Source organism: Alcaligenes phenolicus (assembly GCF_032063905.1).
Taxonomy (GTDB): Bacteria; Pseudomonadota; Gammaproteobacteria; order Burkholderiales; family Burkholderiaceae_B; genus Alcaligenes; species Alcaligenes phenolicus.
The window spans coordinates 391,634-448,197 of the sequence record NZ_DAMBOE010000001.1 but is presented as its reverse complement, the minus strand read 5'-3'; the positions used below and the strand labels follow the sequence as shown (position 1 = coordinate 448,197).

At 56.8% G+C, this 56,564-nt stretch carries 56 protein-coding genes and 1 pseudogene (1 of these 57 cut by a window edge); 35 read left to right on the top strand and 22 right to left on the bottom strand.

What is annotated here, in order from left to right; genetic code table 11:
- The 3 genes in view from ehuC to ehuA are tightly spaced (at most 2 nt apart) and all read left to right on the top strand, a layout consistent with a single transcriptional unit that may run on beyond the window.
- A protein-coding gene (gene ehuC / locus U2949_RS02040) for an ectoine/hydroxyectoine ABC transporter permease subunit EhuC (protein ID WP_257722769.1) crosses the window boundary here: on the top strand, nt 1-667 show its 3' portion. It extends 5 nt beyond the left edge of the window; only the last 667 of its 672 coding nucleotides appear in the window; the start codon falls outside the window, past its left edge; the stop codon is at nt 665-667.
- A gap of 2 nt (nt 668-669) precedes the next feature.
- The gene (ehuD, locus tag U2949_RS02035) at nt 670-1,362 is read left to right on the top strand and encodes an ectoine/hydroxyectoine ABC transporter permease subunit EhuD (protein ID WP_009456197.1); all 693 of its coding nucleotides are present in this window, start codon (nt 670-672) and stop codon (nt 1,360-1,362) included.
- On the top strand, nt 1,359-2,144 hold the full coding sequence (ehuA, locus tag U2949_RS02030; RefSeq protein ID WP_026483032.1) for an ectoine/hydroxyectoine ABC transporter ATP-binding protein EhuA: 786 nt from the start codon (nt 1,359-1,361) through the stop codon (nt 2,142-2,144). Before ehuD ends, ehuA begins: the two co-directional genes overlap by 4 nt.
- Nucleotides 2,145-2,277: 133 nt before the next feature.
- Here ehuA and U2949_RS02025 read toward each other — a convergent pair whose 3' ends face one another.
- From U2949_RS02025 to U2949_RS02000, 6 genes are all read right to left on the bottom strand, one after another.
- A complete protein-coding gene (locus tag U2949_RS02025; protein WP_026483033.1) occupies nt 2,278-2,889 on the bottom strand; it encodes a DUF2239 family protein in 612 nt (203 codons plus the stop codon).
- Between the two features lie 372 nt (nt 2,890-3,261).
- Nucleotides 3,262-4,185 (bottom strand): ectoine hydroxylase, encoded by a 924-nt coding sequence (gene thpD / locus U2949_RS02020; protein WP_257722855.1) that lies wholly within the window; start codon nt 4,183-4,185, stop codon nt 3,262-3,264.
- 18 nt (nt 4,186-4,203) lie between these two features.
- Complete coding sequence (locus U2949_RS02015; protein WP_009456191.1) at nt 4,204-4,596, bottom strand: ectoine synthase; 393 nt, start codon at nt 4,594-4,596, stop codon at nt 4,204-4,206.
- The gene (gene ectB / locus U2949_RS02010) at nt 4,596-5,903 is read right to left on the bottom strand and encodes a diaminobutyrate--2-oxoglutarate transaminase (RefSeq protein WP_009456189.1); all 1,308 of its coding nucleotides are present in this window, start codon (nt 5,901-5,903) and stop codon (nt 4,596-4,598) included. The genes U2949_RS02015 and ectB overlap by 1 nt, the downstream gene beginning before the upstream one ends.
- A gap of 97 nt (nt 5,904-6,000) precedes the next feature.
- On the bottom strand, nt 6,001-6,558 hold the full coding sequence (ectA, locus tag U2949_RS02005; RefSeq protein WP_026483035.1) for a diaminobutyrate acetyltransferase: 558 nt from the start codon (nt 6,556-6,558) through the stop codon (nt 6,001-6,003).
- The gene (locus U2949_RS02000; protein ID WP_009456186.1) at nt 6,555-7,082 is read right to left on the bottom strand and encodes a MarR family winged helix-turn-helix transcriptional regulator; all 528 of its coding nucleotides are present in this window, start codon (nt 7,080-7,082) and stop codon (nt 6,555-6,557) included. Before U2949_RS02000 ends, ectA begins: the two co-directional genes overlap by 4 nt.
- Before the next feature lie 427 nt (nt 7,083-7,509).
- On the opposite strand from U2949_RS02000, the gene yddG reads away from it, so the two are divergent.
- Entirely contained in the window at nt 7,510-8,421 is a 912-nt protein-coding gene (gene yddG / locus U2949_RS01995) for an aromatic amino acid DMT transporter YddG (RefSeq protein WP_257722770.1), read from the top strand.
- A 163-nt stretch (nt 8,422-8,584) separates the two neighbouring features.
- Here the strand turns inward: yddG and tldD are convergent, their stop codons facing one another.
- Entirely contained in the window at nt 8,585-10,045 is a 1,461-nt protein-coding gene (gene tldD, locus U2949_RS01990) for a metalloprotease TldD (protein ID WP_026483037.1), read from the bottom strand.
- Between the two features lie 528 nt (nt 10,046-10,573).
- On the opposite strand from tldD, the gene U2949_RS01985 reads away from it, so the two are divergent.
- Nucleotides 10,574-10,921: an H-NS histone family protein gene (locus tag U2949_RS01985; RefSeq protein ID WP_009456182.1), complete on the top strand. Its 348-nt coding sequence runs from the start codon at nt 10,574-10,576 to the stop codon at nt 10,919-10,921.
- 95 nt (nt 10,922-11,016) lie between these two features.
- Here the strand turns inward: U2949_RS01985 and U2949_RS01980 are convergent, their stop codons facing one another.
- The gene (locus U2949_RS01980; protein ID WP_026483038.1) at nt 11,017-11,664 is read right to left on the bottom strand and encodes a DUF4136 domain-containing protein; all 648 of its coding nucleotides are present in this window, start codon (nt 11,662-11,664) and stop codon (nt 11,017-11,019) included.
- 163 nt (nt 11,665-11,827) lie between these two features.
- Here U2949_RS01980 and pepN point away from each other — a divergent pair, with 163 nt between their 5' ends.
- Both pepN and U2949_RS01970 read left to right on the top strand, forming a co-directional pair.
- Nucleotides 11,828-14,506, top strand: coding sequence for an aminopeptidase N (pepN, locus tag U2949_RS01975; RefSeq protein ID WP_083053297.1), 2,679 nt, complete (start codon nt 11,828-11,830; stop codon nt 14,504-14,506).
- Nucleotides 14,503-15,528 carry a class 1 fructose-bisphosphatase gene (locus U2949_RS01970; protein WP_003802856.1) on the top strand — a complete coding sequence of 342 codons (1,026 nt, stop codon included), beginning with the start codon at nt 14,503-14,505 and terminating at the stop codon, nt 15,526-15,528. The genes pepN and U2949_RS01970 overlap by 4 nt, the downstream gene beginning before the upstream one ends.
- A 123-nt stretch (nt 15,529-15,651) precedes the next feature.
- On the opposite strand, the gene U2949_RS01965 is transcribed toward U2949_RS01970, so the two are convergent.
- Entirely contained in the window at nt 15,652-16,638 is a 987-nt protein-coding gene (locus U2949_RS01965; protein WP_257722771.1) for a quinone oxidoreductase family protein, read from the bottom strand.
- Between the two features lie 148 nt (nt 16,639-16,786).
- On the opposite strand from U2949_RS01965, the gene U2949_RS01960 reads away from it, so the two are divergent.
- Nucleotides 16,787-17,647, top strand: a complete 861-nt coding sequence (locus tag U2949_RS01960) for a DMT family transporter (protein WP_257722772.1) — start codon at nt 16,787-16,789, stop codon at nt 17,645-17,647.
- Between the two features lie 4 nt (nt 17,648-17,651).
- Here the strand turns inward: U2949_RS01960 and U2949_RS01955 are convergent, their stop codons facing one another.
- The 3 genes from U2949_RS01955 to U2949_RS01945 form a co-directional block, all read right to left on the bottom strand.
- Nucleotides 17,652-18,722 (bottom strand): tartrate dehydrogenase, encoded by a 1,071-nt coding sequence (locus U2949_RS01955; protein WP_257722773.1) that lies wholly within the window; start codon nt 18,720-18,722, stop codon nt 17,652-17,654.
- 128 nt (nt 18,723-18,850) lie between these two features.
- Nucleotides 18,851-19,789, bottom strand: a complete 939-nt coding sequence (locus U2949_RS01950) for a 2-hydroxyacid dehydrogenase (RefSeq protein ID WP_321285853.1) — start codon at nt 19,787-19,789, stop codon at nt 18,851-18,853.
- Nucleotides 19,789-21,291, bottom strand: a complete 1,503-nt coding sequence (locus U2949_RS01945) for a helicase HerA-like domain-containing protein (protein WP_203145632.1) — start codon at nt 21,289-21,291, stop codon at nt 19,789-19,791. Before U2949_RS01945 ends, U2949_RS01950 begins: the two co-directional genes overlap by 1 nt.
- Nucleotides 21,292-21,430: 139 nt before the next feature.
- Between U2949_RS01945 and U2949_RS01940 the strand changes: the two genes are divergently transcribed.
- From U2949_RS01940 to U2949_RS01895, 10 genes are all read left to right on the top strand, one after another.
- Nucleotides 21,431-22,162, top strand: a complete 732-nt coding sequence (locus tag U2949_RS01940; RefSeq protein ID WP_026483044.1) for a YebC/PmpR family DNA-binding transcriptional regulator — start codon at nt 21,431-21,433, stop codon at nt 22,160-22,162.
- A 47-nt stretch (nt 22,163-22,209) separates the two neighbouring features.
- Nucleotides 22,210-23,499, top strand: coding sequence for a phosphoribosylamine--glycine ligase (gene purD, locus U2949_RS01935; RefSeq protein WP_022983309.1), 1,290 nt, complete (start codon nt 22,210-22,212; stop codon nt 23,497-23,499).
- 21 nt (nt 23,500-23,520) lie between these two features.
- A complete protein-coding gene (gene hemF / locus U2949_RS01930) occupies nt 23,521-24,426 on the top strand; it encodes an oxygen-dependent coproporphyrinogen oxidase (RefSeq protein WP_060186928.1) in 906 nt (301 codons plus the stop codon).
- Nucleotides 24,417-25,034, top strand: a complete 618-nt coding sequence (gene nadD / locus U2949_RS01925) for a nicotinate (nicotinamide) nucleotide adenylyltransferase (protein WP_026483046.1) — start codon at nt 24,417-24,419, stop codon at nt 25,032-25,034. Before hemF ends, nadD begins: the two co-directional genes overlap by 10 nt.
- Before the next feature lie 8 nt (nt 25,035-25,042).
- A complete protein-coding gene (gene rsfS, locus U2949_RS01920; RefSeq protein ID WP_009456142.1) occupies nt 25,043-25,447 on the top strand; it encodes a ribosome silencing factor in 405 nt (134 codons plus the stop codon).
- Between the two features lie 73 nt (nt 25,448-25,520).
- Complete coding sequence (rlmH, locus tag U2949_RS01915; RefSeq protein WP_009456141.1) at nt 25,521-25,991, top strand: 23S rRNA (pseudouridine(1915)-N(3))-methyltransferase RlmH; 471 nt, start codon at nt 25,521-25,523, stop codon at nt 25,989-25,991.
- 24 nt (nt 25,992-26,015) lie between these two features.
- Complete coding sequence (locus tag U2949_RS01910) at nt 26,016-26,627, top strand: Maf family protein (RefSeq protein WP_026483047.1); 612 nt, start codon at nt 26,016-26,018, stop codon at nt 26,625-26,627.
- A 150-nt stretch (nt 26,628-26,777) separates the two neighbouring features.
- Nucleotides 26,778-27,551, top strand: coding sequence for a thiol:disulfide interchange protein DsbG (gene dsbG / locus U2949_RS01905; protein WP_026483048.1), 774 nt, complete (start codon nt 26,778-26,780; stop codon nt 27,549-27,551).
- Between the two features lie 21 nt (nt 27,552-27,572).
- On the top strand, nt 27,573-27,875 hold the full coding sequence (locus tag U2949_RS01900; RefSeq protein WP_026483049.1) for a DsrE family protein: 303 nt from the start codon (nt 27,573-27,575) through the stop codon (nt 27,873-27,875).
- Nucleotides 27,876-28,006: 131 nt separating this feature from the next.
- Nucleotides 28,007-28,777 carry a MipA/OmpV family protein gene (locus U2949_RS01895; RefSeq protein WP_321285844.1) on the top strand — a complete coding sequence of 257 codons (771 nt, stop codon included), beginning with the start codon at nt 28,007-28,009 and terminating at the stop codon, nt 28,775-28,777.
- A 7-nt stretch (nt 28,778-28,784) separates the two neighbouring features.
- Here U2949_RS01895 and U2949_RS01890 read toward each other — a convergent pair whose 3' ends face one another.
- From U2949_RS01890 to U2949_RS01865, 6 genes are all read right to left on the bottom strand, one after another.
- Nucleotides 28,785-29,162, bottom strand: a complete 378-nt coding sequence (locus tag U2949_RS01890; protein ID WP_026483051.1) for an SUI1 family translation initiation factor — start codon at nt 29,160-29,162, stop codon at nt 28,785-28,787.
- 218 nt (nt 29,163-29,380) lie between these two features.
- Nucleotides 29,381-30,835: a YdgA family protein gene (locus U2949_RS01885; protein ID WP_257722776.1), complete on the bottom strand. Its 1,455-nt coding sequence runs from the start codon at nt 30,833-30,835 to the stop codon at nt 29,381-29,383.
- A gap of 78 nt (nt 30,836-30,913) precedes the next feature.
- Nucleotides 30,914-31,789 (bottom strand): NAD(P)-dependent oxidoreductase, encoded by an 876-nt coding sequence (locus U2949_RS01880; RefSeq protein ID WP_321285840.1) that lies wholly within the window; start codon nt 31,787-31,789, stop codon nt 30,914-30,916.
- Nucleotides 31,790-31,906: 117 nt separating this feature from the next.
- On the bottom strand, nt 31,907-32,554 hold the full coding sequence (maiA, locus tag U2949_RS01875; protein WP_026483054.1) for a maleylacetoacetate isomerase: 648 nt from the start codon (nt 32,552-32,554) through the stop codon (nt 31,907-31,909).
- Nucleotides 32,555-32,588: 34 nt separating this feature from the next.
- Nucleotides 32,589-33,560, bottom strand: a complete 972-nt coding sequence (ispH, locus tag U2949_RS01870; RefSeq protein ID WP_026483055.1) for a 4-hydroxy-3-methylbut-2-enyl diphosphate reductase — start codon at nt 33,558-33,560, stop codon at nt 32,589-32,591.
- Nucleotides 33,560-34,036, bottom strand: coding sequence for an FKBP-type peptidyl-prolyl cis-trans isomerase (locus U2949_RS01865; protein ID WP_257722778.1), 477 nt, complete (start codon nt 34,034-34,036; stop codon nt 33,560-33,562). Before U2949_RS01865 ends, ispH begins: the two co-directional genes overlap by 1 nt.
- A gap of 49 nt (nt 34,037-34,085) precedes the next feature.
- Here U2949_RS01865 and radC point away from each other — a divergent pair, with 49 nt between their 5' ends.
- From radC to U2949_RS01825, 8 genes are all read left to right on the top strand, one after another.
- On the top strand, nt 34,086-34,757 hold the full coding sequence (gene radC, locus U2949_RS01860; RefSeq protein ID WP_022983307.1) for a RadC family protein: 672 nt from the start codon (nt 34,086-34,088) through the stop codon (nt 34,755-34,757).
- A gap of 93 nt (nt 34,758-34,850) precedes the next feature.
- On the top strand, nt 34,851-35,693 hold the full coding sequence (locus tag U2949_RS01855) for a MurR/RpiR family transcriptional regulator (protein ID WP_257722779.1): 843 nt from the start codon (nt 34,851-34,853) through the stop codon (nt 35,691-35,693).
- Nucleotides 35,694-35,963: 270 nt separating this feature from the next.
- Complete coding sequence (locus U2949_RS01850; RefSeq protein ID WP_026483058.1) at nt 35,964-37,382, top strand: MFS transporter; 1,419 nt, start codon at nt 35,964-35,966, stop codon at nt 37,380-37,382.
- Nucleotides 37,383-37,420: 38 nt separating this feature from the next.
- Nucleotides 37,421-38,098, top strand: a complete 678-nt coding sequence (locus U2949_RS01845; protein WP_257722780.1) for an aspartate/glutamate racemase family protein — start codon at nt 37,421-37,423, stop codon at nt 38,096-38,098.
- A 50-nt stretch (nt 38,099-38,148) separates the two neighbouring features.
- Nucleotides 38,149-38,430: an MFS transporter gene (locus tag U2949_RS01840; RefSeq protein ID WP_026483060.1), complete on the top strand. Its 282-nt coding sequence runs from the start codon at nt 38,149-38,151 to the stop codon at nt 38,428-38,430.
- A gap of 352 nt (nt 38,431-38,782) precedes the next feature.
- On the top strand, nt 38,783-39,049 hold the full coding sequence (locus tag U2949_RS01835) for a type B 50S ribosomal protein L31 (protein WP_009456467.1): 267 nt from the start codon (nt 38,783-38,785) through the stop codon (nt 39,047-39,049).
- A 135-nt stretch (nt 39,050-39,184) separates the two neighbouring features.
- Nucleotides 39,185-40,945: an ArnT family glycosyltransferase gene (locus U2949_RS01830; protein WP_257722781.1), complete on the top strand. Its 1,761-nt coding sequence runs from the start codon at nt 39,185-39,187 to the stop codon at nt 40,943-40,945.
- Between the two features lie 9 nt (nt 40,946-40,954).
- Nucleotides 40,955-42,373, top strand: coding sequence for an MATE family efflux transporter (locus tag U2949_RS01825; RefSeq protein ID WP_321285828.1), 1,419 nt, complete (start codon nt 40,955-40,957; stop codon nt 42,371-42,373).
- A gap of 212 nt (nt 42,374-42,585) precedes the next feature.
- Here the strand turns inward: U2949_RS01825 and U2949_RS01820 are convergent, their stop codons facing one another.
- The 4 genes from U2949_RS01820 to U2949_RS01805 form a co-directional block, all read right to left on the bottom strand.
- Entirely contained in the window at nt 42,586-43,863 is a 1,278-nt protein-coding gene (locus tag U2949_RS01820) for a quaternary amine ABC transporter ATP-binding protein (RefSeq protein ID WP_321285825.1), read from the bottom strand.
- Nucleotides 43,860-44,717 carry an ABC transporter permease gene (locus U2949_RS01815; RefSeq protein WP_009456478.1) on the bottom strand — a complete coding sequence of 286 codons (858 nt, stop codon included), beginning with the start codon at nt 44,715-44,717 and terminating at the stop codon, nt 43,860-43,862. Before U2949_RS01815 ends, U2949_RS01820 begins: the two co-directional genes overlap by 4 nt.
- A gap of 164 nt (nt 44,718-44,881) precedes the next feature.
- Nucleotides 44,882-45,925, bottom strand: coding sequence for an ABC transporter substrate-binding protein (locus U2949_RS01810; RefSeq protein ID WP_035274495.1), 1,044 nt, complete (start codon nt 45,923-45,925; stop codon nt 44,882-44,884).
- A gap of 540 nt (nt 45,926-46,465) precedes the next feature.
- Entirely contained in the window at nt 46,466-47,704 is a 1,239-nt protein-coding gene (locus U2949_RS01805) for a class I SAM-dependent methyltransferase (RefSeq protein ID WP_035274497.1), read from the bottom strand.
- 350 nt (nt 47,705-48,054) lie between these two features.
- Here U2949_RS01805 and U2949_RS01800 point away from each other — a divergent pair, with 350 nt between their 5' ends.
- From U2949_RS01800 to U2949_RS01760, 9 genes and pseudogenes are all read left to right on the top strand, one after another.
- Nucleotides 48,055-49,203, top strand: a complete 1,149-nt coding sequence (locus tag U2949_RS01800) for a Bcr/CflA family multidrug efflux MFS transporter (protein ID WP_321285819.1) — start codon at nt 48,055-48,057, stop codon at nt 49,201-49,203.
- A gap of 140 nt (nt 49,204-49,343) precedes the next feature.
- Nucleotides 49,344-49,580 carry a 50S ribosomal protein L28 gene (rpmB, locus tag U2949_RS01795; protein WP_003802782.1) on the top strand — a complete coding sequence of 79 codons (237 nt, stop codon included), beginning with the start codon at nt 49,344-49,346 and terminating at the stop codon, nt 49,578-49,580.
- A 35-nt stretch (nt 49,581-49,615) separates the two neighbouring features.
- Entirely contained in the window at nt 49,616-49,783 is a 168-nt protein-coding gene (gene rpmG, locus U2949_RS01790; protein ID WP_003802781.1) for a 50S ribosomal protein L33, read from the top strand.
- Between the two features lie 212 nt (nt 49,784-49,995).
- A complete protein-coding gene (leuS, locus tag U2949_RS01785; RefSeq protein WP_321285817.1) occupies nt 49,996-52,653 on the top strand; it encodes a leucine--tRNA ligase in 2,658 nt (885 codons plus the stop codon).
- A gap of 2 nt (nt 52,654-52,655) precedes the next feature.
- Entirely contained in the window at nt 52,656-53,288 is a 633-nt protein-coding gene (locus U2949_RS01780; protein ID WP_026483068.1) for an LPS-assembly lipoprotein LptE, read from the top strand.
- Nucleotides 53,289-53,290: 2 nt separating this feature from the next.
- Nucleotides 53,291-54,352 carry a DNA polymerase III subunit delta gene (gene holA, locus U2949_RS01775; protein WP_321285814.1) on the top strand — a complete coding sequence of 354 codons (1,062 nt, stop codon included), beginning with the start codon at nt 53,291-53,293 and terminating at the stop codon, nt 54,350-54,352.
- 68 nt (nt 54,353-54,420) lie between these two features.
- On the top strand, nt 54,421-55,716 hold the full coding sequence (locus tag U2949_RS01770) for a glutamate-5-semialdehyde dehydrogenase (RefSeq protein ID WP_407654147.1): 1,296 nt from the start codon (nt 54,421-54,423) through the stop codon (nt 55,714-55,716).
- Between the two features lie 3 nt (nt 55,717-55,719).
- On the top strand, nt 55,720-56,136 hold the full coding sequence (locus U2949_RS01765) for a CopD family protein (protein WP_321285812.1): 417 nt from the start codon (nt 55,720-55,722) through the stop codon (nt 56,134-56,136).
- 10 nt (nt 56,137-56,146) lie between these two features.
- Nucleotides 56,147-56,564: pseudogene (locus tag U2949_RS01760) on the top strand (DNA methyltransferase); the annotation flags it as partial.

The following is a 56,564-nucleotide window of genomic DNA, read 5'->3' as shown; positions in this document are numbered from 1 at the left end:
TTGGTTAAGTTACAGCTCGGCCCTGATGGAAGGGGCATGGGTCACCATACAGCTCACGCTGTATTCAACCGTAGTGGGAGCGATCGCCTCCTTTGCCCTGGGCATAGGCAGGCTGTCCCACTCGGTGGTCCTGCGCTCGCTGTCCATCACGATTATTGAAGTTTTTCGCGGCACCTCTTTATTGGTACAGCTGTTCTGGCTGTACTTTGCCCTGCCTATTCTGGGCGAGTCCATGGGTCTGGACTGGCGCCTGGACCCGGTCGTGGCCGGCACCCTGGCCCTGGGCCTGAACATTGGCGCTTACGGTGCCGAAGTGGTGCGCGGTGCCATCCAGGCCGTGCCGCATTCCCAACTGGAAGCGGCCAAGGCCCTGGACTTTACAGAGCGCCAAACCCTGTGGCGCATCAGCCTGCCCCAGGCCATTCCGGAGATGATGCCCAGCTTCGGGAATCTGGCCGTACAAAATCTGAAAGACACCGCCCTGGTCTCCCTGATCAGTCTGGGCGACTTGAGCTTCAGAGCTGAACAAATACGCAACTTCACCCAGGACAGCACCACCATCTACACCCTGCTCTTGCTGATGTACTTTGGCATGGCACTGGTGCTGACCGTCCTGATGAAACTGCTGGAACGCGCAACCGGCCGCTGGCGTGCGCAAAGGAGCTGAACATGCTGTTTGGTATTGAATGGGACACCAGCAGCAACGGAGCATTTGCGCTGTCTATCCTGCCTATTTTGCTTAAAGGCTTATGGGTCACCATCCAGGCCGCCGTACTGGGCTTTGGTGTTGCGGCTATCTTGGGACTGATTCTGGCAGGCCTGAAAAGCGTGCGCCTGCGCCTGATTTCCTGGCCCGCCTATGTGCTGACCGAATTCCTGCGCGACACGCCTTTGCTGGTGCAATTGTTTTTCCTGTACTACGTGCTGCCGGACTACGGGATTGTGCTGCCCGCCTTTCTGACCGGCGCACTGGCGCTGGGGGTGCAGTACAGCGCCTATCTGTCCGAGGTCTACCGAGCCGGTCTGGAGTCCGTTACCCATGGCCAGACTGAAGCAGCCCGCGCACTGGATATTTCCCCGCTGCGTACCTTTATGGTCATCACCCTGCCCCAGGCTATCCCACGCATCATCCCGGCCATGGGTAATTATCTGGTGTCCATCATGAAGGACGTGCCCGTACTCTCTGTTGTATCGGTACTGGAAGTTCTGAATGTGGCCAAGATTATCGGTGACCGTACTTTTAACTACATCATTCCCCTGTCCATGGTGGGCGGCCTGTATCTGCTGCTGACCCTCCTGGCATCCGCTGGGGTACGAGCGCTGGACCAGCGTTTGCCCAAGCAAGGAATCCCCCTGCGATGACTGACTCTACGAACCCCATCATTCAATTTGACAATGTCACCAAGAAATTTGGTGATGTCACCGTGCTGGACGCCTTGAACTTCCAGGTCGAGCCGGGTGAAAAAGTCACCATCATCGGCCCTTCCGGTTCCGGTAAATCCACCGTGCTGCGCATTCTGATGACGCTGGAGACCATCGATGAAGGTGTCATCACGGTAGCGGGCAAACCCCTCTGGCACGAGCGGGTCGATGACAAGCTGGTACCCGCCAGCCAGAACCACTTGCGCGAGATGCGCAAGGAAATGGGCATGGTGTTCCAGCAGTTCAACCTGTTCCCGCACATGACGGTGATGCGCAATGTCACCGAAGCGCCTACCCATGTGCTGGGCCTGTCCAAAGAACAGGCACGCGAACGGGCTACCAAATATCTGGATCTGGTGGGCCTGATCGACCATGCCGACAAATTCCCCAGCCAGCTCTCCGGCGGGCAGCAACAACGTGTGGGGATTGCTCGGGCCCTGGCCATGGAACCGAATATTCTGCTATTTGACGAGCCTACCTCGGCCCTGGACCCTGAGCTGGTAGGTGAAGTGCTGGGCGTCATTCAAAAGCTGAGTCAGGAACAGGATCTGACGATTCTGCTGGTGACCCACGAAATGCAATTTGCCAAGGAAGTCTCGGACCGCGTCTGCTTCTTTGATAAAGGCGTGATCGTGGAATCCGGCCCGCCCGAACAAGTATTCTGCAACCCGCAGGAAGCACGGACGCAGGCGTTCTTGAGTAATTTTATTCAGGCGGCATGACCCCTACACCCCGTCACTTGCGCGTGGTTCTGCCTTGCAAGTTACGCAGAACAAAAGCACGACCTGATGCCTGTGTCGGCTCCAGATACACACGTGGCTAATACTTGATGCTCATGATCTCTGTCACCAAGTCTTATTCAACCAAGGGTGTCGCCGGAGTTTCCGCCAGCTTGATGGCATGGTCCCGCACATCTTCCGGCCAGTCAGCCAGCAGGGTTTTGAAGCGCTCCAGCTCATCGGCAAACAAGGCTCGCATGGCTTCTTCAAAGCCGGGCAAATCGCCACCAATCGCGGTCATGAAGTTATAGGTCCGCTCCTGCGCCTGGCGACGCTGATCTTTGGCGGAGCTGGCACGGCGAGCTTCTTCAACCAGCTTGCGCAGCGCAACCGATGCGCCGCCGCGTTGAGTCGCCAGCCAGTCCCAATGACGTGGCAATAAGGTCACTTCACGGGGAACAACGCCCAGCTTAGGACGACCTCGGCCTCGTGGAGCCTCTTCTTCTTTCTGCTCGACCTCAGCCTCAGAAACGTTCACAGGCGCATAGCGTTGCGCCAGCTCTTCGTCCGTCCCTTGGGTGTTCACATCCACAAAACGGCCTGTCACATCGTCAAAGATCAGCACGGGATCGTTAACCCGGCTCTCCAGCACTTTCTTCACGGCCAGCACATTGGTCAGCATGGGACCGGACGCGATACGGCGGTGGCCCATAAAGCTGGTATAGGCATTGGGGTAAGTCGTTTTCATGTCAAAACCAGAGCTTCAAGTAAGAAGGCCCTATTTTTACCCGGATGATATTAAACCATCAATATTACCCGGATATAAATAAGTGATTGTTGCTAATTGGGAGCATTAACACAGTTGATCCCGTCCAGCAGCCATCACAAGGACTCCTGGTCATGCCGAGTCATATCTGATGAGCATCTCCGATAACTGCTTTTCAGAACGCCGGTCAGTCAGTGCGGAGCAGACCCGTCATTTACCAACGCCCGCCCCCAGAAGCTGGCCGCTCCCCTCTTCTTCACAATCCTGAGCCCACAAAAAAACGCCCCCTGAAATAAATCCAGGGAGCGTCTTATCCGGCCAGGTCTGCGCACAAGGCGCAGACCTTCTTTCTGCCTAGGACTCCAGCAGCGGTCCGTTCAACGGCGTCACGACAGGGAACTGCCCGCGAGTGGCCACATGCGCAGGACGGGGTGTCAGCCCCTGCTTGGGATCACCCACGCAGTTTTCCACGCTGTTATAGACCGTAAACACATTGGCTCGTGGCCAGGGCGAGATATTGCTGGCCGAGCCATGCAAGGTATTGCAGTCAAAAAAGATCACCGAACCGGCCTTGGCAGTAATGGCTTCAATACCCCCCTGATCCACCAGCAAACGCAGGCTGATCGGATCGGGCACGCCATACTCCTGCTTGCGCAAGGACTCCTTGTAATGGTTGTCCGGTGTCTGCCCTGTGCAAGAGATGAACTGACGGTGTGAGCCCGGCACCAGCATCAAGGGGCCATTGCACACATTATTGTCCGTCAGCAGCACCGAGCAACTTAAGGCGCGCATTTGCGGCATGCCATCTTCGATATGCCAGGTCTCGAAATCCGAATGCCAGTAAAACTCCTTGCCGGTAAAGCCCGGTTTCAGGTTGGCACGGGACTGATGCACATACACCTCCGAGCCCAGAATCTGGCGGGCGACATCCAGCACGCGCGGATCACGTACCAGGCGGGCAATCAGCTCGCTTAACTCGTGCACTCGAAAGATCGAGCGCACGGCCTGACTGCCCTTTTCCACCACCGCTTCTTCACGCGACAAGATGCCGGGATCGGTGCTCATGGCTTCCACATTGCCCAGCAAGGCTTGCACTTCCTGCGCATTGAACAAATCAGGCAGCAGCAAAAAGCCATTGTCCTCGTACTCCCGCAGCTGGGACTTGTTCAAAGGCTGGCTACCTACCGGATCCGGATACACCACCGGCTCCTGGCGGCTGACGATGGCCGCCGTTCGTTCTGTACGGGATGTGTACAGATCGCTCATGGTCACTGTCATCATGCTCTCCTTAGGTCTTCAGTCTTCCACGATGGCTGGGTAAACCCCTTTCTCATCGTGAACTTCCTGACCGGTCAAGGGCGGATTGAACACGCAGATCACTCGCAGCGGCTCTTTGCCACCGCGTAGGTAGTGTTCATCGTGCTGGTCCAGGGCATAGACCACGCCTGGGCCCAAATCGTATTTCTTGCCGTCGGCAACGGTTTCGATTTCGCCATCGCCCTCGATGCACCACACCGCTTCCAGGTGATTCTGGTAGTGGATGTGGGTTTCGGTACCAGGAAAAATAACGGTTTCATGAAAGGAAAAACCCATGCCGTCCTTCTTGAGCAAAACACGGCGGCTGACCCAGGTGTCTGTACGCACCTCGTCACGGGTTCCAATCACATCTTGTACGTTCTTGACCAACATTAACGTGCTCCTCCAATCTTCAGAATCTTGGCCTGGCTGCCGCGCTTGGACAGGCACTGGGCCACGCTGCGCTCAATAATGTCCAGACCTTGAGTCAGCTCTTCATTGCTGATCGTCAGCGCCGGCAGGAGTTTCAGAACTTCGTCGTGAGCGCCCGAGGTTTCAATGACCAGACCCTGCTTGAACGCCTGTGCGGCAATTTCATTGGCCAGACCGGCACCGGGTGGCGTCACCAGGCCCTGGATCAGGCCGCGACCGCGTACGCTCAAACCACGATCGGGATAGCTGTGCACCAGGTTTTCCAGCCAGTCGCGTACTTGACGCTCTTTGCCCTGGATCTCGGCTTCAAAGTCCTCGTTGGCCCAGTAGCTTTCCAGGGCTTGAGCCGCTGTCACGAAAGCCAGGTTATTGCCACGGAAGGTGCCGTTATGCGCGCTGGGTTTCCACACATCCAGTTCAGGCCGCAGCAGAACCAGGGACATGGGCAAACCAAAGCCGGACAGCGATTTGGACAAGGTGATGATGTCAGGGCTGATACCGGCCTGCTCGAAGCTGAAGAAACGGCCAGTCCGGCCGCAACCGACTTGAATGTCATCGACGATCAGCAGCATGTCGTGCTCGCGGCACAGACGCTGCAACTCACGCAGCCAGCGCTGTGTGGCAACGTTCACGCCCCCTTCACCCTGCACGGTTTCCACGATGACCGCGGCAGGATGGTCCAGGCCACTGCTGGGATCTTCCAGCAAGCGCTCCAGATAAGCCATCGTATTGACGTCCGGTCCCAAGTAGCCGTCATAGGGCATGAACGAGGTATTGCCCAGGGCCACACCCGCTGCACTACGAAACTTGGAGTTCGCCGTCACTGCCAGGGAACCCGTGCTGACGCCGTGGAAACCGTGCGTAAAGGAAATCACATTCTGGCGACCCTTGACCTGGCGTGCCAGTTTTAACGCCGCCTCCACGGCATTGGTGCCGGTAGGCCCCGTAAACTGCAAGCGGTAGTCCCACCCGCGCGGTTTGAGCAGCACTTTGTCCACTGTTTCAAGAAAGTATTTCTTGGCGCTGGTGGCCATGTCCAAACCGTGTACCAAGCCGTCGGTGTTCAGGTATTCAATCAGCTTTTCTTTCAGGTGGGGATTGTTGTGCCCATAGTTGAGCGTACCGGCTCCACTGAAAAAATCGATGTATTGCCTGCCTGACTCGTCCTCCAAGACCGAGCCTCGGGCTTTGTTGAAAATGACCGGGAAGGACCGGACGTAGCCCCTTACTTCAGACTCCATCCGGTCGAATATTTTTAAATCAGTCATATTTCCTCTCCTGGTTATAGAACGGCGTGTCTTGAGCCGACAAACAACAATCAGCGAACCAGACCGGCTCTACCGTTCATTTGCGTAAAGTCCCCTCTTATCCAGAGTCCAAGGGGCCGATTCGTAATAGAGGTTCTGCCTCGTGAGCCTGTGCGGCAAACAAGGCGGTATCAAAGAATTCCTGTTCTTGCATGGGAGCGCCCCAACGCCGGGCCATGGCCGCAAACAGGCCACGCGAAGCCCGGTTACCGGGGCTGACCGTCGTTTCCAGATAGCGCAAGGAACGGCCACGCAGACGCTGTCGCAGATGCTCCAGCATGGCCTGCCCCAGACGACGCCCACGGGCGCGCTCATGCACGGCCACTTGCCACACAAAGAGCACATCAGGACGGTCGGGGAGAAAGTAGGCAGAGATGAAACCGTCTATTTGTTCCCCACGCTGCGCGACAACGCAGGTCTGGGAAAAGTGCTCGCTGAGCAGCAAATAGAGATATTCAGAATTCAGATCCAGTGGCGGGCTATCGGCAATCAACTGATGGATTGCGGCCGCATCACGCAACAGGGGCGCACGCAGTATCAGCGCCGGGTCACTGGGGGCAGGATCGGCGGCAGTGATGCTGCCTGCCGAGCTGCCCGGACTAGGTCGGTCCGTCAAACCACCAACCCGGATTCGGGGGGTACATCCCCTTCCGGGACCTCAAGAATAGGCGAGGCCGTATCGTCGGCCTCCAGCACAACATCCGGGTCAGCATCGAGCAAGCGCACAATGCGCTCCAGGGACAAGGTCATGGTGGCCTGTTCCAGCTCGGGCAGCTCTTTCAGGGCGTCCGACAACTTCTTTTGCAAGGGGGACGGCGTATCGCGTGCCAGGGTCTCCCCTTCTGGCGTCGCGCTGACAAACACAATGCGTCGATCTTCACGACCACGCTCGCGCAGCACCAGCTTCTTGTCTTCCAGGCGGTCCAGAATACCAACCACGGTGCTGGGGCTGACGTGCATTTCGCGGCTGATGGCCGTGGCCGTCAACGGGCCTTTTTCAATAATGGTGCGCAGGCAGATCAACTGGGGCGCGGTGATATTGCTGTACGCCGACAGCTGCCTGGAATGCAGGGCAATCGAGCGCGTGATCTGGCGCAAAGCCCGCAAAATTCGTAAATCGTAGTGTTGATCTGTGGTCATTTAATTAGCCAAACAAAATAATTCAGCACGATTAATTCGTGTTGAAATGATATGCCTAGAAAAGATTCAAGTCAAACCGATTTACACTCAAAATCATAGAGAGCATAAACAAGAGGTTCTGACTCAAAGTCCAAAAAAATGTAAGTACCCTGGCTTACGGGGGCGGACCAGCAAGGCGCAGAAAATACCCTGCTTGCTCCCCTTTTCGCCATGAGTGGCTCGAGCCGACACGCCGCTTACAGTAAACTGCCACGAGCCCTTGCCGTGGGGGCCTGTCGGTTTTCACTCAAGACCGGGTGTGCCGCGTCACAGCCCTGCTTGCAAACCGGCACAGTCTGATACAAACCCGGTCCATTAACCCATAAGTCTCTTGGCCAAGTAAAGCCTGCTCCTGTTCTCGCCGTGCCTTGCAGACACTGAAACCCGCATGAAGCAATCTGATAAGGCAACCCTGATTGGTCTGATCGCCATTGTTCTTTGGAGCATGATTGTCGGCCTGATACGCAGCGTCAGCGACTACCTGGGTGCGACTGGCGGCGCCGCACTGATCTACACCCTGGCCTCTGTCTTTCTTCTTTTATCGCTTAGCTGGGTACGCTTGCGCGACTTTCCGCGCCGCTACCTTATCTGGGGAAGCGTCCTGTTCGTCTGCTATGAGCTGTGCCTGGCGCTGTCCATTGGCTACGCCCACAACAGCCAGCAAGCGATTGAAGTGGGAATGGTTAATTATCTGTGGCCCACCTTTACCATCGTGGCCGCTATTTTGTTCAACAAGCAAAGAGCCAACTGGCTGATCGCGCCAGGCCTGCTCTTGTCCATGATGGGTATCAGCTGGATTCTGGGCGGTGAGCAAGGTTTGAGTCTGCACGGCATCTGGCTGAATGTGCAGGACAACCCCTTGAGCTACGGCCTGGCCTTTAGTGGCGCACTGATCTGGGCGGGCTACAGCACCATGACTGCACGCATCGGCCAGGGCAAAAATGGCATTACCTTGTTTTTCATGCTGACAGCCACCGTCCTGTGGATGAAATATCTGGGCCAAGGAGCACCTGCAATGACCTTTACCCTTCCAGCACTGATCTACTTGCTGCTGGCGGCCATGGCGATGGGCTTTGGCTATGCGGCCTGGAACGTGGGTATTTTGCACGGCAATGTCACCATACTGGCCGGCGCCTCCTACTTCATTCCAGTATTGTCAGCCGCCCTGTCTACTTTTTTGCTGCAGGCTCCCTTGACGCCAAGCTTCTGGCAAGGCTCGGCCATGGTGTGTTCGGGCGCCTTGTTGTGCTGGCTGGCCATCCGGGTCCGCAAACCCAAGCCGGTGAAAAGCACTGCCTGAAAAAACCATATTCATTAATCTCGACACGGCTGTGCCTGCCGGGCAAAAAACAAAATTAATTTTGATTTGCTGCAGTGCAATAAAAGCATCATAAAAAAGACCGCCCAAGCTTGAATTAACTGGGGCGGTCTATTTATCGGTTTTAATTAGCCGACAAATTAAATCAGGCAGTTCCGCCTACGGTCAGGTTTTCCATCCGCACGGTAGGAATACCGACTCCAACCGGAACGCTTTGACCTTCTTTACCGCAAGTCCCCACTCCTGAATCCAGCTGCATGTCATTACCGATCATGCTGATTTGGTTCATGGCATCGGGGCCGCTACCAATCAAAGTGGCACCTTTGACGGGATACATCAGTTTGCCGTTTTCAATCACCCAGGCTTCCGAGGCCGAGAAAACAAACTTACCGCTAGTAATATCAACCTGGCCGCCACCAAAGTCTACGGCATATAAACCCTTTTTAACCGAGGCAATAATTTCCTGAGGATCTTTATCGCCACCCAGCATAAAGGTGTTGGTCATGCGCGGCAAAGGCAGGCTGGCGTAAGATTCGCGACGGCCATTGCCCGTAATGGCAGCGCCCATCAGACGCGCATTATGGGTATCTTGCAAATAGCCTTTCAAAATACCGTCTTCAATCAAGACGGTACGTTGTGTGGCATTACCCTCGTCATCCATATTCAAGGAGCCGCGGCGGTTTTCCAGAGTGCCATCATCGATAACGGTCACGCCCTTGGACGCCACACGCTGGCCAATACGACCCGAGAACAGGCTGCTGCCACGACGGTTAAAGTCCCCTTCCAAACCGTGGCCCACAGCTTCGTGCAGCATGACACCAGGCCAACCTGGGCCCAGAACCACCGTCATCTGACCGGCAGGTGCGGGTTTGGCTTCCAGATTCGTCATGGCCGAACGCACGGCCTTATCCACATAGCTGCGCAGCATATCGTCGGAGAAGTAGGACAGATCAACCCGTCCACCACCTGCCGCCGAGCCGCGTTCACGGCGGCCATTTTGTTCAACAATGACCGACAAGGACAAATGCACCAAGGGGCGTACATCGGCGGCCAGACGACCATCGCTACCGGCCACCAGCACGACATCGTATTCCGCACCCAGACTGGCCATGACCTGCACCACGCGCGAGTCCGCTGCACGAGCCAAGGCATCCAGTCGCCCCAACAGGGCTACTTTTTCAGGAGCAGGCAGGCTGGCAATAGGGTCTGTGCCCGTATACAAGGTGGCGCGCTGCGTGTCGGCTGGCACCAAAATGCCGCTTTTGCCTGAACCGCCCTGGCGGGCAATCGAGCGCACCACACGAGCCGAAGACAGCAAAGCCTCGGGGCTGAGGGAATCCGAATAGGCAAAGGCGGTTTTCTCGCCACTTAATGCGCGCACACCCACGCCCTGCTCAATGGAAAAGCTGCCGCTTTTGACGATTCCTTCGTCCAGCGCCCAGCCTTCACTGCGGGTGTACTGAAAATACAAGTCGGCATAGTCAGCCTGATGGGTGAAGATCTCACCGAGCGCGCCGGACAAATGGCTTTCATTCAAGCCCCAGGGCTCAAGCAACAGTCCACGGGCGCATTCCAGGGCATTGATAGCCGGATCAACTAACTTCATCGTTTATTCCTACTGACAGATCCCCGGCAAACCCATGGCTGCAAGGGACGAAAATGGGTACCAAAAGACGTGCTGACATCAACTTGGCTTCCGTCCATCTGAGCATTAAAACAGAATGTGCCCCCGTATGCGATGCCGACGTACCGATCGGGCAGTTTCCGGGCTTTCAGAACCATGAATCAGCCTGTTGAACTAATAGGTTCAAAAATTCCAGTTACGACATTTTCTGATACGGAATTAAAACTATTTTAAAAACCTCCCAATTAGAAACCAACCCATATAGTTTTGATATAAACCCATTCAAATTCATGATAACCCCTGATTAGATTAAATAATCAAGAGCCATTGAATTGTCTAATGACCTTAAATAATTACAAAAACCAAACACCTTTTTGATTAAGCGTTTATTTTTTATCCAAACCACTTATCTTTTCAAGAAAATCAAAGTACACTGTTTTCGCATGATAAACACGAGCTTGTACAGGCAGGGTTTATCAGATAACTACAATCATGAAACAGGAATCCCATATGTCAGTCGAAACTTACAGCTCCGCGAAGCAAAAGATAGAAAAAGAGATTCTGCGTCTGCAAAAGCAGATGAAATCCCTTCGAGTCAAACAGCGTCGTCCTGTCATCGCGTCTATCGTCAAGTCCATGCAAGATAACGAGATCACGATTGAAGAAGTCGCTGAAGCGCTGGAAAATTCCGCCCGCCGCGGAGCTGGTGCTGGTTCCAACGGCCCTAAAACCAGCCTGCCTCCAAAATACCGCCACCCCGGCACCCAGGACACCTGGACGGGCCGTGGCCGCCCACCACGCTGGATTATCGATGCTGAAGCCAATGGTCGCAGCCGTGAAGAGTTCCTTATCAAATAAGTTTTGGGAACCAAACAAAAGAAAGGGACCGCTTTTTCAAGCGGTCCCTTTCTTATTGATATAAATCCCCTACATAATGCCGGGGTTCTGGCGACTCAATCCCGAGCTAATGGATATCGGATATCAATCACTTGTCCATTATTACCGGGGAAACCATCAAATATGGCCTGGGACAAAAACGGCATCTGCTGGTCCAGGTTGTCGGAATGGCTATAAGACACGGCGGTGGCGCGATACACTTCTGCGCCCGAGTTTTGATTATCTGTAATGATTACATTTAGATAATTTTTATACACAGTGACAGGAACATTCACTACATTCGGAGAATAAAAGAAACCTCCGCCCCAACCATCATTTGGCGCATAATAGCCGCGCCCGATTCCCCACGCCGATGGACCATAAAAACTATCTGCAAATTGAGGCACCCAGCTTTGTTCTTGCGGATTGCCATAATCCATTTGCACCACAAAACGCGCGGACTTCAGATCCGCTGCTTGCACCAGTCCGGTCACACCAATAGAAGCCCGTACAGAATCTGCAAAAGACTGGTATTGCAGACTACTGCTTTTGTCCGGCGAGGACTTGATGTAGTAGGTATCGCCACTGGTCGCCGTGGGCCATTGCTGATAACGCGTCAATTTGGCGGACCAGCTAGGCGCAGCGCAAGCCGTGGTCAATACCGCCAATACCAGGCTCATCAGGCGTAGGGCGCGCCAGGAAAACCCTTCAGAAAATAACGTCATAGTTTCACCCTTGCTTGTTTTTCGCTTGCACGATCAAGCCCGATTAATGACAGCGCCGTAGCGCCGACGAACAATTAGTTTACTGCCTGTTTCCGGCGTCCAGTGTGGGCGTTCAAACAACATTACAATAGACCATCTTTTTCGATTGTCGGACCAGGATCACATGCGCACAGACACCTTACCTACGATCTCCCGCCACGATTACCAGCCCTACCCTTATCAAATAGATAAGGTACGGCTGGAATTTGATTTGGCGGCCGAGCAAACCTTGGTTCGTCTGGCTTTTCGAGCCAGCAGCCGGGACGGACAGATCCGCCCCCTGGTGCTGGATGGCGAAGACATTGAACTGCTTGAAGTCAGCCTCAACGGGGTTGCCCTGACCGCCCAGGATTACCAGCTTGATGAACAGGGCCTGACGCTCTCGCCCCAGACCGCAGAATGTGATCTGGTGCTGGTAAGCCGTTGCCGCCCCCAAGACAACACCATGCTGATGGGCTTGTATGTCTCGGGCCAGAACCTGTTTACCCAATGTGAAGCCCAGGGCTTTCGTCGCATTACCTTCTTCCCGGACCGTCCTGATGTGATGTCCCGTTATGAAGTGGTCCTGCGCGGCGATGCCAAGCTCTACCCTTATCTGCTGTCCAACGGCAATTTGCTGGAAAGCACCACACTGGACGATGGGCGCAGCCAGGCCATTTGGGAAGACCCATTTCCAAAGCCTTCTTATTTATTTGCACTGGTTGCTGGCGACTTTGATGTGCGCGAGCGCGAAATCAAAAAAGCCAATGGCCAGCCTGCCCTATTGCAGGTTTATTGCGATCGTGGTGACGGCGATAAAACAGAATGGGCCATGGAATGCCTGGAACATTCAGTACGCTGGGATGAACAACGTTTTGGGCTGGAACTGGATCTGGACCGCTTCATGATTGTGGCCGCTCGCGACTTCAATATGGGCGCGATGGAAAACAAGGGCCTGAACATCTTTAATGCCGCCTACGTGCTGGCCGATGCACAAAGCACTACCGATGCGTCCTTTCACGCCGTGGAAGCGGTCATTGGCCATGAGTACTTCCACAACTGGACCGGCAACCGCGTCACTTGCCGCGACTGGTTCCAGCTATCCCTGAAAGAAGGTCTGACGGTTTTCCGCGATCAGGAGTTTTCGGCTGACATGCTGGCTCAAGGGCTGGACGGCGCTCAAGCCGCCAGCGCCCGCGCCGTCAAACGCATTGATGACGTCAGCGTCCTGCGCGCGGCCCAGTTTCCTGAAGATGCCGGCCCAATGGCTCACCCCATCCGCCCCGAGAGCTATCAGGAAATCAGCAACTTTTACACCGCCACGATTTACGAGAAAGGCGCAGAAGTCATTCGCATGCAGCACACCTTGCTGGGCGAAGAAAACTTCCAGGCCGGTATTCGCGAATACTTCAAGCGCCATGATGGCCAGGCAGTCACTTGCGACGATTTCGTGGACAGCATGGACAGCGTGTATCGCCAGGTCAAACCCGGCCAAAGCCTGGAGCAGTTCCGCCGCTGGTATCAGCAAGCGGGAACGCCACGCGTTCAGGTCAGCCTGCAGCACGATCCTGCCACCCAAACCGCCACGCTGACCCTGCGTCAAAGCAATGCGCCCGCCGGGATCGAAAACAAATCCACACCCAAGCCACCTTTGCACATCCCCTTTGCCCTGGGCATGCTGGATCAGCAAGGCGCACCACTGACCCTGCATCTGGATGGTCAGCAAGGCGATACGCTGGTACTGGATTTCACGCAAGCCGAACAAAGCTGGACCTTCACGCAGATTCCTGAAGCGCCGGTTCTGTCCTTGCTGCGCAATTTCTCTGCGCCTGTGCGGGTGGACTACTACCGTCCGGATTCCGAGCTGGCTTTGCTGGCCCGTCACGACACGGATCCATTTGCACGTTGGGAAGCGGCTCAACTGCTAGCTACCCGTCTGATTTTGTCCTCGGCATCAGGACGCACGCCGTCGGCCGCACAATTGGCGACTGTGGTGCAAACCTGGCATGCGCTGGTACAAGACCCGGCCTTGAGCCCTGCTTACAAGGCCCGCATCCTGTCTCTGCCCAGCGAGCGCGAATTGCTGGAACAGACCAAGCCCATGACCCCGCGCGCCGTGGTTCAGGCCCGTCGCCAGCTGCAACGTGAGCTGGGCCTGGCCCTGACTCCCTACTGGCAGGAGCTGTATCAGTACCTGAGCCTGGAACAAGCTCCCTACAGCCCCGACGCCTTGCAGGCTGGTCAGCGCTCCTTGCGCAATCTGGCTCTGAATTACCTGCTGGTTGCCGGTGTGAATACTGGCCCACAGTTGGCACGCAATCAATACGATCAGGCCACCAATATGACTGATCGCATGGGAGCCCTAAGCGCTCTGGTGAATTACGGTGACCAAGAGGATCGTCAAGACGGCCTGGATGACTTTTTCCAGCGCTGGCAGGACAATCCTCTGGTGCTGGACCGCTGGTTCAGCTTGCAGGCCACTGCTCCCAGCACGCAAGTTGCCCAGGTGCGCGCCCTTATGCTGCATCCCGCTTTCTCGATGCGTAATCCCAATCGCGCCCGCTCTCTGATTTTCCAGTTCTGCATGAATAATATGCAGGCTGTACACACGCCGGAAGGCTATGCTTTCTGGGCTGAGCAAGTCATTGCCCTGGACAAGCTCAACCCGGAAATCTCTGCCCGTCTGGCCCGTGTGTTTGATAACTGGGCCCGCTTTGAACCCGAAGCCCGCGACCTGCTCAAGGCAGCGCTGGAGCGTATTCAGGCCGAACCCGGCCTGTCGGGCAATGTGGCCGAAATCGTACATAAAGCATTAACTCTTTGACCTCGGAGTCTGTCTTGAAGAAAAACCTTACTCAGTATCTGGTGGAGCAACAGCGCCAGAAGAAAACGGTCACCGCCGACGTGCGCCTGCTGCTGGAAACAGTGGCTCGCGCATGCAAGGCCATTGGCCATGCCGTCAGCAAAGGAGCGCTGGGCGGCGTTCTGGGTTCTCTGGACTCCGAGAATGTCCAGGGCGAAGTTCAGAAAAAGCTGGATGTGCTGTCCAACGAAATCCTGCTGGAAGCCAATGAATGGGGCGGTAACCTGGCGGCCATGGCCTCCGAGGAAATGGACACCCTGCACCGCATTCCCGACTACTACCCCAAGGGCGAAAACCTGCTCTTGTTCGATCCGCTGGATGGTTCGTCCAATATTGACGTGAACGTGTCCATCGGCACGATTTTCTCGGTCCTAAGCGTCCCTCCTGAAGCACGTGATCGCGTCATCGAAGAGCAGGACTTCCTGCAACCCGGCGTGCGTCAGGTTGCCGCCGGCTATGCCATTTACGGGCCACAAACCATGCTGGTCCTGACTGTCGGTGACGGCGTGGCCGCCTTTACGCTGGACAAGGAAATGGGCTCCTGGGTACTGACTACCGAGCGCATCACCATCCCCGAGGACACCTCGGAATTTGCCATCAATATGTCCAATATGCGTCACTGGGAAGCCCCGGTAAAACGCTATATCGACGACTGCCTGGCGGGTCCCGAAGGCCCATTGGGCAAAAACTACAATATGCGCTGGATCGCGTCCATGGTGGCCGATGTACACCGCATCCTGACCCGTGGCGGCATCTTCATGTACCCGCGCGATGCCCGCGCCTCCGGTCGCAAAGGCAAGCTGCGTTTGATGTACGAAGCCAACCCCATGAGTTTCCTGGTCGAGCAGGCCGGTGGCATGTCGATTGACGGCACACAGCGCATTCTGGACGTGCAGCCTACCGAACTGCACCAGCGCATTGGCGTGATTCTGGGTTCGCGCAATGAAGTCGAGCGTGTGCGTCAGTACCACGAGCAAGGCTGATTTCTGTCCGCCAACCCTCGGCGGATACAGCACTGCCAAATGAAAATGGCCTCCCTGTCGGAGGCCATTTTTTTTTTGCAGAACGATTGGGGCTGACTGCTCGTCACCGCCCGATGATCCACCTTAATCCAGCGTCAAAACCGTAGAGCCCGTCGTACGACGGCCGGCCAGCTCTTCATGCGCCTTGGCGACCTGATCCAGCGGGAAACGCTGACCGATCAGCGGCTTGATCTTGCCTTGCAGTACCAGCTCGAACATCTCGTCAGCGGCATCCTGCATGGTTTCCTGTGTAGGCACATAAGCCCCCAGCACAGGACGGGTCACATACAAGGAGCCCTTGGATGCCAGAGTCGCCAGATTCACACCGGTTACCGGGCCGGAGGCATTGCCAAAGCTGACCATCAGGCCACGCGGCTGCAAGCAATCCAGCGAGCGCTCCCAGGTATCCTTGCCCACGCCGTCATACACAACAGGCACTTTCTGGCCGTTAGTCAGCTCCAGCACGCGCTGCACCACGTCTTCGTGGGAGTAATCAATCACTTCCCACGCACCGTTCTCTTTCGCCAAAGCAGCTTTCTCGGGACTGGACACCGTACCAATCAATTTCACGCCCAAAGCACGTGCCCATTGGCAGGCGTACAAACCCACGCCGCCCGCAGCGGCATGGAACAGAATCGTCTGGCCTTCATGCACGCGATAGGTCTGGCGCAGCAAATACCAGCAAGTCAGCCCTTTAAGCATCATGGCCGCTGCCTGCTCAAAAGTGATTCCATCAGGAATACGCACGACACGATCGGCAGGCACATTACGTGCCTCGGCATACGCCCCCAGTGGGCTTTGACCGTAGGCAACACGGTCACCCACTTTCAGGTGCGTGACACCGGAACCGACGGCTTCCACAATGCCGGACGCTTCAAAACCCAAACCATGTGGCAAGGGATTGCTGTAGAGGCCATTACGGAAATAAATGTCGATAAAATTCAAGCCCACTGCTTTTTGGCGTATGGTGACTTCCTTCTCCTGAGGAGCGGACAGTTCTACCGAAGCCCACTGCAATACCTCCGGACCACCATTGCGCTCAATCCGTATCGCCTTAACCGTCTGCGTCATTGTTTTACTCCTTTGATGAGGGGCCCGTAGCAATGTCTTAGAATAATGCCTTACACGTATTGCCTGCCCGACCCCGCTGCCCTATCGCTGGCTGATATAAAACACCAGAATAGCCTAAATTGACTCCTTTTTTCTCGGATCGCTTTCCATGACGCATGGACGTGCTCTGGCTGCCATTCATGTGGCCGCCGTTCTGTTCGGACTGACCGGCATTTTTGGTGAACTCATTCAGGTCGGCGCCATGCTGATCACCGCGGGCCGAGCCAGCTTTGCGGTCCTGGCCTTGTTTATCAGCATTCGCTCTCAAGGGCGCGGTTTGGGTCAGGGCATGAAAGCAGCGGACTTTCGCACCTTGCTGATGGCCTCCATCATGCTGGCCATTCACTGGGCCACTTTTTTTGTGGCCGTCAAAGTGGGCGGCGTGGCCATTGCCACCTTGGGCTTTGCCAGCTTCCCGGCCTTTATTACCTTGTGTGAATGGGCCGTACTGCGCGAGCGCGTTACCGTATCGGAGTGGATCATTCTGGCCTTGGTCACCGTGGGCTTGTTGCTGGTGACCCCCTCTTTTGACTTCCAGGATCAATCCACCATTGGCCTGGCCTGGGCCATTGCCTCCGGCTTTACCTTCGCCATGTTCACCCTTATCAACCGACGCGCAGCCAAGCATCTGTCTGCACAGCAGGTTGCCTGGTGGGAAAACCTGTTTGTCGCCCTGATGTGCTGGCCTTTTGCCATACCGCTGCTGGGCGACAGCACGCTGGTGGACTGGGTGTGGATTGCACTGCTGGGGGTATTTTGTACGGCCTTGTCGCACTACCTGCTAGTCTCTGCGCTAACCATTCTGAATGCTCGCAGTGCCGGGATTGTGATCGCCCTGGAGCCTGTCTACGCCATCGCTTTTGCGGCGCTGCTTTTCGCTCAATATCCCAGCAGCCGTGCGCTGCTGGGCGGGGCCATCATGATTGGCGCCATCACTTGGGCAGGCCTGCGCCCACCCAAGTCCAACTGATGGCTCAGGCCATCGCTTCCAACACTTGGGCGATAGCCTCGCCTACTTGTGTTGTGCTGGCCTGGCCACCCAAATCAGGGGTACGTGGGCCATTGGCCAGAACCTGCTCAATGGCTTGCACCACTTCGGCGGCTGCCTGGGGGTAGCCCAGGAAATCCAGCATCAAGGAACCACTCCAGATCTGACCGACCGGGTTGGCAATGCCCTTGCCGTAGATATCCGGGGCCGAGCCGTGCACGGGCTCAAACAGGGATGGGAACACACGTTCGGGGTTCAGGTTGGCCGACGGTGCAATACCGATGGTGCCAGTACATGCCGGGCCCAGATCGGACAAGATATCGCCAAACAGGTTGGAAGCCACGACCACATCGAACCAGTCCGGGTGCTGCACAAAGTGCGCGCACAGAATGTCGATGTGATACTTGTCCCACTTCACATCCGGGTATTGCTCGCCCATGGCGGCCACGCGGGAATCCCACCAGGGCATGGAAATCGAAATACCATTGGACTTGGTCGCAGCAGTGACGTGTTTACCGCGTTTTTTAGCCAGTTCAAAAGCGAACTTCAAAACGCGGTCCGTACCCGTGCGGGTAAAGACACTTTCCTGAATCACCACTTCTCGCTGCGTGCCTTCAAACATGATGCCGCCGCTATTGGAGTATTCGCCTTCGGTGTTCTCGCGCACGATGAAGAAATCAATATCACCGGGCTCACGACCTGCCAGTGGCGAACGCACGCCGGGCATCAAACGCACGGGACGCAAGTTGATGTACTGATCGAACTCACGACGGAACTTGAACAGGGACTCCCACAGCGAAACGTGGTCAGGCACCAGATCGGGCCAGCCCATGGCACCAAAGAAAATGGCCTCGGTATCCATCAGTTGGGCTTTCCAGTCCGAAGGCATCATGGTGCCGTGCTTCTGGTAGTAGTCCGAGCTCCAGTCCAGCACTTTCCAATCAAAATTGATGGCGTGACGGCGAGCGGCCACTTCCAGAATACGCAGCCCTTCTGGCATGACTTCCTTGCCGATTCCATCTCCCGCGATCACGGCAATACGATGAACTTTACTCATTCCTCTTTCCTTGTGGTTTTACATGGCCTCCACGGCCTTATTCTGAAAAGACGCTGCTCTGTCCACAAAGCAGCAATTAACCTGCCAGCTTCCACGATGCCGGCAGGCTAATCCAAATCCGTTGACGATTAATAACCCTGACTGTGATTCACCCGACCAGTCGCAGGCTTGCCTTTCTGCAAAAGCTCGATGCGCGAGCCAATTTGCTCCAATGCCAATTCACGAACGGTGATACCCGAAATATGAGGCGTAACCATCACAGAAGGAATACCCCAATACGGGTGATCAGCTGGCAAGGGCTCCTGGGTAAAGGCATCCAGCAAAGCGCCAGACAGGTGACCGCTCTTCAGAGCATCCAGCACGTCTGCATCGACCAAGTGGCCACCGCGAGCCACGTTGATCAAATAGCCACCAGGCTGCAAATTCGACAATACATCGCGGTTGATCAAACCTTCTGTTTGCGGAGTCAGTGGCAAGGCGTTGACCAGGATACGGCTGGCAGAGACGCACTCTTTCAGTCCCTCTTCACCGGCATAGCAAGGGAAGTCCGCCTCGTGCAGACGCCGCGACCAGCCATGTACGGGATAGCCCAGACTGGCGATGACCTTGGCAATCTTGCTGCCAATTGCGCCCAGCCCCAGCACAGCGACTGGCCACTGGCGGCGGTCGATCGGACGATAGGCTTTCCACTTTCCTTCACGCGCCTGCTCCTCGTAGGGCTGAAAACGACCTACCGCACGCAGCACGCCATACAAGGCATATTCGGCCATTTGCTCGGCCATGCCCGCATCTTCCAAACGGTACAAAGGCATCTCGGCCGGGATGGTCCCTGCGACGGCATCCACGCCTGCCCCCAGATTGAAGGTGGCACGCAAATTGGGTTCCTGCTTGAACAAGGCCGCATCCGGCTGCCAAACTATGGCGTAAGTCGCCCCGGTGCTGGGCTGACCCGCTACAAACTCATCAACTTTCCAATCAGGATAGGCTTTGCGGAATTCATCGGCCCAACGTGTTGTTTCTGATGGCCTTGCGGTGGCAACAATTAAATGAGGCAGTTGCGTGGGCATTAACGTTTCCCTCCAAATAAAGAACCCAATACCCCACGCAGCACTTTGGTGGCAGCCCGTTTGGTCTCGGTTTTGATCATGCTTTGCACCAAGCCGTCCTTCTTGCCACCACGCGGCCCGGTTGATCCAAACAGAAAGTCATTCACAACGCCCATCAGGCCGTCGTCCTTGCCAGCCGCCGCGCCCGGCTGCGTGGCACCAGCGGCGCCATTGGCAGCCGCATCAGCCGCTTTTTTGGCCAGCACCTCATAGGCGGATTCACGGTCAATTGCCTGGTCGTACTTCAAGCCAAACAAGGACGCTTGTCGTACCGTTTGTCGCTCTGCATCGGTAGCGGGACCAATTCGGCTACCCGGAGCCACCAGCCAGGCACGCTCGGTAGGCGTGGGAATCCCCTTGGCATCCAGCATGGAAACCAGCGCTTCACCCACGCCCAATTCAGTAATGGCCGCTTCAATATCCAGACCAGGATTGGGGCGCATGGTTTGCGCTGCTGTCTTGACGGCTTTCTGATCACGCGGTGTGAAGGCGCGCAAGGCGTGCTGTACTCGATTACCCAGCTGACCCAGAACGGTATCGGGAATATCCAGCGGGTTTTGTGTCACGAAATAAATACCCACGCCCTTGGATCGGATCAGGCGAACGACCTGCTCGACTTTTTCCAGCAGAGCCTTTGGTGCACCTGTAAACAATAAGTGGGCTTCGTCAAAGAAGAAAACCAGACGCGGTTTATCCAGATCACCCACTTCCGGCAGGCGCTCGTACAGATCGGCCAGCATCCACAGCAGGAAGACCGCGTACAAGCGGGGGGACTGCATCAGCTTGTCGGCTGCCAGCACATTGATCATGCCGCGCCCGGCCGAGTCGGTACGAATCCAGTCCATCACATCCAGCGCTGGCTCACCAAAGAAGCGATCCGCCCCCTGCGTTTCCAGACGCAGCAAGGCGCGTTGGATTGCCCCCACACTGGCTGCCGCGATATTGCCATACTGATTGCGCAGCTCGGCAGCACGGTCCGATACGTCTTGCAGCACAGCGCGCAAATCTTTCAGATCCAGAATCAGCTGACCTTCGTCGTCCGCCAGGCGAAAGACAATATTCAAAATCCCTTCCTGGGTGTCGTTCAACTCCAGGATCTGGGACAGCAACAAGGGCCCCATATCGGAAATCGTGGCACGGACCGGATGACCCTGCTCGCCAAAAATATCCCAGAAGGTGACCGGGTTTGCACCCCAGGCTGGCTCGGGCAGGCCCAGCTTTTGCAGACGCTCCTGCAACTTGGGATTGGGCTGGGCGGCTTGAGAAATCCCGCTCAAGTCGCCTTTGGCGTCGGCCAGGAAAACCGGCGTTCCCAGACGGGAAAAGGCTTCGGCCAGTACCTGCAAGGTGACGGTTTTCCCCGTCCCGGTGGCCCCCGTAATACAACCATGCCGATTGGCCAGCGCAGGCAACAGGTAAATGGGAGTATCGCTATTCTGAGCAAGCAAAATTGGATCAGCCATGATTGTTTGTTCTCTTCCGGATAGAATGCCAAGTGCCTAGATTCTAGCGACTTTCGCCCAAGCTCGGGCCTTGTCGCGCAGACAGGTTAAAATAGATCTGTTTTTCTTTGAACGTAGTCTACTGAATTGGTAATACTTTATGGCCGGACATAGTAAATGGGCGAATATTCAGCACCGTAAAGGTCGTCAAGACGCAAAACGGGGCAAACTTTGGACCAAGATCATTCGTGAGGTCACCGTGGCCGCACGTGCTGGCGGCCCTGACCCCGAGTCCAACCCACGTTTGCGCATGGCCTGGGACAAGGCAACCGCTGCCAATATGCCCAAAGACAACATTCTGCGCGCCATCCAGCGCGGCGCAGGCGGTGCGGACGATGCCAACTACGAAGAAATTCGCTACGAGGGCTACGGTATTAACGGCGCGGCCGTGATTGTGGACTGCATGACCGACAACCGTCAGCGCACGGTCTCGGATGTGCGTCACGCCTTTACAAAAAATGGCGGCAATCTGGGTCTGGACGGCTCGGTCGTGTTTCAATTCCGCCACTGCGGTCAGTTTCTGTTCGCTCCGGGCACTTCGGAAGACACGATTATGGAAATCGGCCTGGAAGCTGGTGCCGACGATATCGTGACCGATGAAGAAGGCCTGATCGAAGTGCTGTGCGCTCCTACGGACTACCCGGCTGTACAAGCCGCGTTCCAGGCCGCTGGCCTGACGCCTGAAGTGGAAGGCGTGGTCATGAAAGCCCTGAACGAGACCGAACTGAGCGGCGACGATGCCGTCAAGATGCAAAAACTTCTGGACGCACTGGAAGGCCTGGACGATGTCCAAGAGGTCTACACCACCGCCGTCATGGACGAAGCCGAATAAGCTATTTCTGAAAACTCCTCTTTACGGGCCCTGCCCGACTCATCACTATGAAGCTACTTGTTGTCGGCAGCGGCGGCCGTGAACACGCCTTGGCATGGCGCCTGGCCCAATCTGCACGTGTGCAGACTGTCTACGTTGCCCCGGGCAATGGCGGTACCGCGCGTGCCGAACGTATTGAAAACCTGGCCATCACCGATATCCAGGAACTGATTGCCTTTGTGAAGCAAGAAAAAATTGCCTTCACCGTCGTCGGCCCGGAAGCTCCGCTGGCCGCAGGCATTGTGGACGCCTTCCGTGCGGCCGGTCTGAAAATCTTTGGTCCCACCCAGGCTGCCGCGCAGTTGGAAAGCTCCAAGGACTACGCCAAAGCCTTCATGGTGCGCCACAACATCCCGACGGCAGCCTACGCAACCTTTACCGATCCGGACGCCGCCAAGGATTACATCCGTCAGCAAGGCGCTCCCATTGTGGTCAAGGCCGATGGCCTGGCCGCTGGCAAGGGCGTGATTGTGGCCACCACGCTGGAAGAAGCATTGGGCGCCATTGACGACATTCTGGGCGATGGCCGCTTTGGTGCCGCCGGTGCCCGCGTGGTCGTGGAAGAATGCCTGACCGGCGAAGAAGCCAGCTTCATCGTGATGTGCGACGGCAAGAATGTACTGCCCATGGCTACCAGCCAGGACCACAAACGCCTGAAAGACGGCGATCAGGGTCCGAACACGGGCGGCATGGGTGCTTACTCCCCCGCCCCTATCGTCAGCCCCACGCTGCATAACCGCATCATGCGCGAAGTCATTCACCCCACCATGCAAGGCATGGCCAAGGAAGGCTTGCCCTACTCCGGCTTTCTGTACGCTGGCGTGATGATTGACGATGGCCCGGATGCCACCCGCCCCATCAAGGTGCTGGAATTCAACTGCCGCATGGGCGACCCTGAAACCCAGCCCATCATGATGCGCATCAAGAGCGATCTGACCGAAACCTTCGAACTGGCTCTGGCTGGCAAGCTGGACGAGGCCACCATCGAATGGGATCGTCGTACCGCCATTGGCGTGGTACTGGCCGCGGCCAATTACCCCGAAGAGCCTCGTACTGGTGATGCCATCACGCAATTTGCGAAAGACACCGACGAGTGCATCACCTTCCATGCAGGCACGCAGATGAAAGACGGCACCGTGGTCACCACGGGTGGTCGTGTATTGTGTGTCACCGCCATGGCCGACTCCATCCGTCGCGCTCAGGAAGCCGCTTACGAGGCCATTTCCCAAACGCATTTCGACGGCAAGCAATTTCGCACCGATATCGGCTGGCGCGCTCTGCCCAGCAGTGAATCCTGATTGTCGCAGCAAGGTCTTTTCATGTCTTTACCCATTGATACCGTCCAGGCTTATTTCCGTCAGTTGCAAAGCCACATCGTGGACACTCTTGAGCAGCTGGATGGCACGCCTTTCGAGTCGGACCAGTGGGATCGTCCAGAAGGCGGTGGCGGTCTGTCCCGCCTGCTGGAGAACGGCCCTGTTTTTGAACGGGCTGCCGTTCTGTTCAGCCATGTCAAAGGCCACACCCTGCCTCCGTCGGCCAGCGCCCACCGCCCCGAACTGGCTGGACGCCCCTGGGAGGCCATGGGTGTTTCGCTGGTGATTCACCCGCGCAATCCCTTTGTACCCACCACGCACATGAATGTGCGCATGTTTGTGGCCCAGGCCCAGACAGCGGATCAAGAGGATGTGTTCTGGTTTGGTGGCGGTCTGGACTTGACGCCCTATTACCTGCACGAGGACGATGCCCGCCATTTCCATCAGGTGTGCCACGATGCTCTGGCCCCACACGGTGCGGATTACTACCCGCGCTACAAGCGCTGGTGCGACGAATATTTTTACCTGAAGCACCGCAACGAAACCCGTGGCATTGGTGGCATTTTCTACGACGACCTGAACGAGCCCGGCTTTGAAGCCAGCTTTGCCCTGACCCGCTCCGTGGGCAATTCCTTTACCGATGCCTACGCGCCTATCGTGCGTGCCCGCATGGATCAGGAATACACCCAGGCGCATCGAGACTTTCAGGCCATTCGTCGCGGCCGCTATGTCGAATTCAATCTGGTCTTTGACCGTGGCACCCTGTTTGGCCTGCAATCGGGTGGGCGTACGGAATCCATCCTGTTATCCATGCCGCCCCAGGCGAACTGGCGCTACAACTGGTCGCCCGAACCCGGCACGCCAGAAGCGGCCTTGGCGCAATACCTGGTGCCTCGCGAATGGATTTAAAGCGTGTCGGGCTCCTGGGTGGCAGTTTCGACCCCATCCATAAAGCTCATGTGGCGCTGGCGCTTGCCGCGTTCAAGCAACTGCAGCTGGACCAGGTTCAGTTGCTGCCCGCTGCCCAGCCCTGGCAACGCGACGCCTTGGGTGCCAGTACCCAGGATCGTCTGGCCATGGCCGAGCTGGCCGCCCAAAGCCATCCGGGCTTGCAGGTCAACCCCGTAGAGATCGAGCGCGGTGGCCCAACCTACACTATCGACACGGTGCGCAGCTTGCCCGCCGGGTCGCGCTACTACTGGATTTTAGGCAGCGACCAACTGCATAATTTTTGCAGTTGGAACGACTGGCAAGAAATTCTTGAATACGTCGAACTGGCTGTTGCCCAGCGCCCCGGCAGTCCTTTGGAGACGCCCGTCGCCTTGCAGCAGGAACTGAGTCGACTTCAGCGCCGTTTGCATCAGATTGACTTTCTGCCCATGGACATCTCGGCCACCCAGATTCGGGAGCGAGTGCAGCGCGGTGACAACATCACCGCCCTGGTCCCGGAAGAAGTCGCTCAATACATTGACAAAAAACGGCTCTATCTTTCCCACCCACAGGCGCGCCCTGTATAGTTCTTTTTATGAATATAGAAACACTTCAACGACTCGTCATCGATGCCCTCGAGGACGTCAAAGCTCAAGACATCAAGGTCTTCAGCACTACCCACATGACCGGCCTGTTCGATCGTGTGGTCATTGCCAGTGGTACTTCCAACCGGCAAACCCGCGCTCTGGCCCAGAGCGTGTTTGACAAGGCACGCCAAAACAAGGTCGAAGTCCTGGCCCATGAAGGCGAGGACACCGGCGAATGGGTGTTGCTGGATTTGGGTGACATCGTGGTGCATTGCATGCAGCCGGCCATCCGCCAGTACTACAACCTGGAAGAACTTTGGGGCGAGCGCCCTGTCGAAGTGGAACTGCTGCCGCAATCGCGCCAGGTTCCACCGGCTGGCTTTTTTGCCAGCGCCGACGAAGACGAAGACTAAACCCTTCCTCTGTCCTGTCGGCAATACCCGGGCCGCAGCTTACGATGCGGCCTTTTTTCTTTTACGACATTCCATGAAACTCATTGTCATCGCGGTAGGTCAGCGCATGCCCGACTGGGTGGAACAAGGCTGGCAGGAATATGCTCGCCGCATGCCCCAGGACTGCGCCATAGAACTGCGCGAAATCAAGGCCGAACCCCGTACCAGCGGCAAGACGCCTGCCCAGATGATGCAGGCCGAGGCCAAACGCATTGAAGCGGCCATTCCCGCCCAGGCGATGCGCATCGCCCTGGACGAACGCGGCAAGGATCTGACCACCGTCAAGCTGGCTCAGGAGCTGGAGCGCTGGCGCAGCAGCGGTCAGGATATTGCCATTCTGGTCGGTGGCCCGGACGGACTGGATGCGGCACTCAAGCAAAGCTGCCACGGCATGTTGCGTCTGTCCTCCCTGACCCTGCCTCACCCCTTGGTACGTATCTTTCTGGCCGAGCAACTGTACCGCGCCTGGTCCGTCATGACCGGGCATCCTTACCACCGCGCCTGAACCTTCTTTTAGTCCTGGTTTCTTATGCCTTTTCAGCCCATCTATCTGGCCTCAGCCAGTCCACGTCGCCACGATCTGCTCAACAGCATCCAGATCACTCATGAAGTCCTGCATGTGCCCAGCCCTCCGGGCGAGGATGAACCGCGTCTGGAACAGGAAGCGGTGCTGGATTATGTCCGTCGCACGGCTCGCGACAAGCTGCTGCGCGCCCTGGAATGGCGAGCACAGGACAGCAGTCTGGATCAGGAGCGCGCTATTTTGAGTGCCGACACTACGGTCTGCATGGACGAGACCATATTTGGCAAACCTGCTGATCTGGCCGATGCCGCACGCATCTTGCGCGAGCTCTCGGGCCGCCGTCACAAAGTGATGACCGCCTTGTCCCTGGGCGTAGGTGGTGTGGAGTTTGAAAGTATCAGCATCAGCGAAGTCAGCTTCAAAACGCTGAACGAACAAGAAATTGCGGAATACTGCGCCAGCGGCGAGCCTATGGGCAAAGCCGGAGCCTATGGCATTCAAGGCCTGGGCGGTGCCTTTATCAGCCACTTGAGTGGCAGCTATACCGGCGTAATGGGCTTGCCCGTTCACGAAACCTACCGCTTGCTGGAATTGGCCAATCTGAAGATCCGCGCTTAAAGATCGGCCAACGCAGAGAAACAGCCTGATCAGAACAGGAATGGGGAACTATCCGAACCCGGCCTAGTCCCATTCTTTTATTCCATTTGGATCTTAGTATATATTTTCTAGATATATACATTCACCGACTGTTTTGCAGGATGAACCACCATGCCGCTTTCCTCTTTTTCGATCCGTCTTGCCTTGGCCGGTTTGCTGTGCGCCAGCACCGTCGTCCAAGCCGCCGACCGCCCCGCTGCCCTGAAGGCCCTGGAAGAACAAGGGCTTTCCATTGTGGGCGAATTTGATGCTCCCGGTGGCCTGAAAGCCTGGGGTGCGTATAGCGGGAATCGCGCATTGGCCATCTATAACCTGCCCGACGGGCAGCACATGATGGTGGGCACCATGATCGATGCCAAGGGTGAAGAGGTACGCCCGGCCGGTCTGGACGAACTGGTGCAACCCGCCATTGCCAAGGACATGCTGGGCAAGCTGGAAAGATCCCGCTGGATCAAGGATGGCGAGGACAAGGCGCCACGCGTGGTCTACGTTTTTACCGACCCGAATTGCCCTTACTGCATGCAGTTCTGGCAAATGGCTCGCCCCTGGGTTGAGTCCGGCAAAGTACAGCTGCGCCACATCATGGTGGGCATTCTGGCTCCCAGCAGCAGCCTGAAATCGGCTGCCATCCTGGCCGCCAAAGACCCCACCAAGGCCTTGAACGAACACTCTTTGGCCATGCTGAAAGATCGCAGTGCCGGTGTGAAAGGCCTGGACAGTGTGCCCAGTGATATTGAAGCCGATCTGACCCGCAATGAAGATCTGATGATGGGCTGGGATTTGCGTGCCACCCCCGCCATGGTCTGGCAGGATGAGCAAGGTCGTATTCAAATGCAGACCGGCGCTTCACCCGACATTGCCGAACGCGTTTTTGGCCCACGCTAATTTCAAGCAGGACGTTTATTCATGAGCACTCGTGTTCTCTTGCATGCCCCCACCGCCGATGCCCTGGAGCGTGCCCGCAGCAATGGGCGCAACTTGCTCAAGGACATACCGGATGCCCAGATTCGCATCATCGCCAATGCGCAGGCCGTTAAAGCCTGCGTAGAAGGCGCGGAACACGATTGCGACGCCTACACCTACCTGTGCCCCAACACACTGCGCAATCAGTCCCTCAGTGCGCCAGAACGCTTCCAAATCCTGGAGCAAGGGGCCATCACCACCCTGGTGAAACTACAGGCAGAAAACTGGATTTACATTCGGGCCTGATGGGGTGTAGGGCCAGAACAACAGACCATACTGGCCGGTCATGATTCTGCCTGCCCCCGCCCAAACCTTGATACGATAGCTAGGCTCGCGACATGCGGGCCTGTTTTTACCCGTATCACAAGGAATCTGTCATGCCCACCCTCGTCCGTTCTGCTCTGCGTCCCTGCCTTTTACTGGCTTTATGTGCTTTAGGAACCAGCCAGGCACTTGCACAGCAAACTACGGTGGGTGTCGGTGTTGGTTTTGCCCCCAAGTACGAAGGGGCTGACAGCTACGACGGCCGTTTCTACCCTCTGCTCTCGCACCGTAACGGCCACTTTTTCCTGGCCCCAAAAGCAGGCATGCCTGCCATCGGTCTGCAAACCAATCTGACAGACAACTGGACTATCGGTACTTACGCCGCTCTGGCCCGTGCCCGTAAATCCGGTGATGCCGACCGCCTGTACGGAACTGACGATATTGATCGTCACGGCAATCTGGGTGTATTTACCGCCTACCAACTGGGCAATGCCAAGATTGAAGGCAGCTACTATCAGGCACTGAAAAGCGGTTATGGCGCCACGGCCGTTCTGGATTTGAGCTACCGCCTCTGGAACGATCAGGACAGCAGCTTCTCGCTGGGTGCCGAATTGAAATGGTCCAACGAAAAAGCCATGCGCACCTACTTTGGCGTGAAGTCGCATGAAGCTGCTGGCAGCAATGGACAACTGCGCACCTACCGCCCTGACGCTGGTTTGCGCTCTTATGCCTTGTATGGCCAATACACCCACAAGATCAGCGAAAGCTGGTCCCTGCAAGGCCTGCTGGGCGTGAACACCTTGGGTGAAAAAGCCAAAGACAGCCCGCTGGTCGAGAAGAAAAGCAGCATCTTTGGTGGCGTAGGCTTGGGCTACAGCTTCTAAATTCCTGTCAGGGTCTGCCGACCCGTTTGACCGTCAAGCCGTTGTGTTCCAGGCGTGCCTGCACAACGGCTCGATGATCGCCCTGAATCTCCAGCGTTCCCTCTTTCAGCGTCCCGCCCGCTCCACAGGCGTTCTTCAGTTCCTTGACCAGCGCCTTGAGCTGCTCCTCGGGCATCACCAGGCCCGTTACCACGGTCACTCCCTTCCCTTTTCGCCCCTTGGTTTCCAGACTCAAACGCACCGGCCCCTGAGCCCGAGACAGGCTTTGCTCGCGCCGATTTTCCTCGCAACGACATTGCTTTTGTGGCTGCCCGCAATCAGGACACATACGCCCTTGTTCCGTGCTGTACACCAGCCGAGACAGCTGATCCGATAAGCTGGCCATAAAATCTGGCTCCCTTTGCTGATTAAATAAAAAAGGCCCCCACGCTGCGCCTTCGGCTTGCTGCCCCCAAAGGGGGCGTTTTTACCTTGGGACGGCCCGGCGGTAAAACAGGCCCCCACGCTGCACCTTCGGCTTGCGCTCCACCCTGGGACGGCCCGGCAGTAAAAAAAAGCCCACCGAACTTCGGTGGGCTTTACGCTGGACCAGGCCCAGACGAATTACATCATGCCCATCAGAACCAGACCAAGCAATTGCTCGGAAGTGAAACGCTGGCCGTTGATGTCGAACACGCGATCCTTGCCGTCGTACTTGATGGCCGTGGAAATGCCGTTCTCGTCATTCTTGACCATATTGGACTCGGCGTAAGGAGCCACAGCAGCGTCCAGAATCATGTCCAGCATGGCAGCATTGCCTTCTTCAGGCGACAGGCCTTCCGCCTTGTCCATATCGGCAGCCAGACCACGCAGCATGGGTTTGGAGATCAGGAGATCCAGCTGAGCAGCAGGAATGGCTTCGACCCACATCTCGGGGCTGGTTTGCAGCTCTTGCAACGTCGCATCAGGCTTTTGGAAATCCACACGCAACGTGGCCTTGGACTCGCCAGCGGCCGTGTACCAACGCAGAGGCTCAACACGCAGCACAGGCTTGTGCTCCAGTGCTTGCAAAACCAGTTCCATCATCTTCTGAGCCGTTGGGCCATCTACCGAATCCATATCGTTTTGCAGATTGGAATCGGAAATCAGCTTGGACAGGGCGGAGATTGCAGGTGCGTAAACGCGGTCAAAGTTCATCGACAGTTCAACCGAACCCAGCTTGACCTTGTCTTCAAACACCAGATCAGTCAGCGCGTAAACAACCTTGGTATCACTGACGGAGTCTTTGGTGACCGCATCGGAATTGATGGCGATCTGCTTGAAGGTAATGCCATCGGTCTCGGCAGATTGCATCTTGACGTCATCAACGCTCAGCTTGCCGACCTGGGTGCCGCTGACATTGATGTCACCGTCTTGCTTGAAGTCCACCACGAAGTTGGAGGCTTCCAGCTTCAAGGGATCTGCGCTGATATCATCAACAAACAGCTTGGGGAAGCTGCCGGTCACAACAATATCTTTGCTCTTGCCACCGGCTTTGGTGCGCAATTGACCGCCGCTGAAGTCCACTTTGACTTCGTCGCCTTGGTGCTTGATGGCTTCAAAATGCACATTGGAGTCCACGGCACCGTCAAAACCAACCAGGCTGTCAGCCCACAAAGGGGTCTTGTCGCCCGTCAGCTTGTACCAGCCTTCGGTGTCTTTGGTCTTGACCAGAGTGCTGTGCGACAAGGCTGCAACAGGGGTGAAGTTACCCAGAGCCATTGCCGACACAGGCAGCGGGCCATGGCTGATCTTGTCATCAAAAGTCAGCTCCAGAGGCTTCTCTTCAGCGTCGGAAGGCTTGATGGTGATGGTGTAACGAGCAGTAGAGGAAAATACGCCACGCTGGTAGTCCACCACGTTCATGACGACCGACTCGCTCATACCCATTTGCTGCATCTGCTCGGCAGCCAGGGTGTTGAACTGGGCCACTTTCTCACCCACCAGCGCTTCAGTTTTCTTACCGGTGTACCAGGTCGAACCGCCGTATGCGGCCGCTAACACGACAACCAGTGTGACCAGCCCTGTACTTTTCTTCATGACTTCCCTTTTGTAGACCTACAGTCCCAACTTCAAATAGCCGACATAATACCGAAACTAAGTTTGACTGATGGTAGTTTATTCCCCGTAATTGTAACTATTCACATGCGTAATGCGAGCGACATCGTCTGCGCCCAAGCCCAAACGATGGGCCGCACGATAGGTTTGCTGGGCCGCATGAGCCACCGGCATGCTGGTGTGACTGACACTGGCCAGCTCCGCCACGGTATTCAAATCCTTCAACATGGTATCGACCGAGGCTTTTACTTGATTGTCGGACGTAGTCATGCGCGGCACGAACAATTGCAGCAAAACCGAATCGGCCCAACCGCCCCCCAGGGCCTCACTGATTTTGGAGGCGTCCACGCCATTGTCATTGGCCAGGCTCAAGGCCTCGGCGATAGCGGTCAAGGTAGTGGCCACAATGGTCTGATTGCATAACTTTGTTACTTGGCCGGCCCCTACCGCCCCCATCAAGGTGACGCGCTGCGAATACGCGGCCAGCACCGGACGAACACGATCCAGCTGCGCCGCCTGCCCGCCCACCATGATGGCCAGCGTGCCTTGTTCTGCTCCGCCCACACCGCCGGATACCGGAGCATCCAGCCAATGAGCCCCGCAACGTTGCTGCAATTGGGCAGCCATCTCGCGTGTGGCCTGGGGAGGAATCGAGGAATGGTCCACCACAATCCGCAAGGCTCCCTGTACCGACGCCAAACCCTGCTCGCCCAGGACCGTGTCGTGCACCGCCTGTGCATCGAAGACACACAGGAACACGGCTTCGCACTGCTCGGCCATTTGCGCCGGGGTATCGCACCAGTGGGCACCGGCTTCGATCAGGGCTTGCCCCTTGTCTTTGGAACGATTCCAGATACGAACCTGATGACCGGCATTCAACAAGCGGCGCACCATAGGCTGACCCATACGGCCCAAACCACAAAAACCAATATTCATGTCTCGTCCTTTACGCCCCCAACATCATCCAGCCAATTGAAGCGGGGCAAGAAAAACCCGCCTGTCAGGCGGGTGAAGTCTGGTCGGCCCAACAAGGGACCGCCCTTATGCTGATACTCAAGCCGCGTCGGGCTGGCGGTCGGGGGCTGCTTCCTGAAAGGCGGACAGCTCCAGACATTTTTCCTCTACAGCCAAGAGGCGTGAAAATGTGCTGAGATCAATGTCAAAACGACGGGCGTTGAACATTTGAGGAATCAGGCAGATTTCGGCAAGACCTGGAGTATCACCAAAAATAAAGTCATGATCCTTTTTGCCATGGCGCTGCACCAAGGCTTCCAGGCCTTCCAACCCTACGCTGACCCAATGGCGATACCATTGATTGCGAGCATCTTCCTGGGCGTGCAGTTCGTTTTTCAAATACTGCAACACGCGCAGATTATTCAGCGGATGAATATCGCAAGCCACGGTTTGGGCCATGGAACGTGCCCAAGCCCGCTCTGCCGACGCTTTGGGCAACAAAGGCAGTTCAGGATAGCGTTCGTCCAGATATTCCAGGATGGCCAGGGATTGCGTGATGATCAGACCGTCATCATCCAAAGCAGGCAGCAACTGCACAGGATTGATCTGCACATAATCGGGCCGATGCTGCTGACCACCATCCTTGAGCAGGTGTACAGGCTTGATCTGATAGTCCAGACCCTTGAGGTTCAGACCAATCCGCACTCGGTAAGCGGCGGAACTGCGAAAGTAGCTATACAGAATCATCTTGTCTCCTGTCCACCCTGCAAAAATCGTTTTTTTATTTGTTCAGGCTTTCAATCTTGCGCGACAGCTCTCGGGGCAGCGGGAAGGCAATGTTTTCTTCCACACCATCCAGGGCCCGCACTTTGCCTACGCCCAGTTCCTGCAAGCGCTGAATCACCTGATTCACCAGAACTTCCGGAGCAGAAGCGCCGGCCGTCACACCCACGCGCTTTTTACCGACCAGCCAGGCCGGATCAATCATTTCCGGCTTATCCAGCAGATAGGCTTCAGCCCCCTTGCGTTCGGCGACTTCGCGCAAACGATTGGAGTTGGAGCTATTGGTACTGCCCACCACCAGGACCAGATCACACTGTGGAGCCATGATCTTGACCGCATCCTGACGGTTCTGTGTGGCATAACAGATATCGCTTTTCTTGGGTTCCACAATATTGGGGAAGCGTTCACGCAAGGCCTGGGCCACAACTGCCGCATCATCCACGGACAAGGTGGTTTGCGTCACAAAGGCCAGCTTGTCGGGATCAGCCACTTTCAGGTTAGCGACGTCCTCGGGCGTTTCCACCAGGTACATGCCGCCGTCAGCTTGCCCCAGCGTACCCTCGACTTCAGGGTGTCCGACGTGACCAATCATGATGATCTCCCGGCCTTCGGCGCGCATGCGAGAGACCTCGATATGCACTTTGGTCACCAGCGGGCAGGTGGCATCAAAGACTTTCAGACCACGCTTTTCGGCATCGTCACGCACCTGACGCGATACGCCGTGAGCCGAAAAAATAACGATCGCACCCGCGGGAGCCTCGTCCAGCTCTTTAATAAAGATCGCCCCTTTATTGCGCAGGTCTTCCACCACGTAACGGTTATGGACGATTTCATGGCGCACGTAGATTGGTGCACCGTGCAATTCCAATGCGCGTTCGACGATATCAATCGCGCGATCGACCCCAGCACAGAATCCACGGGGCTGGGCCAGAACAACCTCAGCGTTCTGAACGGGAGTAGCTTGACTCATTACAGAATCCCCAAAATATGAACATCCAGGCGCAAAGCCACACCGGCCAAAGGATGATTGAAATCGAACAAGGCAGTCTTGTCGTCGATTTCCTTGAGCACGCCCGAATAGCGACTGCCATTAGGGGCGGCAAACTCCACCATATCACCGGGCACGAATTCCGCGCCTTCGGCGGCGTTGCTGGCCAGCATTTCGCGAGTGATGCGCTGCAAGAGGTCCGGATTACGGGCGCCGTATGCATCCTCGGGAGCAATGTCGAGCTGAAAGCGCTCGTCTTCACGGTGACCCAGCAGTTTCTCTTCCATACCGGGGGCCCACTGACCATTGCCCAGTTGCAAGGTCGCCGGGCGGCCCGTAAAGGTATCCGCAAATACAGAGCCTGCCGCCGGGCCACTGGCCAGCTCTATACGATAGTGCAAAGTCAGGTAGGAATCCTGACGGACAATTCCAAGCTCGGAACTAGCAGAGTTACTCACGATCGCTCACTATAGAAAATCATTCAATTACCGCATTTTAGCGTTTCTTATGGCCACATCCACTTTACGCCGCCAAGGGCCCCGTGAGCGCATGTTGGCGCACGGTCCTGCCTGTCTGAGCACCCCGGAACTGCTGGGTATTGTCCTGCGCACCGGTACACGCGGGCGCAATGCTGTCGAGCTGGGCCAGATGTTGCTGGACCATTTTAACGGACTCAAAGGATTATTATCGGCTGATGCATCTGCCCTGCGCCAACTGGACGGAATCGGGCCGGCCAAATGTGCGGAACTGTTGGTTATCCGGGAACTGCAACGCCGCTGCGCCCTGGAATCACTTACGGACTTGCCGGTGCTGAACCAGGCGGACAAGGTGCGCGAATATTGTCTGGCCCATATTGGACATTTACCCGTGGAGCATTGCCTGGCCCTGTTTCTGGACAATCAGCTGCGACTGATCTGCGCCGAGGAGATCAGCCGGGGCACAGTCAACCAGGCTTCAGTCTACCCACGGGAGATTTTGCGCGCCGCCCTGCGTCACCACAGCTGCGCCATTATTCTGGCGCACAATCACCCTTCCGGTGCCGCCTATCCCAGCGCCTCCGATATCCGGCTGACCCGTCACATTCGCCAGGCACTGGCTTTGGTCGATATACGCTTGCTGGACCACATTATTGTCACGCCCAGCCAGACTGTCTCCATGGCCGAGCGCGGAGATCTGTAGACGATTCAGGGCGATGAATGCCACCTTATTTTTGATACAGTTCCATGAGCTTCCCCGTAAAATCCAGAACACACTACAAGAGTACGGAGCGCCATGTCTGATCCCGCCGTCAAGTCCTTTGTTGGACGCGTACGTGACATTCTTCACGATCTATCCCCATCAGAGCGACGTCTGGCGGAATTTGCCCTGGACTTTCCGGGCGACCTGGCCGGCTACACCGCCTCGGAGCTGGCCTCCCTGGCCAATGTGTCCAATGCGACGGTCACCCGCTTTATTCGACGCCTGGGCTACAGCAATTACGAGGCCGCCCGCAAACAAGTGCGCTCCGAAAAGAAAGCAGGTTCACCCCTGTTGCTGGCAGCCACTGAAACAGAAGCCGAACGCTCGCTGGCCACACACTTGCAGCAAAGTCAGAACAACCTGGCCGCTACCTATAGACGCATCCCCGACTCGTTGCTGAAAGAAATCGCCCAGGCCATTCTGGGTGCGCGCAAAGTATGGGTTCTGGGGTTTCGATCCAGCCATGCCCTGGCCAATTACTTTCGCTGGCAGTTGCTGCAAATTGTCCCCGAGGCTCAACTGATTCCCGGCCCTGGCGAGACCATGGGGGAACATCTGGCAGGCATACACGCTGACGATGTCGTGGTGATTTTCGCCCTGCGTCGCCGGGTGCGCAATATGGAGCAGCTGATTGGTCAGATGGCGCAGCTGAACCCGAATGTGCTGCACATCACTGACCAGCTCAGCCCGGAGAAAAGCGCCTGTCGCTGGACTTTGCGCTGTGATGTCCAGTCACCCGGTGTGCTGGATAACCACGTGGCGGTGGTCGGGCTGTGCCATCTGATCCTGAGCCAGGTGATGGATCAGGCCGGACCTGCCGGGCGTCGTCATCTAGGCTTGGTGGAGGCTTTCCACGACAGCTTTCTGGAGCTGTAGACCGCTACTCTCGTATTACAGGCCCATATCAGGCACTCCGTAGACAAGCCAGCTCAGGGGTTTCATGGCTGGATTCAGATAAGGATCATACGCAAACGGCGATGATCCTTTTTTTATTAAAAATCCTTGTATATCAACGCCCTGCTCCGACAATCTGTAGACACTGCAAAATCTTTCTCGTTTACCCTAGTTTTGAAAATATTTTTTCATAACCATAATGATTGAAAAAATAATGCTGGGGCCATACACGCCCTGAAACGAGGAGAAACCATGTCTAGCAAGCAGCAAACCTTGCCAGCCGATACCGGGCAGGCGCAGGCCAGTTCTACGGCCAACAATCACACGGTTCAGCAGCAACTGGAAGACTCGCTGGAAACCATAGGCGTCACCAACTCGCACCGCAAAGTGCTGGCCCTGATTTTGCTGGGCGTCCTGTTTGACGTGCTCGAGCAAAATGCCGTGGGCCTGGTCGGTCCGCTTCTTCAGGAACATTGGGGGCTGACGCCTCGCGATGTCGGGTTTCTGAACACCCTGACCTTTGCCGCTGCGGCCCTGGGGCGCTTGCTGTCCGGCTATATCGCCGACCACTACGGTCGCCGCGTCATGCTGACCATCAATCTGGCCCTGTTCACGCTGGGCGCCCTGATCTGCGCCCTGGCCCCCAGCTACTGGGTACTGGGCCTGGGTCGCATGATTGTGGGTTTTGGGCTGGGTGGCGAAATCTCGATTGCCGTCACCATGCTGGCCGAGTTCTGCTCCTCACGCTTTCGCGGCACGGCTGTCGGCACGATCAACGTCGCAGGTGGCGGTCTGGGCAATATGCTGGCCCCGGCCTTCGGCTTGCTGGTCTTCACCCTCTTTCCCGGCCCAGAAAGCTGGCGCTGGGTGTTTGGCCTGCTGGTCATGCCTGCCTTCATGGTGCTGTTCTATCGTCGCTACATTCCTGAAACGCCCCGTTTTCTGGTGTCGCAAGGGCGTATCGAGGAGGCCAATCAGGTTTTGAATATTCTTGCCTCGGGCAAGCTGGGCCGCCACGTTGCCAATCCCTATCCTTATTTGCACAGCGGCCCGCAGGCACAAAAGGCAGAGCGGGTGCGTTTGAACGAGATTTTCCAAGGCCCGCTGGCCATGCGCACCCTGGTGACCGGCATTGCCGTGTGCATGACCTATGGCGCACAGCTGACGGTTCTGACCCTGATGCCTACCCTGCTGGTGGAGCAAGGCTATTCTTTGGTGAAAAGCTATACCTTTACGATCCTGATGCAGTCGGGCAGCCTGCTGGGTGCCTTGACCGCCTCTTATCTGGGCTCCCGCGTGCCTCGCAAGCGCGTCTTCACCTACGGAGCGTTACTGGCTTGCGCCAGCGGTCTGGCCTTTGGCTTCCTGAGCTTCAATATCTACCTGGTGCTGCTATTCGGTGCAGCCTTCCAGTTCTGCGTGCTGCTGCTGAACACCACGATCTGGATTTTCTCCCCCGAGCTGTATCCCACCCGTGTCCGCGCCTTTGGCACCGCCTTCATTCTGGCACTGGGCACCTTGGCGGGCGCATTTATCCCTACGCTTAGCGGCTGGGTGCTGGAAGGCTACGGTGTAGCCGGCATGTTCACCTTGATGGCGGGCATGTACGTCACCTTTGCCGCTGTCCTGCAGTTGGCGCCCGAAACCTTTGGTCGCCCCCTGGATACCTGATTCACTTAAAAAGCCGCCTTGCTGCGGCCCTTGTATTTATGTCTCATACCGTACTGCTCATCAACCCCAATACTTCCCGTCCCACCACGGACATGATGGTGGCGCTTGCCCAGGCTTGTTTCCAGAGCCTGCAGCGCCGCGACATCCAGGTCCGGGGGCTGACCGCCCCCGAGGGACCGGGCATGTTGACCGAAATGGAAGAACTGGAGCAGGCCGCCGCCATATCCAGGCACCCGCAGGTGCTAGCCCAGGCGCAAGACGTTGACGGCGTCATCGTCGGCGCTTTTGGAGATCCCGGCCTGCAAGCCCTGACGGAGCGCTTCACGGTTCCGGTCATCGGCATCGGTCAGGCGTCCATGGTGCAGGCCGCCCGAGCCGGCACGCCTTTTGGCATTGCCACTACTACCCCCGGTCTGGAGCAATCCATTCTGGATCAGGTACAGCGCTATGGCTGGAGCGAACAGTTCTCCGGCCTGCGCCTGACCCCTACCGCCCCGCTGGATCTGGCCCAGGCTCCTGAACGTCAGAACCAGGAACTGGCCGATAGCGTCGCGGCATGTATCGAACAGGACGGTGCCCGCGCCGTCATCATCGGCGGCGGGCCACTGGCCCAAAGCGCCCAAGCGCTGCAAAGCAGGCTGGCTGTGCCGGTGATCAATCCCATCATTGCTGCCTGCGAGCTTATGGCCGAGCGCCTGCCCCCAGATCAGCCATAACACGCCGTACAACACAAGGAGACACCCCATGACAAGCAGCACCCTTGCGCATGGCCTTCATCAGCCTGATTATTGCCGTGTCCGGCACCATGGGTTGCATCCCGGTGTACTGGCAACTGCCTAACGCCGTTCTGGCAGGCTCGGCAGCAGCTATTGGCGTGGCCTTCATCAACTCGGTCGCCAACCTGGCCGGCTTTGACGCGCCCTTCATGTTGGGTGCTCTGAAAGACGCCAGCGGTAATTTCCAAAGCGGCTTGTGGATTATTGCGGCACTTGAGCTGGCGGTCGGCATCTGGATTCTGTCTTTCCGCAAGCGCAAACAAATCGACTGACGACCTTATCGACCATCAAACAAGACGTCCCGAACCCAGACAATCTCCGGGTTTCGGGACCTGACGCCCAACATCAGGCGGCTTCTTGTTGCACTTGTGCCGCGCTTTGATGGAGTTTTCTTTGAAAAGCGGCGGCTCAATGCTAAAATTTCAGGCTTCATCGGATACGTGGCAAAAAGTCTTTAGGCATTATTCAATCGGGCAGGATGTCAAAACCCAAACTCGGTTAAAAAAACAGCCCTCTAGCTTTTTAGTGCCGGTACTTACAAGACTGGAAATCTGCCCTGCGCAGCTTTATTTTTGTAAATACGTGCCTTGCTGGCGGTCCTTATTTGTCAAAACAGGAATCATCATGAAAGAAGGCATTCACCCAGAATACCGTGACGTGGTGTTTCTGGACCTGCAAACGGGCAACTCCTTTATCACCCGTTCCACTGTCCAGACTCGCGAAACCACCGAAAAAGACGGTCAGACTTACCCGCTGTTCAAGTGTGACGTGACGTCCGAGTCGCACCCCTTCTACACGGGCGCTCAAACCCGTATCGTGGAAACTGGCCGCGTTGAAAAATTCCGCGCCCGTTTTGCCCGTACGGCTGGTACCGTCAAGAAAGGCGAATAAGCTCTCTTTCTCGACATACCGCGTTCAGCGCAAAAAAGGCAGCTTCGGCTGCCTTTTTTTTACCGCACATTTCCCGGCCAAGGCGCCCCCTTTGCATTAAGATAGGGCGAATCAACAGACTGTTTTACCCTAGACGTGTCATCCAGCCTCATACCCACCTCCACCCCTGCTCGCCTGACTGCTACCGCTGCCGTCAAACTTCCCCGATTCGTCCTGCTGGTCGTTGGGACTATTTACATTCTTGCGGGTCTGTTTTTCCGTGATCCCTGGAAGGCAGACGATGTCATCGGGCTTGCAACCATGCTTACCGCTTTGTCAGATCCCAGCGGTCAGGCCTTGTTGTTGCCGCAGGTGGGCGATCTGGCACATGCCCAGGACGGGCCGCTGACCACCTGGCTGGGTGCCCTGTTCATTACGCTGTTTGCGCCACTGCTCAAACTCTTTACCTCCGAGCTGAATGCCAATATTGTGGCGTCCCGACTGCCTAACCTGCTGTGGTTCGGCATGTTGGCGGCTTCGGTCTGGCACAGCGCCTACTGGCTGGCTCGACGCCCTGAGGCCCAACCGCTGCGCCTGCCCTTTGGGGGCGAGCCCTCGCCCACGGACTATGGGCGCATGATTGCCGACGCCACCTTGCTGCTGACGGTAGCCACGGTCGGCATCCTCTGGCGTATGCACGAAACCTCGGAAGTACCAGCCATCATTGCCTTCCAGGCTCTGGCTTTGTACAGTCTGGTGCGCATGTTTGACCGTCCCGCTTCCGGTGCGATCATGCTGGGCCTGTCTTTGGGCGCCTGCTTCCTGACCCGTGGCTGGCTGGGCGCTGGCCCCATCATGCTGGCCACCGTTCTGTGCTTCATTCCACGCGGCCCCTTGCGTCAGCACAGCCAATGGCTGGCCCTGAGCGCCGTGCTGACCCTGGCCATCATCATGGCCTGGTGGATTCCCGCCAAACGCGTCAGTGTGTACTGGACTGAACAGTGGCGTCTATGGCATCTAGCCGCCTGGGGCTGGGCGGGTTTCAAGGAACAACTGAATAATTTGCGTGACTTGCTGTGGTTCCTCTGGCCGACCTGGCCTTTGGCACTGCTGGCACTGTGGCAGTGGCGCAGCTGGTTCAAGGCCCCGCATATTTATGTGCCTGCCATCAGCCTGCTGGTCCCGCTGCTGAGCCTGCTGTTTATCCGCGATGCCTTCGAGCCTGAATACGCCCTTCTGGTCGTACCTTGCGCCGTCCTGGCCGCGTTTTCGCTGCCCACCTTGCGGCGTGGCGTGGTCAATACGCTGGATTGGTTTGCCATCATGTGCTTCTCGCTGACGGCAACCACGGTCTGGCTGGGGTGGATTGCGCAACAAACCGGCTGGCCACGTCAGATTTCGCACAATATCGCCCGCCAGACTCAAGGTTATGACACCTTTATCTCCTGGCCGGTCATGATTATTGCCGCGCTGGGTACGCTCGCCTGGATCGCCCTGGTACGCTGGCGCCTGTCCACCAACCCGCCAGGACTGCTGCGCGGCACGGTCTTGTCCGCAGGTGGCCTGATTACGACCTGGCTCTTGCTGGTCACCCTGTGGATGCCCTCGCTGGACTACGTTCGTAGTTACCGAGACGTCTCCGGTGAACTGTCCGCCGCCCTGCGCGAACACAGGCAGCCCGGCGAATGCCTGCGCTCCTGGGGCCTGGGTTCGGGACAACGTGCCTCCTTCCTGGTGTTTAACAACATCAAGATCAATTTCGACAACCGCTGCTCTTTGGTGCTGGAACAGTTCTCCCTGCGCGACCTGCAAGATGGCAAGGCCCCCATTCCTGACAATGCGGTCCAGCTCTGGCAAGGTAAACGCGGGCCAGATCGTCATGAGGCTTTCCGTCTGCTGCGAGTACAAGCTCAGTAAGTTTCAATCATGTCCTCCGTGTTTCATCACAACTGGAAAGGCCAGGCAGGCCAGATCCTGCATCAGGCCTGGCCTGTGCTGGTCGGCTCCTGGGCGGGTATCGCCTTTGGGGTGCTGGATACCGTTATGGTCGGCCACAGCAGTCCGGTCGACTTGCAGGCCATGGGCCTGGGCGTATCCATTTACATCACCGTCTTTATCGGCTTGATGGGTGTCATCCACGCCCTGATTCCTATCATTGCGCAGCAATTTGGCGCGCGCCGCCTGACTGAAGTAGGCCGCTGGTGGGGGCAAGGTGTGTGGCTGGCCCTGTTGCTGACCTTGATCGGCACCCTGGCGCTGGCCTTTCCCAATATCTGGCTAAGCTGGTCGGGCGATTTAAGCCCTGAGGTTCACGACCGGGTGACCTGGTATTTGCGCAGCCTGATTCTGGCCCTGCCCGCCTCCCTGGTTTTCCGAACGATTTACTGCCTGGGCACGGCAACCTCTCGCCCCAAAGCCGTCATGCTGATCAATCTGTTCAGCGTAGCCTTCAAGGCCCTGTTCAACTGGATGCTGATTTTCGGGAAATTCGGTTTACCAGCCATGGGAGCCGTCGGTTCAGGCCTGGCGACTACCGTGGTTTCCTGGCTAATGCTGGCTGCTGGCCTGTGGCTGCTGCGCGCCGACCGCTTCTACAAGCCCTTTAGCTTGCGACTGGGCCTGCCTAGCTGGACGGCGCAGAAAGAACTGCTGCGCCTGGGCCTGCCCATGGGCGGCTCTTACCTGATCGAGATCTGCGCCTTCAGCTTCATGGCTTTGCTGGTAGCCCGTGAAGGGGTTTTTGCTTCGGGTGCACACCAGATCATGGCCAATCTGGCCGCTGTCTGCTTTATGGTGCCCATGGCCGTGGGTGTTGCTGCGGCCTCGGTCAGCGCTCAAGCCATTGGAGCCGGGCAATATCATCGTGCCCGCCATGTAGGGATGTTAAGTCTGGGGATTGTGTTGGCCGGGGTCACGCTGACGATCAGCCTGCTGGTTCTGCTGCGCCCTACCTTGGCCCATGCCTATACCGACGATGCCGACGTAGCCCTGCGCGCCCTGCTCTTGCTGCAACTGCTGCCCTTCTTCCACTTTTTCGACGCGTTCCAGTGCCTGATCTCCTATTTGCTGCGCGCCTATAAAGTGGCTTTTGTTCCCATGTTGCTGCAGTTCTTTGCCTTGAGCGTGCTGGGTCTGGGCGGTGGCTGGTGGTTAGGGTTTGGACCGGCAGCCGGATCGCTGGAAGGGGTTATTCAGTGGCTGGCACCGGGTGCGCCTGTGGGTGCGGCCAGCTTGTGGACCATGTCCAGCCTGGGCCTGGGGGCCTCGGCCTTGCTGCTGCTATTCTGGTACAGCCATATTCTGCGTATCTACAATCCGGCAAGACGCAAGGCGCGGGCGTCCTAACAAGCAAAGCATGAGCTGCCGGCATTCAGGCCCATGGCAGACTCAGACATCCAGCGGCTCATTGCTCATTGCTCATTGCTCATTGCTCATTGCTCAGCACTAAAAGCCTAAGGCCTAAATAAGCCGAACCGTCAAAGCACAAACAAAAAAAAACGGGGCCAGTTATTCAACTGGTCCCGTTTTCTTTATCGCTTTAGCAAGACAAGGCTAACTCAGGCAGCAGGTTTACTGCCTTCAATGGCTTCCACGATCTTGGCAGTATCGCTCGGAGTCGATTCAGCAGCCGTATCCGGCGACGCTTCAACCGCATCAATAAGCGGGCTGACCAGGTCCACGACCTTGCTGCGCGAGAGCAGGCCCAGGAACTCGTCATTCTCGCCCGTGACGGCCAAAGGTTCGCTGCTACGCAGCAATTGCCCCAGGATTTCATCCAGACCCATGGTGGCGGGCACGGAACTCATCTCGTCCACAAAACCGGAGATATCCCGTGCACCTTGTTGCACTGCTTCTTGAGCACTGGAGCGCATCAAGACACCGGCCAAACGCTTGCCATCGAGCACAGGCGCATAACGCACGCCCCGTTCGCTCAAGCGCTCCAACGCATGAACAGCACGAGTACGCATGGTGAAGGTCAGCGTCTTGCTGGAATCGCGCACCGCATGAGCAGCGTTCAGCACTTTGCTGCGGTTCACATCCTGCAAGAAGGCCTGCACATAATCGCTAGCGGGAGAGAGCAGAATATCCTCGGGCGAGCCCTCCTGGATCAATTCACCATCTTTAAGAATGGCAATCCGGTTGCCCAGACGCAGCGCTTCGTCCAGATCATGCGTAATAAACACAATGGTCTTGTTCAGACGGGCCTGCAGTTCCAGCAACTGGTCCTGCATTTCACGTCGAATCAGCGGATCCAGCGCGGAGAAGGCTTCGTCCATCAGAAGAATGTCGGCATCGGTGGCCAAGGCACGCGCCAGACCCACACGTTGCTGCATACCGCCAGACAACTGATGCGGATACTGATTCTCGAAGCCTTGAAGCCCTACCTGTTCCAGCCAGTAAGTGGCTTTCTCTTCACGGGCGGTACGTCCTATGCCCTGCACTTGCAGACCGTAGGCCGCGTTCTCCAGCACCGTGCGATGCGGGAACAAGCCAAAACGCTGGAAAACCATGCTGATCTTTTGCTGGCGGAACTGCATCAGCGCCTTGCCATCCAGGCTCATCACATCCACGTCATCGACCAGAATCTGCCCGGCTGTCGGTTCGATCAAACGGTTGAAGTGGCGGATCAAGGTGGACTTGCCCGAACCGGACAAGCCCATGATGACGTAAATACTGCCATGCTCAATGGACAGGCTGATGTCACGTAACCCCAAGGTGTGGCCGCTTTTGGCCAGTAGCTCGTCCTTGCGCACACCGTTGCGGACCTCTTCCAGCCAGCGCTCGGGTTGGGAGCCAAAGATCTTGTAGATATTGCGAACTTCAATCTTGCTCATGAGGCCTCCCGTGTCTGAAAGCGGCGGCCAAATTCTTGTGTGATACGGTCAAACAGAATAGCCAGCAGCACAATACCCAAACCGGCCATCAGGCCACGGCCTACTTGCAGGCGGTTGATACCTTGCAGCACTTCGTAGCCCAAACCTCGCACGCCAATCATGGAGGCGATCACCACCATGGCCAGCGCCATCATGGTTGTCTGGTTAATACCCGCCATGATGTTGGGCATGGCCAATGGCAATTGCACCCCGTAGAGCTGCTGCCAGCGGTTGGACCCGAAGGAACGCGAGGCTTCCAGCACTTCGCTGTCGACCAGGCGTATACCCAGATCGGTCAGACGAATTACCGGCGCAATGGCGTAAATAATGGTGGCAATCAGGGCGGCGATCTTGCCCAGGTTGAACAGCATCACTACCGGAATCAGATACACAAAGCTGGGCATGGTTTGCATCACGTCCAGCACTGGCATCATGATGCGGCGCAGCCAATTGAAGCTGGCCATCAACAGACCTAGCGGTATGCCTATCAGGACAGACAGGAACACGGCCACAATCATCAGCGCCAAGGTCTGCATGGCAGCATCCCACAGACCGATCAAGCCGATGACAAACAGCATGGCACCCATGGCCACGGAAAACAGGACGCGGCGGCTGGCAGCCCAGCCCAGCACGACCACCACCAGCACAACGGCCCACCAGGGACTGCTGCGCAAGATGGACTCCATAAAGACCAGCATGTCCAGCAAAGGCTGGGTCATGGCGCGCAAGGTACTGGAATAATTGGCAACCAGATCACCCACGAACTGATCGATGGGCAAACGTAAGGCACGCGGATCAATCAACTCAGGAAACATAAAAAACACTCCGTAAAACTCGTGCATGCGGCGCGGGCATATCGCCCGGCCATGAGCCTGCCGGCCACAATGGGACCAGGCAGAAAAGCGAGGTACGGCTCAGTACCCGCACCCACATGGGGTGCAGTCACCGAGGCCGGCCTCGCCCTACAACAACACGAATACTAAAGAGCGGCTTTTACGCGCTGAGCCACTTCCATGGGCACCCACTTGGACCAGATGTCCTCGTGCTCTTTCAGGAACCAGTTCGCCACATCCTCGGGCTCACCCTCGGTTTTTTCCATGTGGGCCATGGTGTCGTTCATCAGCTCCAGGGGCATGCTGACATTAGCCAGGAAGGCCGTCAGTTCGGGAGCTTGCTTGGAGAATTCCGTATTCACGGCAGTGAACACCGGATTTTCGGGGTAATCGCTAGGCTCTGGATTGGCACAATCCGGGTCCGTCAGACACCCGTGCTTTTTCTCGTCATAAGCGGGTAGTTCCAGCTTGACCAGATCCATGGAGCCCACCAGCGGCGTAGGGTACCAGTAGTAGAACACCACGTTTTCCTTGCGCTGATAAGCAGAGGTCAAGGCCGCTTTCTGCGTGGCACCGGTACCGGGCGAGAACAAGGTGAAGGTATCACCCAGTTTCAGGGCATTGAACAGATTGCCGCTGACCACTTCACAACCCCAGCCTGCCGGGCAGCCATAGAAACGGCCTTTACCGGGTTCTTCAGGGTCCTTGAATTCATCCTTGAACTTGGGCAAATCCGCTGCGGACTTCAATTCAGGCAGACGCTCGGCGGTGTAGCGTGGAATGAACCAGGCTTCGCCACCCATATAAATATCGCCAATACGTTTTACATTTCCCTTGGCTTCAGCCTGTTTCCAGGGGTCCGCCACACTGTTGAGCCAGATTTCAGTGTTGACATCCAGGTCGCCTCGCTCCAATGCGGCCAAGGCCGGAAGCGTCTCGACCGAGATGACCTCAGTCTTGCAGCCATAACCCTTGTCAGCGATAAAACGCTCGACTTCAGTCAGGACCAGGTTGGATTCCCAATTCATGCCGCCAAAACGGACAGCGCGGTCCAGTTCACAGGCAACCGGGGTAGCGGCTTGTGCTGCGGACGACAAACCCAGCAAGATGCTGGTCAGCACAGAGGCTTGAATCAGGGGAAAGCGGTGCAAGCGCGACTTGGCACCGGCGTGAGGGAAGTATGAAGACATGATGCTCCTCCTTGAGTTACTGTGGACGCGTCCTGCATGATCAGTCGGCGCCAAGGCTAAAGGGGTGTGCGGAAGACGATGCTCTTATCGCCAATACATACCTACGTATAGAGCGAGTGCCAGGCACTCACGAAAAACCCGGAACGGTGTTTGGGGCTGAGCCCCCTTTCTTTTACCGTTCCCTGCCTTGACCGAAACAAAACGGCTGGGCCAGGGTTACACCGCGCGGGGCGATGATTTGGTGCGAATAGAACACGCTGTTCAGGCGGCTCTAAGTCGAATTGATGAATCTGATAAGGAGGCCATTCTACGGGCCTTTGCAATCAAAAACAAATTCTTACCGTGTAAAACCAACAAAATCTTGAAATATGTCAATGGCGAAAACGCAACAAAACCCTTGTTTGGCGTGGTTTTAGCGATTTCCTGAACTTTTTTTTGTTACTTATTAATTCAAAATTGATGGAGTGGCATAAAAGCAGCCCCAAAAAAGACAAATGACAAGGCATAAAGCCTTGTCATTTGCCCCTCCAGACCGCGCCCCTAACGCTGGTACATATAGTCCCGACGCCACGGATACACCAGGTCTGGCGCGTAATCCAGCTCCTGTGCTCGCCCAGCACTTTGCGCCTGAGCCAGAACCTGATGCAAGGCAATCCAGCCATGCTCAAAGCCCATGGCGCAACCTGCCAGATACACCCGGTAAGCACGCAAGGATTTTTGACCCTGCTCGGAATCCAGCGTGGCCTTGGCCTTGTCCAACTGACTTTCCAAAGCATCGCTCCAGGCCCACAACGTGCGCGCATAGTGCGGACGCAGATTCTCAATGTCCAGGCCTTCCAGACCACCTTCGGCCAGATGACGCAGCACATGGCTGATATGGGTCAGCTCTCCGCCGGGGAAAATGTATTTCTCGATAAAGTCGCCCATCCCGGCACCCAGTTGGCTATTGTCCACGCCACCGGCTGTAATGCCGTGATTCAGAATCAAACCACCGGGTTTGACCAAACGGCGCAACTTGTCGAAATAGGCGCTGAGCTGGGCGCGGCCCACGTGCTCGAACATCCCGACCGAGGCCAGCTTGTCATAAGGCTTGAGTTCATCCAGCTCGCGATAATCCAGCAACATCATGCGGGCCCGGCCCGACAGACCTTTCTGCTCGATCAGCCCGTTCACATAGGCATGCTGGTTACGGGACAAGGTGATGCCCGTCACGTCCACATCGTAGTTCTCAGCCGCCCACATCAGCAGCCCGCCCCACCCGGCCCCCACATCCAGAAAGCGTTCGCCCGACTGCAGACGCAGCTTGCGGCAAATGTGGTCCAGCTTGGCTTCCTGAGCCTGTGCCAGCGTCATGTCCGGTTCGCGGTAATAGGCGCAGGAGTAGACCCGACGCGGGTCCAGCCACAAGGCGTAGAAATCGTCCGATAAGTCGTAATGAAACTGGATCTGTTTGGCATCCCTTTCCTGGGAGTGACGCCAAACCGAGGTCAGGTGCTTGACGATGGAAGTCAGCCAGCCTGCCTGAGCAGCATCAACCGGGGAGCCCGGCAAAATATCCGCTGCCAGCTGCATCAGATCCCGCATGGAGCCCTCAAAGTCCATACGCCCTTCCACGTAAGCTTCTCCCAACTGCCCGGATTGCCCTGCGGCCAGCTGCGCCAAGGTGGCATTATCTTTAATGATCAGATGAACCGCTGCATCAGCCGTGCCAACTTGCTCGCCGTTGGGCAAGGTCAGCCGAACCGGGATGCTGAGTTGATCTAATTTGGCCTGGACCATTGATGAAATTGAACTCAACTTCGCCTCCTTGTATGTAAACAAACAAAGATGACAATGTGTCGCCTCTTTCGACACACCGCCCGTAAGCTGTCAATCCTGTAGCCTAATACAATCAGCCCCTGAATCCGTTGCGTCAAAGTCACGAATCATGTACTTCACACCTAAAGCACTTAGACCGGAATTGACCTTGCCCCATGCTAAACTGCCTGCCTTTGGCCCATTGCATCGGTTTGCATTGATGCTCGGCACAGGGTAGTGGGTTCAGGCTCTCGGCCAGGATCTGCCCCACCTTAATACTTGGCCCGATGACACGCAACCACTCCCCTGCATTTCCCCCTTGGCTCATCTTGATGGGGCTGCTCACTGCCCTGGGGCCACTGGCCATTGATATGTACCTGCCCGCCTTCCCGGCAATGGCCCAGAGTCTGAACACCTCGGCGGGCATGGTAGAGCGCACGCTGGCTGGTTTCTTGCTGGGTGTGGGCGTGGCTCAATTAGTGTACGGCCCCATGGCCGACCGCTTCGGGCGCAAGCTGCCCTTGCTGCTGGGCGTGCTGATTTTCACCACCGCTTCCTTTTTCTGTGCACGCGCCAGCGATATTGATGAATTGACCGTGTGGCGCATTGTTCAGGCCTTTGGTGGTGCAGCTGGCATGGCCATTCCCCGTGCCGTGATCCGGGATCGTTTCGAGACCCGTGAAGCCGCCCGCGCCCTGTCCATGCTGATGCTGATCATGGGTGTCATGCCTATTCTGGCCCCACTGATCGGTGGCCAGATCCTGCTGTTTAGCGACTGGCGCGGTATTTTCTACTTCATGGCTGGCTGTGGCGTGCTCTTGTGGCTGCTGACTTTTTTCACCATGAAAGAGTCCCTGACCCCCGAACGTGTCCTGCCACTGCAACCCAAACTGATTGCTCATAATTACAGCGCCTTGCTACGTGATCGGCCTTTCATGTTTTATTCGCTGGCCGCCGGTTTCAGTTCCGCAGGCATGTTTGCCTATATCGCCGGATCGCCACGCGTCTTTATTGATTTATTTGCAGTCGAGCCACGCCATTTCGGTTTTTATTTTGGCGCCAATGCCGCCTGTCTGATTGTTTTCTCTCAAGTCAGCGCCCGTTTGCTCAATACGTACAGCCCGCCCACTTTGCTGCGCGTGGCACAGGGACTGCAAGTGATCTTTACCCTGCTGGGTGCCGTTCTGACCCTGCTGGGCGTGTTGGACCTGACCTGGCTGATGGTGACGCTGATGGGCTTTATGGCGTGCCAAGGCTTTGTGAACCCCAATTCCGCGGCCCTTGCCCTGTCTGAACAAGGCCATCGCCTGGGAACCGCCTCGGCCCTGATGGGCGCTTTGCAAATGCTTTGTGGTGCGCTGGCCGGTTTTGCGGTCAGCAGCTGGGCCTCTTCCAATGCTTTGCCATTGACCGCCGTATTGGCCAGTTGTGCCGTCTTATCGTGGCTGTTTGGCCGCAACGCAGCAAGGAAAGCACGGTAAAACTTGATCTAAGTGATTTTTCCATATTAGAATAATCTTCTTTGTACCCCAGCACTGGGGTTAACACGATCCTAATTTTACAATCGCCCGCGGCTTTTTTCGTTTAGCGGAGGCTGATTTAGATCTCAAGGGGTATGACCATGGCACGCGTATGCCAAGTGACCGGAAAAGGCCCAATGTCGGGCAACAATGTTTCGCACGCCAACAATAAGACCAAGCGTCGCTTCCTGCCAAACCTGCAGTCCCGTCGTTTCTGGGTTGAAAGTGAAAACCGCTGGGTTCGCCTGCGCGTTTCCGCTAACGCTATCCGCACCATCGACAAGAACGGTATCGACTCCGTTCTGGCCGAAATGCGCTCCCGCGGCGAAAAATACTAAGCTGCGCTTCTTAAACATTTAACCAGGAGCTCATCATGGCTAAAGGTATACGCGAAAAAATCAAACTCGAATCGTCCGCCGGCACCGGTCACTTCTACACCACCACCAAAAACAAGCGCAACATGCCTGAAAAGATGGTGATCAAGAAATTTGACCCCGTCGTTCGCAAGCACGTCGAGTACAAAGAAACCAAGCTGCGTTAATTCGCGCCCCGCTCCTGCAGCGGACTGGTTTTCAAAAAAAGCCCCTGCCCTGCAGGGGTTTTTTTTGCCCTTCACAGGCTGCTGTGACAGGCCTGCCTCCTGTCTGCCATTACGCTCATGCACACTGCCCACCTTGCAGCCGTCCACAGCGAGATTTGCCCCGTATAATGGCGGATACTCCTTTACTTTTGTCTAAAACGGTATTGCCACTCATGCAGGAACGTTACAACCCCAGCGAGGTTGAACAACTCGCTCAGCAAAACTGGACCGATCGGGACGCCTATCGCGCCGTCGAAAACGCCACCGCTCCCGATGGCTCGCTCAAACCCAAGTTTTACGCATGCTCCATGCTGCCCTACCCCAGTGGCAAGCTACACATGGGCCACGTGCGCAACTACACCATCAACGACATGATGGCGCGCCAGCTACGCATGCGCGGTTTTAACGTTCTCATGCCCATGGGCTGGGATGCCTTTGGCATGCCCGCTGAAAACGCCGCCATCAAATCGCAGGTTCCACCCGCCAAGTGGACTTACGACAACATCGCCTACATGAAAAAGCAGATGCAGGCGATGGGGCTGGCTATCGACTGGTCGCGTGAAATGTGTGCCTGCGATCCCGAATACTACAAATGGAACCAGTGGCTGTTCCTGAAGATGCTGGAAAAAGGCATTGCCTACCGCAAGACCCAGACCGTGAACTGGGACCCGGTGGATCAAACCGTTCTGGCCAACGAGCAGGTTATTGAAGGCCGTGGCTGGCGCTCGGGCGCGCTGGTTGAAAAGCGTGAAATCCCCGGCTATTACCTGCGCATTACCGACTACGCTGAAGAGCTGCTGGACACCGTGAAAACCGGCCTGCCCGGCTGGCCCGAACGTGTGCGCCTGATGCAGGAAAACTGGATCGGCAAGAGCCAGGGTGTGCGCTTTGCCTTCCCTCACGATATTCGTGACGAGCAAGGCCAGCTGATTCAGGACGGTCGTCTGTACGTGTTCACCACCCGCGTGGACACCATCATGGGCGTTACCTTCTGTGCTGTTGCTCCTGAACACCCGCTGGCCGCCCTGGCTGCCCGCAACAATCCCGAGCTGACTGCCTTTATTGAAGAATGCAAGAAAGGCGGCACCACGGAAGCCGATATGGCCACCCGTGAAAAAGAAGGTCTGCCTACCGGCCTGAGCGTCAAGCACCCACTGACCGGTGCGGACGTTCCTGTCTGGGTCGGTAACTACGTCTTGATGAGCTACGGCGACGGTGCCGTCATGGGCGTGCCTGCTCACGACGAGCGCGACTTCGCCTTTGCCCTGAAATACCAATTGCCTATTCAACAAGTGATTGGCGTTGAAGGCAAAGAGTACGACGCCACTCAATGGCAAGACTGGTACGGCGACAAGCAGCAAGGTCAAACCATCAATTCCGGCAAGTACGACGGCCTGGCGCATGCCGCCGCCGTGGACGCAATTGCGGCAGACCTGAATGCTCAAGATCTGGGCGAGAAACAAACCACCTACCGTCTGCGCGACTGGGGTATTTCCCGTCAGCGTTACTGGGGCACCCCGATCCCGATCATCCACTGCGAAGATTGCGGCCCGGTTCCTGTTCCAGAAAAAGACCTGCCCGTGGTTCTGCCCGAAGAACTGATTCCCGATGGCAGCGGCAACCCGCTGAACAAGCACGAAGCCTTCCTGAAGTGCGCTTGCCCTTCTTGTGGCAAACCGGCACGTCGCGAAACGGACACCATGGACACCTTTGTGGACTCGTCCTGGTACTTCCTGCGCTACACCACGCCCAATCTGAACGACTCCATGACCGATCCACGCACCGATTACTGGATGCCCATGGATCAGTACATCGGTGGTATCGAACACGCTGTGCTGCACTTGCTGTATGCCCGCTTCTGGACCAAAGTCATGCGCGACATGGACCTGGTCAAGATTGACGAGCCCTTCACCCGCCTGCTGTGCCAGGGCATGGTGCTGAACCACAGCTACACCCGCCGCACCCCACAAGGGGGTATCGAATACTTCTGGCCTGAAACCGTCGAAAACGTTTACGACGAAAAAGGCGCGATTATCGGTGCCCGCTTAAAGAGCGATGGCCAGCCCGTGCAGTACAACGGCATTGGCACCATGTCCAAGTCCAAGAACAATGGCGTGGACCCTCAGTCCCTGATCGACACAATGGGCGCGGATACCGCCCGCCTGTTCATCATGTTCGCCAGCCCTCCAGAGCAAACACTGGAGTGGTCGGACTCGGGCGTGGACGGGGCCAACCGCTTCCTGCGCCGCCTGTGGGCCTTCTGCTACAACCACGCCGATGCCCTGCGTGCCGGTAACGCCCAGGCTACCGACTGGAGCGATCTGGACGCCGCTGCCAAGCGCACCCGTCTGGAAATTCACTCCTTGCTCAAGCAAGCCAATTACGACTACGAACGTATTCAATACAACACCGTAGTTTCGGCTTGCATGAAGATGCTCAACACCCTGGAGCAGACTCAATGGGAAGACACTCCCGCCGCACAACGTGCACTGGCTGAAACCACGTCCATTCTGTTGCGCGTGCTGTACCCTGTGGTCCCTCACATCACCTGGCAGTTGTGGCGTGAACTGGGTTGGGCAGACAGCCTGGGCGATATGCTCGACGCCCAATGGCCCGAGGTCGATGAACAAGCCCTGATTGCCGACGAAGTGGAGCTGATGCTGCAAGTCAATGGCAAGCTGCGCGGTTCATTGGTCGTGCCTCAGGGAGCGGAAAAAGCCGCCATTGAACAAGCCGCAGCCGAACACGCTGCCGTGCTCAAGTATCTGGAAGGCCGCCCCGCCAAGCGCATCATTGTGGTGCCTGGCAAACTCGTTAACGTCGTAGGTTAATCATGCACCTAGCCCGCCTGCTTCCTTCCAGCTCCTTGTCTGTTCCTGCTCCCAGGTTCTGGGGACTGGCGGGCTTGATGATCCTGCTCAGTGTTGTTCTGACAGCGTGTGGCTTTCACCTGAAAGGGGTGGCCCCGCTGCCGTTCGACACGATTTACACCAACATTACGGACAACAGTGCGTTTGGCGCGAATCTGCGTCGAACCTTGTCGGCCAGTTCACCGCAAACCCGCTTTGTGGAGCGCCCGCAAGACGCTGAAGCCATCTTGCAACAGCTGTCCCACAGCCGTAATCAACGCGAAATTTCCATCAACGCCAAAGGCCAGGTGGAAGAGTACGAACTGCAACTGACATTTGTGTTCGAGCTGCTGGACGCCAAAGGCCGCGTGATCCTGCCGCCCACAACACTGAACGTCATTCGTGAAGTGCCGTACGACGCCGAAGCAGTACAAGCCAAAGATAGCGAAATCGAGATGATTTTCCGCGATATGGAACAGTCTCTGATCAATCGCATTGTGCGTCGCTTGAGTTCGCCCGACGTGACCAGCGCCTACCATTACATAAGTAGCCAACCAGAGGCCAGCTCCATGGAAGAGATGGAACTGCTGCCCACTCGACAACAGGCTCCGTTGTAAGAATGGGACGCAGGGCCGACCACGACACCTTGCTGCGCGAGCTGGCCACGCCATCCGCAGCCTTTCAACCGCTTTATGTGGTGTCCGGTGACGAGCCCCTGTTGCTGGTTGAAGCCGCCGATGCCGTGCGCGCCCGCGCCCGCCAGGACGGCTTTACCGAACGCAGCAGCTTTACCCTGGATGCGCGTGCCGACTGGTCTCAGCTGTTTGCTGTGGCCCAGAACATTTCCCTGTTTGGCGATCAAAAGCTGGTAGATATCAATATTCCCAGCGGCAAACCTGGCAAGCCAGGCGGCGACGCCCTGCAAAAGCTTTGCGAGCTAATCAGCGGTGGGCAAATGGATGGCACCAGCTTTCTGATTCAACTTCCCCGCCTGGACAAGGCCACGCGCAACAGCAAATGGTGCCAGGCATTGGAACAAGTGGCCTGTTGGGTTGAAATCCAGCCCATCAACCGCAACTCTCTGGCAGGCTGGATTGCCCACCGCCTGAAAGCCCAGGACCAGAGCCTGGAGCGTAACAGCCTGGAATGGATGGCTGACAAGGTTGAAGGCAACCTGCTGGCCGCCCATCAGGAAATACAGAAACTGGCCCTGATTTACCCACCTGGCCAGCTTAGCCAGGAAGAACTGGAAAACGCGGTTCTGAACGTAGCTCGCTACAGCGTGTTTGATCTGCGCGACTCCATGCTGGCAGGCCACAGTCAACGCGCCCTGACGGTGCTTGATGGCTTGCAGGCAGAAGGCGAAGCCCTGCCCCTGGTTTTGTGGGCTGTAGGCGAAGAAGTGCGTACCTTGGCCCGCTTGTCACAAGCGCGTCAACAAGGGCAGGACCTGTCCAACCTGTTTCGCCAGTACCGCATTTTTGGCCCGCGTGAAAAACTCGTTCGTCAGGCCCTGGAGCGTATCCCGCCTCAAAGCTGGCCCGCTTCAGTTCTGCATGCACACGATATAGACCGTTTGATCAAAGGCCTGCACCCCAACGGACGTCAGCAAGACCCGTGGGAAGAAATGCGCCGCCTGACCATGCGTATCGCGGTCGCGACACAAGCGCCACGCCGCTAGGCGTCCGATACCCCTTAACTTCTTAATTGTTGCGATAATGCTCTCTTGAACCGGAGAGTTACACGGCTATGAACGATATCACCCAGTCCTCTGCCGCCACCCAGGTCGGCGATCTGTCTTCCATGATGCAAGATCTGGGCAAGCGCGCCCAGCTTGCTGCCCGTCGTATGCGCGCCGCCACAGGCAAAGCCAAGGCCGACGCCCTGCGCTATATGGCTGATGCCCTGATTGAGCAAAAAGCCCAGTTGCAAGCAGCCAACGAGCTGGACTTGCAAGCGGCACGTGAACGTCAAATTGCCCCGGCCATGATCGAACGCCTGATCCTGTCCGACCGCGCCCTGGAGATCATGACCACCGGCCTGCGTCAGATTGCCGACATGGACGATCCGGTCGGTCAGATCAGTGCCTCACGCACCCGCCCTAACGGCATGCGTGTGGCTCAAATGCGTGTGCCTTTGGGTGTCATCGGCATCATTTACGAATCGCGCCCCAATGTGACCATTGACGCCGCCGCCCTGTGCCTGAAATCCGGCAACGCCACGATTTTGCGCGGCGGTAGCGAAGCCTTTCACTCCAACCAGGCTTTGGCACAGATTATCTCCAGCAGCCTGGAACGTGCTGGTTTGCCCAAAGAAGCCGTACAAGTGGTTCCCACCACGGATCGCGATGCCGTTGGCTTGCTCGTAACCATGAACGACTACGTGGACGTCATCGTTCCGCGTGGTGGCAAGAGCCTGATCCAACGACTGAGCGCCGAAGCCACGGTTCCTCTGATCAAGCACCTGGACGGCAATTGCCACGTTTACGTGGATGAATTTGCCGATCTGGAAAAAGCGACTCGCATCGTATTCAACGCCAAGACCTACCGCTACGGTATTTGCGGCACCATGGAAACCTTGCTGGTTCACCGCAGCATTGCACCGGCTTTCCTGCCAGAAATGGCCCGCCAATTGCAGGAAAAAGGGGTGGAGCTGCGTGGCTGTGAGCAGACCCGCGCTCTGGTCGCCAATGTGGCCCCTGCTACCGAGGAAGACTGGGAAACCGAATTTGCCGCGGCCATTCTGGCAATCCGCATTGTGGACTCCATGGACCAGGCCATGGATCATATTGCCCAGTACAGCTCCGAGCACACCGAATCCATCGTGACGGAAAACCTGAGCCTGGCCGAACGCTTCCAGCGCGAAGTGGATTCCAGCTCCGTCATGGTGAACCTGCCTACCTGTTTTGCCGACGGCTTCGAGTACGGCCTGGGCGCAGAAATCGGCATTTCCACCAACCGTCTTCATGCCCGCGGCCCGGTTGGCCTGGAAGGCCTGACGACCTACAAATGGGTCTTGCACGGCAATGGCCAAATGCGTGGTTAAATCATGCTTTGGCTAAAAACATTTCACATCTTGTTTGTGACCTCCTGGTTTGCAGGGCTGTTCTACTTGCCCCGTATCTATGTCAATCTGGCCCAGGAGCAAGATGCCAAGACCTATGAAACGCTTCTGGGCATGGCCCGGCGCCTGTATCGCTTTATGGCTCCACTGGCCATTTTGACTTTGCTGACAGGCCTGGGATTGTTTTTGTATTACGGCATAGGCAAAGGACAGGGCTGGATGCACACCAAACTGACCCTGGTCTTGGTCCTGTTTGCCTTTCACGGTGTGTGCGGACGCTATCTGCGGCAGTTCCAGCAAGGGCAACAAAGCCGCTCACACGTATTCTTCCGCTGGTTCAATGAAATTCCGGTCATCGTTCTGCTGCTGGTCCTCATCCTGGTGGTTATAAAACCCTTCTAATACCTTATTCATGTCAGACCAATCTGAACGCAAGACACTAAGCCTGAACCCAGGCACTAAAAAGAAAGCCAGCAATGCGGAACCCCGCGTGCGCTCGGGTGCGCGCGCACGTGCAGCCAGCCTGCAGCAAGACCGCCAGGGCGGCCCCAAGCGCGAGGCTCGCCCCTACGTAGAAAAACGTGACCAGGACCGCCGCGAGCGCCCTGCTTTCAACCGCGACCGCGCAGATCGTCCTCAATCGGGCGAGCGTCGCGAATTTTCCGGTGAACGCCGTGAGCGTCCCGCATTCAACCGTGATCGCGACAGCCGTCCACAATCGGGCGAACACCGGGAGTTCTCCGGTGAACGCCGCGAACGTCCCGCATTCAACCGTGATCGTGACAGCCGTCCGCAATCGGGCGAACGTCGCGAATTCTCCGGTGAACGCC

Bases quoted from the DNA above. Each gene is read 5' to 3' on its own strand.
- U2949_RS01765 (WP_321285812.1), top strand. From the start codon at position 55,720: ATGCTTTGGCTAAAAACATTTCACATCTTGTTTGTGACCTCCTGGTTT.
- ectB (WP_009456189.1), bottom strand. From the start codon at position 5,903: ATGACTGATTTAAAAATATTCGACCGGATGGAGTCTGAAGTAAGGGGC.
- radC (WP_022983307.1), top strand. From the start codon at position 34,086: ATGGCCACATCCACTTTACGCCGCCAAGGGCCCCGTGAGCGCATGTTG.
- U2949_RS01820 (WP_321285825.1), bottom strand. From the start codon at position 43,863: ATGAGCAAGATTGAAGTTCGCAATATCTACAAGATCTTTGGCTCCCAA.
- holA (WP_321285814.1), top strand. From the start codon at position 53,291: ATGGGACGCAGGGCCGACCACGACACCTTGCTGCGCGAGCTGGCCACG.
- U2949_RS01980 (WP_026483038.1), bottom strand. From the start codon at position 11,664: ATGACGTTATTTTCTGAAGGGTTTTCCTGGCGCGCCCTACGCCTGATG.
- U2949_RS01800 (WP_321285819.1), top strand. From the start codon at position 48,055: ATGGGGCTGCTCACTGCCCTGGGGCCACTGGCCATTGATATGTACCTG.
- U2949_RS01850 (WP_026483058.1), top strand. From the start codon at position 35,964: ATGTCTAGCAAGCAGCAAACCTTGCCAGCCGATACCGGGCAGGCGCAG.
- U2949_RS01815 (WP_009456478.1), bottom strand. From the start codon at position 44,717: ATGTTTCCTGAGTTGATTGATCCGCGTGCCTTACGTTTGCCCATCGAT.
- U2949_RS01910 (WP_026483047.1), top strand. From the start codon at position 26,016: ATGCCTTTTCAGCCCATCTATCTGGCCTCAGCCAGTCCACGTCGCCAC.
- leuS (WP_321285817.1), top strand. From the start codon at position 49,996: ATGCAGGAACGTTACAACCCCAGCGAGGTTGAACAACTCGCTCAGCAA.
- U2949_RS01900 (WP_026483049.1), top strand. From the start codon at position 27,573: ATGAGCACTCGTGTTCTCTTGCATGCCCCCACCGCCGATGCCCTGGAG.
- rsfS (WP_009456142.1), top strand. From the start codon at position 25,043: ATGAATATAGAAACACTTCAACGACTCGTCATCGATGCCCTCGAGGAC.
- U2949_RS01940 (WP_026483044.1), top strand. From the start codon at position 21,431: ATGGCCGGACATAGTAAATGGGCGAATATTCAGCACCGTAAAGGTCGT.
- U2949_RS01965 (WP_257722771.1), bottom strand. From the start codon at position 16,638: ATGACGCAGACGGTTAAGGCGATACGGATTGAGCGCAATGGTGGTCCG.
- U2949_RS01955 (WP_257722773.1), bottom strand. From the start codon at position 18,722: ATGAGTAAAGTTCATCGTATTGCCGTGATCGCGGGAGATGGAATCGGC.
- ehuD (WP_009456197.1), top strand. From the start codon at position 670: ATGCTGTTTGGTATTGAATGGGACACCAGCAGCAACGGAGCATTTGCG.
- hemF (WP_060186928.1), top strand. From the start codon at position 23,521: ATGTCTTTACCCATTGATACCGTCCAGGCTTATTTCCGTCAGTTGCAA.
- U2949_RS01960 (WP_257722772.1), top strand. From the start codon at position 16,787: ATGACGCATGGACGTGCTCTGGCTGCCATTCATGTGGCCGCCGTTCTG.
- U2949_RS02015 (WP_009456191.1), bottom strand. From the start codon at position 4,596: ATGTTGGTCAAGAACGTACAAGATGTGATTGGAACCCGTGACGAGGTG.
- nadD (WP_026483046.1), top strand. From the start codon at position 24,417: ATGGATTTAAAGCGTGTCGGGCTCCTGGGTGGCAGTTTCGACCCCATC.
- U2949_RS01880 (WP_321285840.1), bottom strand. From the start codon at position 31,789: ATGAATATTGGTTTTTGTGGTTTGGGCCGTATGGGTCAGCCTATGGTG.
- dsbG (WP_026483048.1), top strand. From the start codon at position 26,778: ATGCCGCTTTCCTCTTTTTCGATCCGTCTTGCCTTGGCCGGTTTGCTG.
- maiA (WP_026483054.1), bottom strand. From the start codon at position 32,554: ATGATTCTGTATAGCTACTTTCGCAGTTCCGCCGCTTACCGAGTGCGG.
- U2949_RS01945 (WP_203145632.1), bottom strand. From the start codon at position 21,291: ATGGCTGATCCAATTTTGCTTGCTCAGAATAGCGATACTCCCATTTAC.
- U2949_RS01895 (WP_321285844.1), top strand. From the start codon at position 28,007: ATGCCCACCCTCGTCCGTTCTGCTCTGCGTCCCTGCCTTTTACTGGCT.
- U2949_RS01825 (WP_321285828.1), top strand. From the start codon at position 40,955: ATGTCCTCCGTGTTTCATCACAACTGGAAAGGCCAGGCAGGCCAGATC.
- U2949_RS01770 (WP_407654147.1), top strand. From the start codon at position 54,421: ATGAACGATATCACCCAGTCCTCTGCCGCCACCCAGGTCGGCGATCTG.
- pepN (WP_083053297.1), top strand. From the start codon at position 11,828: ATGCGCACAGACACCTTACCTACGATCTCCCGCCACGATTACCAGCCC.
- U2949_RS01885 (WP_257722776.1), bottom strand. From the start codon at position 30,835: ATGAAGAAAAGTACAGGGCTGGTCACACTGGTTGTCGTGTTAGCGGCC.
- U2949_RS02025 (WP_026483033.1), bottom strand. From the start codon at position 2,889: ATGAAAACGACTTACCCCAATGCCTATACCAGCTTTATGGGCCACCGC.
- U2949_RS02000 (WP_009456186.1), bottom strand. From the start codon at position 7,082: ATGACCACAGATCAACACTACGATTTACGAATTTTGCGGGCTTTGCGC.
- thpD (WP_257722855.1), bottom strand. From the start codon at position 4,185: ATGACAGTGACCATGAGCGATCTGTACACATCCCGTACAGAACGAACG.
- purD (WP_022983309.1), top strand. From the start codon at position 22,210: ATGAAGCTACTTGTTGTCGGCAGCGGCGGCCGTGAACACGCCTTGGCA.
- U2949_RS01810 (WP_035274495.1), bottom strand. From the start codon at position 45,925: ATGTCTTCATACTTCCCTCACGCCGGTGCCAAGTCGCGCTTGCACCGC.
- ehuA (WP_026483032.1), top strand. From the start codon at position 1,359: ATGACTGACTCTACGAACCCCATCATTCAATTTGACAATGTCACCAAG.
- U2949_RS01985 (WP_009456182.1), top strand. From the start codon at position 10,574: ATGTCAGTCGAAACTTACAGCTCCGCGAAGCAAAAGATAGAAAAAGAG.
- U2949_RS01840 (WP_026483060.1), top strand. From the start codon at position 38,149: ATGGCCTTCATCAGCCTGATTATTGCCGTGTCCGGCACCATGGGTTGC.
- U2949_RS01780 (WP_026483068.1), top strand. From the start codon at position 52,656: ATGCACCTAGCCCGCCTGCTTCCTTCCAGCTCCTTGTCTGTTCCTGCT.
- rlmH (WP_009456141.1), top strand. From the start codon at position 25,521: ATGAAACTCATTGTCATCGCGGTAGGTCAGCGCATGCCCGACTGGGTG.
- U2949_RS01805 (WP_035274497.1), bottom strand. From the start codon at position 47,704: ATGGTCCAGGCCAAATTAGATCAACTCAGCATCCCGGTTCGGCTGACC.
- tldD (WP_026483037.1), bottom strand. From the start codon at position 10,045: ATGAAGTTAGTTGATCCGGCTATCAATGCCCTGGAATGCGCCCGTGGA.
- ispH (WP_026483055.1), bottom strand. From the start codon at position 33,560: ATGAGTCAAGCTACTCCCGTTCAGAACGCTGAGGTTGTTCTGGCCCAG.
- yddG (WP_257722770.1), top strand. From the start codon at position 7,510: ATGAAGCAATCTGATAAGGCAACCCTGATTGGTCTGATCGCCATTGTT.
- U2949_RS01855 (WP_257722779.1), top strand. From the start codon at position 34,851: ATGTCTGATCCCGCCGTCAAGTCCTTTGTTGGACGCGTACGTGACATT.
- U2949_RS01890 (WP_026483051.1), bottom strand. From the start codon at position 29,162: ATGGCCAGCTTATCGGATCAGCTGTCTCGGCTGGTGTACAGCACGGAA.
- rpmB (WP_003802782.1), top strand. From the start codon at position 49,344: ATGGCACGCGTATGCCAAGTGACCGGAAAAGGCCCAATGTCGGGCAAC.
- rpmG (WP_003802781.1), top strand. From the start codon at position 49,616: ATGGCTAAAGGTATACGCGAAAAAATCAAACTCGAATCGTCCGCCGGC.
- U2949_RS01845 (WP_257722780.1), top strand. From the start codon at position 37,421: ATGTCTCATACCGTACTGCTCATCAACCCCAATACTTCCCGTCCCACC.
- U2949_RS01835 (WP_009456467.1), top strand. From the start codon at position 38,783: ATGAAAGAAGGCATTCACCCAGAATACCGTGACGTGGTGTTTCTGGAC.
- U2949_RS01950 (WP_321285853.1), bottom strand. From the start codon at position 19,789: ATGCCCACGCAACTGCCTCATTTAATTGTTGCCACCGCAAGGCCATCA.